Consider the following 57,671-nt stretch of genomic DNA (forward strand, 5'->3'; position numbering starts at 1 on the left):
CTCCCAAAGATTCGCTCGACTTGCATGTATTAGGCACGCCGCCAGCGTTCGTCCTGAGCCAGGATCAAACTCTCCAAGAAAGTTGATTAGCTCATTTGTTACGTTGGCTTAGCTTCATAAGAAGCTAATAATTTATTGTTTGTTGACGTTTTTGTTTGTTTAGTTTTCAAAGGACAATTTCTTGAATTTATTTCATCACCCGTAAGCGACTTAATAAATATACCATCGATATATTTTAAAGTCAACACGTTTTTTATTTTTTTACTATAATAATCTTAAAAACATCTTACTGACTTTTATTATCAAAAAAAATAGAAGAAGCATACGGATCTATGCTTCTTCTAAAAGTCATTATTCTTCGCCGTCTGGAGTGATAACTTCCTGATTTTCATCAAGAATGATTTCATCCGTACCGCCGTTTTCAATTCCTTGTCCTTCTGGAGCTTCTTCCTCTTCTTCTTTTTCAACCTTTGCGACGGTTGCCACAAATTCATTTTCACTTTCTTTCATACTAATAAGCTTGACACCTTGAGTGTTTCGGCCCATTTTGGAAATACCGGCTACATCAATACGAATAAGAACTCCGCCAGTAGTAATTAACATAAGATCTTCTTCACCTGTCACAGCTCTCATCGAGACGAGCTCCCCGTTTTTCTCGGTCACATGGCAGGTCTTTATTCCTTTTCCGCCACGCCCTTGGACACGGTATTCGGATGCAGGTGTACGTTTACCATAACCATTTTTCGTGACAATGAGAACGTCATTATCCTCTTCTAATACTTCCATTCCAACCACTTCATCACCAGGATCTAGGTTGATTCCTTTAACACCAGTTGCTGTTCGTCCCATTGACCGTACATCTGTCTCAGGGAAGTGAATTAACATACCATTTTTCGTACCAATGATCATATGCTTGTTGCCATCAGTAAGTCGAACGGAGATTAATTCATCACCCTCACGCAAACTTAAAGCGATTAAACCATTGTTCCGGATATTAGCGAACGATGTTAACGGTGAACGTTTAGAGACACCCTCTTTTGTTGTAAAGAATAAGGACCATTCATCAACGAATTCTTCAACAGGAATAATGGCGTTAACCCATTCTCCTTTTTCAATTCCAAGGAGATTAATAATCGGTATTCCTTTCGCTGTGCGGCTGAATTCCGGAATTTCATATCCTTTTGAACGGTAAACCTTACCTTTATTCGTAAAGAAGAGAATGGTATCATGCGTCGATGTCGTAATTAAATGCTCGACGAAGTCATCTTCATTTGTCCCCATGCCTTGGATACCGCGGCCTCCCCGTCTCTGCGCACGATATGTGGAAACAGGTAGACGCTTAACGTAACCATTATGTGTTAAGGAAATGACAATATTTTCACGAGGAATTAAGTCCTCATCTTCAATATTTTCAATCCCGCCAGCGACAATTTCCGTGCGTCGTTTATCATTGAAACGCTCTTTAATTTCCGTTAATTCTTCACGGATAATTTCAAGGATTTTTTCCTCATCAGCTAAAATTGCCTTTAATTCTGCAATAAGCTTCATAAGTGTTTGATATTCATCCTCAATTTTCTCCCGTTCCAAACCTGTTAAACGCTGCAAACGCATATCAAGAATCGCTTGAGCTTGTTTCTCGGATAGGTTAAATTGTGTCATTAAGCCTTCGCGGGCAATATCCGTTGTTTGTGAATTTCGAATAAGGGTAATAACTGCATCTAAATTGTCTAATGCAATTCTTAAACCTTCTAAGATATGGGCGCGTGCTTCGGCTTTGCGTAATTCAAATTCTGTTCTCCGACGGATTACTACTTGTTGATGATCTAAGTAATGAACCAAACACTGTTTAATATTCAATACCTTCGGATGCCCATTAACAAGGGCTAATGTATTGATTCCAAAGCTTGTTTGCAGCGCTGTTTGTTTATATAAATTATTTAAAAGAACATTGGCATTAGCATCTTTACGAACCTCAATTACAATCCGCATCCCTCTACGATCAGATTCATCTCTCAGGTCTGTAATGCCTTCAATTTTTTTATCCCGGGCTAATTCAGCAATCTTTTCAACCAATCTAGCTTTATTCACTTGATACGGCAATTCATTAACAATGATTACTTCTTTACCGTTTGATTTTTGTTCAATTTCCACTTTTGCACGAAGAGTAATCGATCCTCTTCCTGTTTCATATGCTTTGCGAATCCCACTTCGGCCAAGGATTAATCCACCGGTTGGAAAGTCTGGCCCAGGGATAATTTCCATCAATTCTGGAATTGAAATCTCAGGATCACGGGAAATAGCTAAAACTCCATCAATGATCTCTCCAAGCTGGTGTGGCGGGATATTTGTCGCCATTCCAACAGCAATTCCAGTTGTTCCATTGACTAGTAAATTGGGGAATCTCGCTGGCAGAACAACAGGTTCTCTTTCTTCACCATCATAGTTGTCTTGATAATCAATGGTATCTTTGTTTAAATCTCTTAATAATTCCATTGAGATTTTTGACATTCTTGATTCTGTGTACCGCATGGCTGCAGCAGAATCACCATCTACCGACCCAAAGTTTCCATGGCCATCTACTAGCATATAACGATAATTGAAATCCTGTGCCATACGAACCATTGTTTCATAAACAGCAGAATCACCATGCGGGTGATATTTACCAATTACATCCCCAACGATACGCGCAGATTTCTTATATGGTTTATCTGCATGAATACCAAGATCATGCATCGCATATAAAATACGGCGATGAACTGGTTTTAACCCATCACGGACATCTGGAAGGGCACGAGAAACAATAACACTCATCGCATAGTCAAGAAAGGATGATTTCATCTCCTGACTGATATTAATCTCTTTTATTTGATGATTGGGTGTTTCAGTCATATTAAATACCTCCCTCCGCCTTTTATATATCTAAATTCTTTACGTATTGTGCATTTGCTTCAATGAAATTACGACGTGGTTCTACTTTCTCACCCATTAACATATCAAAGGTTTCGTCTGCTTCAATCGCATCTTCTAGACTAACCTGAAGCATACTTCTACTAGCAGGATCCATTGTTGTTTCCCATAATTGTTCAGGATTCATCTCGCCTAAACCTTTATAGCGTTGAATATTAGGCTTTGGTGTAGCTGGAAGCTCTGCAAATACCCGTTCAAGTTCTTTTTCATTATAGGCGTACTCAATCCGTTTACCTTGTTGCACTTTATATAGCGGTGGCTGGGCAATATAAACATAACCAGCTTCTAAAATTTTTCTCATAAAACGGTAAAAAAACGTTAACAGGAGCGTCCGAATATGTGCACCATCAACATCAGCATCCGTCATAATGACAATTTTATGATAACGCGCCTTGGCAATATCGAAATCTTCCCCGATACCGGTTCCGATTGCTGTAATCATTGCCCTGACTTCATTGTTTGAAAGAATTCTATCTAAACGTGCCTTTTCCACATTAAGGATTTTCCCTCGAAGCGGTAAAATGGCCTGGAAATGTCGATCACGACCTTGCTTGGCCGAACCTCCCGCAGAATCACCCTCTACGATATACATTTCACTTTCTGCAGGGTCCTTTGACGAACAGTCAGCTAATTTTCCAGGTAAACTAGAAACCTCTAACGCACTTTTCCGGCGTGTCAATTCCCTAGCTTTCTTTGCAGCAAGTCTTGCACGAGCAGCCATTAAGCCTTTATCTACAATTTTCCTAGCAACCGTCGGATTTTCTAACAGGAACTTATCAAAGGTACCGGCAAAAATGGTATCTGTAATCGCTCTGACTTCAGAATTACCAAGTTTTGTCTTCGTCTGCCCCTCAAATTGTGGATCAGGGTGTTTGATTGAGACAATAGCTGTGATTCCTTCGCGAACATCTTCACCGGAAAGGTTGGTATCATTTTCCTTGATTATGTTATTTTTTCTAGCATAATCATTAATGACTCTTGTTAAAGCTGTTTTAAAGCCTGATTCATGTGTGCCGCCTTCATACGTATGGATATTATTTGCGAAAGAGTAAATGTTATCTGTATAGCCCTCGTTATATTGGAGTGCTACTTCAACACTAATACCGTCCTTTTCACCCTCCATGTAAATCGGCTCTTCATGAATCACTTCTTTCGTGCGGTTTAAATGCTCTACATACGATTTAATTCCGCCCTCATAGTGGTATTCATTTCTTTTATTTTCAACACGCTTATCTTCAATTGTGATTTTGAGTCCGCGGTTAAGGAACGCAAGCTCGCGAATACGTGTTGCAAGGATGTCATATTCATATTCCAGTGTTTCTGTGAAAATTTCCGCATCTGGTTTAAAATGGGTAATTGTACCTGTTTTGTCAGCGGTTCCAATTACTTCTAATTCCTTAGCAACCGCGCCTCGTTCAAATTTGATCAAGTGAATTTTTCCATCACGGTGGACATAAACTTCAAGCTCTGTGGAAAGGGCATTAACAACCGATGCACCAACCCCATGAAGTCCGCCGGAAACCTTATAGCCGCCGCCGCCAAATTTACCGCCGGCGTGTAGAACTGTCATAATGACTTCAACAGCTGGTCTTCCCATCTTTTCTTGAATATCAACGGGAATCCCGCGGCCATTATCCTTTACTGTGATACTGTTATCTTCCTCAATGATGACATTGATTTCGTCACAGTGGCCTGCGAGTGCCTCATCAATACTGTTATCAACTATCTCCCAAACAAGATGATGGAGCCCTTTTCCGCTTGTTGAACCAATATACATACCAGGTCGTTTCCGTACTGCTTCAAGTCCTTCAAGAACCTGAATTTGCTCGGCACCATATGATTCTTCCACTGCCTTTTGATCTATAGTCATACTTGTTCACCTGCACCTTCTGACAAAAATAGCTCGATATTTTCGTTAAAAAACTTTATATAAATTCCTGTATATTCATTTGGCTTGAACGTTTTTTTAATGTTCCAGAAGCAATAGGGGATAAGTATACTTTGTCATATGTGATTATGACTGATTTAAAGGGGTTTTTAGACAAGTTAATTAATCTTTCTTTATGGCGTTCTAAGAATTCTCCCACTATTTGAGATTGCTTGGCACTCTCTTTATCTAATATTGAAATAATATCTTTCGCCCTAATGTTAAGATCTTCCCCGATGTGAATATACATGGTTCACCTCAATTAACCTTCTTGATAAAACCGGATTCGACAATATAGGTGGATGCTTCCTTTAGTGTCTGATGATCAATTCCTTCCACACTTGTTGTAGTCACAAACGTTTGGACCTTTCCTTGTATGGTATTGAGTAAATGGGATTGCCGATAATCATCTAACTCTGATAAAACGTCATCAAGGAGTAGAATGGGATACTCGCCAATTTCATTATAGATTAATTCAATTTCAGCAAGCTTGACGGAAAGGGCAGTTGTACGCTGCTGCCCTTGGGACCCAAAGGTTTGAACATCCCTTCCATTGACAAAAAACAACAAATCATCTCGATGGGGGCCGAAAAGGGTTGTGCCGCGTTCTATTTCCCTTGTTCTGACCTTTGCAAATTTTTCCTCAAAGCTTTCTATCATCTTCGACAAATTCTGCTCTTCTAATACCTCTACCGATGGCTTATAGGTAATTTCGAGCGTTTCCAAGCCCCTTGAAATACCTTCATGAATCGGTTTCGCCCAATTTCCAAGCAGCCTCAAGAATTCAAACCGTTTTTTCACAATTTTAACGGCCACTTGAATAAACTGCTCTGTTAAAATTTCAAGCATTGTCTGATCCGATTGTTTTTTGATCTGCATCATCTTCAAATAATGATTACGCTGTTGTAGTATTTTGTGATATTGACTCATATCATGTAAATAAATGGGCGATACCTGCCCAATTTCCATATCAATAAACCGTCTTCGCACCTGTGGACTGCCTTTAACAATATTAAGGTCTTCCGGTGCAAACATAACCACGTTCATGTTCCCAACATATTGACTTAACTTCTGCTGTTCAATATGATTGCATTTTGCCTTCTTTCCCTTTTTGGAAATCACTAATTGCAAAGGCAAAGAGCTATGTTGCTTTTGAACCCTGCCTTCTATTTTAGCATACTCCTGGTCCCAGCGAATAAGTTCTTTATCACTTGAAGTCCGATGTGATTTTGCCATCGCTAAAACGTAAATGGACTCCATTACATTTGTTTTACCTTGGGCATTTTCACCTAAGATGACATTTACTTTATTTTCAAATTGGACGAATAACTCTTCGTAATTCCGATAATTTTTCAGTGCTAATTTTTCAATATACATAGCAACATATCCTTTAGCTAGTCGGTTATCACAAACTCCCCAAAGCCAACAATCCGGACTTTGTCACCGGCACGAAGTTTTCTCCCTCTTCTTTGGTCCTGTTCACCGTTAATAAAAATTTCATGTTCACTTAAAAACCATTTTGCCATTCCGCCGGTTTGAATCACATCGGCAAGCTTCAAAAATTGACCTAATGTAATAAACTCAGTCTCTAGCTTTACTTTTTCAGGCAAATCATCACCCTCATTTCTAAAAATGGTCCCAATACTTTATTTTACTAAAAAAGTCAGTAAGATACAAAGGAAACCATAAATAATCTTTTTTACCGTAAAGAAAGCCGCCAGTTAAATGGCGGCATATAGGAAAACTTTAATTTTAATACGTTCTAACAGGTAAAATAAGCTGCAAGATTGTTTCGTCATTTAGAGGACGGATTAAGAACGGACGCATCGCCCCGGTAAAGCTCACTTTAATATCGGTTCCTTCTAATGCCTTTAGGGCATCCATCATGTACTTCGCACTAAAGGATATCTTTAAATCTTCTCCATCGATTGAACTGCTTTGAATTTCTTCAACAACCTTTCCAACCTCTGGTGTATTCGATGATATTTCGATGATACCACCCTCAATGGTTGAAAACTTGACGACATTATTTCTTCCTTCACGTGCCAGCAAAGAAGCACGATCAATAGCTTGAAGAAATTCCTTCGTATTGACAGTTACGTCCGTTTTACTTTCATTTGGAATTAATCTTGACGTATCAGGATAGTTACCCTCTAACAATCTGGAGAAAAATAATAAGTGCTTCGCTTTAAACAAAATTTGATTTTCGGTAATCACAATATCAATTAATTCATGGGAGTCATCAATAATTTTGCTGAGCTCATTCAAGCTCTTGCCTGGGATGACAACATTGTAGTTTTCATGATTTTCCGTTTCAATTTTAGCTTTTCTTAGTGCAAGACGATGGCTATCTGTTGCAATACAGGTAAGTTCCTCATTTTCGATCTTCCAGTTTACACCTGTCAAGATGGGGCGTGTTTCTGAGGTGGACACTGCAAAATGAGTTTGTCTAATCATTGCCTTTAAAAGGTCTGTCGCAATATGAAACTTATTGTTTTCTTCGATTTGCGGCAGGTGAGGGTATTCCTCTGCATCAAGGCCATTTAGGTTGAACTCGGATTTCCCAGAGCGAATCACGGTTTGGAGTGATCCAAGAACTTCAATTTCAACTGAATCGGTAGGTAGCTTTTTGACAATTTCACTGAAAAATTTTGCCTGCAGCACGATTGCACCTGATTGTTTGATTTCAACAATTTCATCCCCAGCGTCCTCTTTTGGAATAAAGGATTCAATGGAAATATCGGAGTCACTTCCTGTTAATGTCACTCCTTCTGCTGTTGCAGCAATTTTAATCCCCGTTAAGATCGGTATTGTTGTTCTTGATGTGACAGCCTTCATAACATCTTGAACACTTTGAACAAGGCGGTCGCGTTGGATGATAAATTTCATCGCATTTTTCCTCCCGTATAGGCATATTTTTTTAGCAGTAACATATAATATTATTTTTTAAAAAAATAGTAGAAGTACTAGTAGGGCCTGTTAGTATGTGGATAACCTCGATTTTTCAATAGAAACACAGCCTATCCACATGTGGACAGACTGTGTACAAATAGTAAAAAGTTATGCACAAAAGGAACACTATATTTTTAACAGTTCATGGATTTCTTTCATCTGCCTTTGAAACTGCGCATCCGATTGAAGGAGCTTCGCGATTTTTTCATGGGCATGAATAACGGTTGTATGGTCACGTCCGCCAAACTCTTCTCCTATTTTTGGCAAAGAATAGTCGGTTAATTCACGCGATAAATACATCGCAATTTGTCTTGGAAAGGCAACAGATTTTGTCCGTTTTTTCGCCTTAAAATCTTCTAATTTAATACTAAAATGCTCGCCAACTACCTTTTGAATTTCAAGGATGGTGATCACCTTAGGCTTCGAACTAGGGATAATATCCCTTAATGCCTCTGCAGCAAGATCGGCATTAATATCTTTATTTATTAAAGAAGAGTATGCAACGACACGGATGAGCGCACCTTCGAGCTCACGAATGTTTGAATCAATTTGATTGGCAATGTATAACATGACTTCGTTTGGTATATCTAAACCTTCTGCCTTTGCCTTCTTGCGAAGGATCGCGATTCTTGTCTCCAAATCCGGCGGTGTAATATCTGTAATTAAGCCCCATTCAAAGCGGGATCGCAGTCGATCCTCTAATGTTGGAATTTCTCTTGGCGGCCGGTCACTGGAAATGATAATTTGTTTGCTTTCTTCATGAAGTGCATTAAATGTATGGAAAAATTCTTCTTGTGTTGATTCTTTTCCAGCTAGAAACTGAATATCATCAATAAGTAAGATATCGACATTTCGATATTTATTGCGGAAATTCTCCGCCTTATTGTCACGTATCGAGTTAATAAATTCATTTGTGAATTTTTCAGATGATAAATAAACTACTTTTGCAGCAGGGTTATGCTCTAACACATAGTGGCCGATCGCATGCATTAAGTGTGTTTTGCCTAATCCTACGCCCCCATAAATAAATAGAGGATTATATGCTTTTGCCGGTGCTTCTGCAACGGCAAGCGATGCAGCGTGGGCAAAACGGTTTCCGGAACCAATTACGAAGGTATCAAAAGTATGTTTTTTATTTAAGATACCTGAAGGAAAATCATTATGATCCTCTTCCTTCTTTCCCTTTTTTGGCGGTGCTTGGACATCATTTTCTATATCATTCTGATTTTGCGGAATAATAAATTTTACAGATAGCTCTTCCCCGGTAATTTCATAAAGGATCCCGGAGATTAACTGAGAATAACGCTCTTCCAGCCAATCACGCGCAAATTCATTTGGAGCTGTGATTACAAGCAGATCGCCTTGAAGGGAATGGGCCTTTGTGGACTTAAGCCATGTGTCAAAGCTAGGCTTGCTTATCTTTTTCTCAATATTAGCTAGCGCTGTATTCCAAAGATCCGCAATATTTTCCAATTAGTATCCCTCCTTATTTGTTTAAGTAAAAACAATTTATCTAAACTGGCACTCGAAATTATTTACTGTCTAACCCCAAAAAAATATTTTCTAAGGAGTATTGCTCTTAAGCAACCGGTTAACCTATTTGACTATAGTTCCGTGAAAAATAGGTCTTATACCAGGAGTACAACCTATTAATTTATAAATATACGAAACAGTGGTTGTGGAAAACATTATAATAAGGAAATAAAGTGGAGTTTCGACAATATCCACCACTTGTGGACAAGTTTTTACAGAATGCTAGAATAAACTATCCACATGTTATCCACAAATTGTGGATAACATATTCCGAAGGATGAAGTTATTCAGAGTGAAAACACAAATATAATATCAAATAATTGCCTGATGTGCAATGCCCTTTCTTAGTTTATCCACAACTGTAACAATATGTGCACGGAAATTGTCCACAAGCAGCAGATTTGTGTAAAACTTGTCAATATCTTGTGTGGATAACAAAAAAAGTGTCGAAAAATTATCCACAGGTCGAAATGCGCAGGCGCCTTGGTCAGCGGCGTATGGCCTGGAGCTGGACAATTTTCGAATTTAAAATATAGATCAGAGTCTTGTTTCATGTATTTAGAATTTCTGGAAATGCATTAAATCATGTTCGAAAAAAATTGGAAATGGGAACAATATGAGAAGAGTAGTTGACAATATCAGGGGGACATCTTTATAATAATTAAGACTGTCTGAATTAAATTTAAGCAGCTATTCCTCAGGGAGGTGTCATATAATGAAAAGAACGTACCAACCAAATAAACGTAAACACAGTAAAGTTCACGGTTTCCGCAGTCGTATGAGCTCAGCAAACGGACGTAAGGTTCTAGCTCGTCGTCGTCAAAAGGGAAGAAAAGTATTATCAGCATAGACCACTGAAGCGTCAGTGGTCTTTTTTTAAATTATAAGCGGAAGCGCTTTGATGCTTGATCGTGATCAAATTTCACAGCTTAAAGGAGTTTTTTTATGAAAAAAGAATTCCGGGTAAAAAAAAATAAAGACTTCACGGTGGCATTTCAGAAGGGGCATTCCTTCGCCAATCGGCAATTTGTTGTCTATTCATTGAAAAAAGAGGGGCAGGACTTTTTTCGTATTGGCCTGTCTGTAAGCAAGAAGATTGGAAATGCTGTTACCAGAAACAGAATTAAAAGGTACGTAAGACAATCCATTACTGAATTACATGATCAGGTATCCTCGGGAAATGATTATGTGATTATTGCCAGGAAGCCAACAGCGGAAATGGACTTTTTTGAAGTGAAAAAAAGTTTAACCCATGTCATGAAGGTTGGAAAAGTATTAAAGAGAAACTAATTTTACCGATTTAGTCAAAATTTAGTGATGGAATAAAGACAATTGAATTGTAAAAATGATAAAATAATTTTGAATAAAATAAACGGTTCACATACATAAAGGTTGAGCGCACACTTTTTATTCTATATTTGGCAAGGAGGAACAACTGGTTGAAAAAACGAATTTTACTTTCGTTCGGCATGCTTTCTGTATTCTTGTTTTTAACGGGATGCAGTGAAATTAAGAAGCCGATTACCTCAGAGAGTACAGGTTTTTGGAATGAATATATTGTCTATCCATTATCTTGGGTGATTAAAGAAGGAGCTCATTTGCTCGGAGGAAGCTATGGATTATCGCTTATTGTCGTGACGATTTTGATCCGTCTAGCTATGTTGCCGCTGATGATCAAGCAGACAAGAAGCTCAAAGGCGATGCAAGCTCTTCAGCCGGAAATGAAAGCACTTCGCGAAAAGTACAGTTCTAAAGATCAAAAGACACAGCAAAAGCTGCAGCAAGAAACAATGGCCTTGTTTTCAAAGCATGGGGTTAATCCAATGGCCGGCTGTTTCCCATTAATTGTTCAAATGCCGATTTTAATTGGTTTTTATCATGCTATCTCAAGAACAAGAGAAATTGCGTCTGATAGTTTCTTATGGTTTGACCTTGGTGAAAAAGATCCATATTACATTTTGCCTATCGTTGCCGGGATCACTACCTTTATTCAGCAAAAAATGATGATGGCAGGCCAAGAGCAAAATCCACAAATGGCGATGATGCTTTGGATGATGCCGATTATGATTGTCTTCTTTGCTTTCAGTTTCCCAGCAGCCCTTTCATTGTACTGGGTTGTCGGTAATATTTTTATGATCGTACAAACTTATTTTATTAAAGGACCGGATTTGAGGGCACAGGCCACCGGTAAAGCGGGTGAGAAAAAGTGAAACAGGTAACTGCTACAGGACAAACAGTCGAAGAAGCAGTAGAATCAGCTTTAGCTCAATTAAAGACAACCAAAGACCGCGCAGATGTAAACATCATTGATGAAGGAAAAAAGGGGATTTTTGGTATTTTCGGTTCACGTCCTGCTGTTGTAAAAGTAACAGTCATCATTGATCCGATTGAAGAGGCAAAGAAATTCCTGACACATGTAAGTGAACAAATGGGGGCTCCGGCGGAAATAGAAATTAAACGGGATGGCAAACAGGTTCACTTTGTGATGACGGGAGAAAAGATTGCGCTGTTAATTGGTAAACGAGGTCAAACGCTAAATTCCCTGCAATATTTGACCCAGCTGGTGATTAATCGCTTTGCAAATCAGTATTTGACCGTGATTTTGGACGCAGAAGATTACCGGAACAGAAGAAGTGAAACACTTATTCAATTAGCCCACCGGCTTGCCGGAAAGGCTGTCAAGTCTGGAAAAGATGTGACGTTAGAACCTATGCCTTCCTATGAGCGTAAAGTCATTCATACCGCTTTATCTGATAACAGGCGTGTTAAGACATTTTCTGATGGAACGGAACCACATCGGTTTATTGTGATTACACCAGTGAAAAAATAATCCTTTAATGACATCCTATCTTTTAGATGGGATGTATTTTTTTGCCCTTTTTTATCAAAAAAATGCGGACTGTTGATAACTTTTTTTTTGCGGGATTTCCAGCTTTATTGTTATTCACATGTGGATAAGTTAAAATAATAAATAGACATTTTGCACTTGTGGATAGGTTTGGATGCTTTTTCTAAAGAAATTCATGTGGTATTCTATTTTTTTGGAGAAAAAAATTTTTTTAAAATATAAATGAATATTTTTATGTGTGAGGTGAGGAAAATGGAATTTGATACAATTGCGGCGATCTCGACACCGATGGGAGAGGGAGCAATTGCGATTGTTCGTTTGAGTGGTGATGAGGCCATTCAAATAGCAGACAAGCTTTTTAAGGGGATCGGCGGTAAAAGACTTTCGCAAGTGGCCAGCCATACGATTCACTATGGGCATCTTCTTGACCCGAAAAGTGGTGAAGTGGTAGAGGAAGTAATGGTTTCGGTTATGAAGGGACCAAAGACATTTACAAAAGAGGATGTAGTTGAAATCAACTGCCACGGCGGGATTGTTTCGGTGAATCGCGTCTTGCAGCATGTGTTGAAATACGGGGCAAGATTGGCGGAACCGGGCGAATTTACGAAACGTGCCTTTTTAAATGGACGGATAGATTTATCGCAGGCAGAAGCGGTCATGGATCTAATCAGAGCGAAAACAGACCGGGCGATGAATGTGGCCCTTGGCCAAATGGAGGGCCGCTTATCAAAGTTGATTCGGAAACTGCGGCAGGAGATTTTAGAAGTTCTTGCCCATGTTGAAGTGAATATCGATTATCCGGAATATGATGATGTTGAAGAAATGACCCATAAGATGCTGTTAGAAAAGGCTCACTTTGTTCAGGAGGAAATAAAAAAACTGCTGCAAACATCAGAGCAGGGGAAAATCTTGCGAGAGGGACTTTCTACTGTGATTGTTGGACGGCCAAATGTAGGAAAGTCCTCATTATTAAATAGTCTTGTACATGAAAATAAAGCAATTGTGACAGACATCCCTGGAACTACTCGGGATGTCATTGAAGAGTATGTCAATGTCCGCGGTGTGCCGCTCAGATTACTAGATACAGCTGGGATCAGAGAAACAGAGGATATTGTAGAACGAATTGGCGTTGAGCGCTCCCGTCAAGTATTGAAAGAAGCGGATTTACTGCTGCTTGTGCTGAATTACTCAGATGAACTAACTATTGAAGATGAACATCTATTTGAGGCTGTTAAAGGGATGGATGTCATTGTCATTGTTAATAAAACAGACCTGCCGCAGCAAATTGATATGGAACGGGTTACTGAATTGGCTAAGGAACATAAACTTGTCACCACCTCATTGCTCGAGGATCTTGGTGTAGATGAGCTTGAGGAGGCCATTGCCTCATTATTCTTTGCCGGGTCAATTGATGCCGGAGATATGACATATGTTTCGAACAGCCGTCATATTGCCTTATTAAACATCAGTCTCCAAACGATTGAGGATGCAATTGAAGGGGTTGAAATGGGTACCCCGATTGATATTGTCCAAATTGATTTAACGAGAACATGGGAATTACTTGGGGAAATCATTGGTGACAGCGTAAATGAGAGCCTTATCGATCAGTTATTTTCACAATTTTGTTTAGGAAAATAGAAAAAATCTACTAAACCTGAAGAAGCAACGTTTCCGTGAATGTCACGGAAAAGGAGGAACAAACATGCAATACGAAGCAGGTAGTTATGACGTCATTGTCGTTGGGGCCGGGCATGCCGGCTGTGAAGCGGGACTTGCGGCAGCGAGACTTGGCGCAAAGACATTAATGATCACAATAAATTTAGATATGGTTGCCTTTATGCCCTGCAATCCATCGGTTGGCGGGCCGGCAAAGGGGATCGTTGTTCGTGAAATCGATGCCCTTGGCGGAGAAATGGCTAAAAATATTGATAAAACGTATATCCAAATGAGAATGCTGAATACCGGTAAAGGGCCGGCTGTTCGTGCCTTAAGAGCACAGGCCGATAAATTTGCGTATCAGCATGAAATGAAAAAGACATTAGAAGAAGAAAAGAATTTAACTTTAATTCAAGGCATGGTCGAGCAATTGATTGTCGAAGATGGTGTGGTTCAAGGGGCCATCACCAAAACAGGTGCTGTTTACCGATCGAAAACAGTTATTATCACGACAGGTACCTTCCTGCGCGGGGAAATTATCCTCGGCGAATTGAAATATTCCAGCGGTCCGAATAATCAGCAGCCATCGATTAAGCTGTCTGAGCATTTAGAAGAGCTTGGTTTTGAACTAGTGCGGTTCAAGACGGGAACGCCGCCAAGGGTGAACAGCAACACGATTGATTACAGCAAAACGGAAATTCAGCCTGGTGACGAAGCGCCTAGAGCATTTTCTTATGAAACAACAAAATATATTACCGATCAGCTGCCATGCTGGTTAACCTATACAAATGACAAAACCCATCAGTTAATTGATGCCAACCTGCATCGGTCGCCAATGTTCTCCGGGATGATTAAAGGAACAGGGCCGAGGTATTGCCCATCGATTGAGGATAAGGTTGTCCGCTTTAATGATAAGCCGCGCCATCAAATTTTCCTTGAACCGGAAGGCAGAAATACGAAGGAAGTCTACGTCCAAGGCTTGTCAACAAGTCTGCCGGAAGATGTACAGCAGCAAATTATCAAAACGGTTGCCGGGTTAGAAAATGCGCAAATGATGCGCGCCGGCTATGCGATTGAATATGACGCCATTGTGCCGACACAGCTATGGCCGACATTAGAAACAAAGGTTGTCAAAAACCTATATACTGCGGGTCAAATTAATGGTACATCCGGCTATGAAGAAGCTGCCGGTCAAGGGTTGATGGCAGGAATCAACGCGGGGTTAAATGCCTTAGACCGCGAACAATTAGTGTTAGGCCGCTCCGATGCCTATATCGGTGTGTTAATTGATGACTTAATTACAAAAGGGACAAATGAACCCTACCGACTGCTAACATCAAGAGCGGAATATCGTCTTCTATTGCGTCACGATAATGCGGATTTGCGGTTAACAGAGATGGGTCATGAAATTGGATTAATTCGTGATGACCGCTATCAAGCATTTTTAGCGAAAAAGGAAGCAATTGAAGCTGAAAGGGAAAGATTGCAGTCCATTATTCTAAAACCATCTGCCGAGGTCCAAGAATTGATTCGCAGTATTGGCGGCAGCGAATTGAAGGATGGAATCCGCGCATCTGATCTGCTAAAAAGGCCGGAAATGACCTATGCGCTGCTTGAAGGGCTGACCAGAAGTGAGTTTGCTTTGGACGATGACATTAAAGAACAAGTGGAAATCCAAATTAAATACGAGGGTTATATTGAAAAATCACTTCAGCAAGTAGAGCGATTAAAAAAGATGGAAGATAAGAAAATTCCTGAAAATATCGATTACGATGCCATTTCGGGATTAGCAACAGAAGCAAAACAAAAACTCAAAAAAATTAAGCCATTATCACTTGCGCAAGCATCGAGAATCTCAGGGGTTAATCCAGCTGATATTTCCATTCTGCTTGTGTACTTAGAACAAGGCAGGATAGCGAGAGTATCCAATGAATAAAATGATCATTGAACAATTTACGGAAAACCTTCATGAAAAGGGAATTACCCTTTCTGAAAAGCAGCTTGACCAGTTCGAAACCTATTTTACGACATTGGTTGAGTGGAACGAGAAAATGAATTTAACAGCCATCACTGAAAAAGCTGAGGTTTATTTAAAGCATTTTTACGACTCCATCACGGCATCTTTTTATTTTGATTTTTCCAAGCCATTTCATCTTTGTGATGTAGGAGCAGGTGCCGGATTTCCGAGTATCCCGTTAAAAATTGTTTACCCCCATATTGAAGTGACAATCGTTGATTCACTAAATAAACGGATCTCATTTTTAAATCATCTTGCCACTGTATTGCAGTTGGAAAATGTCCATTTTGTTCATGATCGTGCGGAAACGTTTGGTGTCAATCCTGCCTATAGGGAAAGTTTTGAGGTCGTAACCGCAAGAGCGGTGGCAAGAATGTCTGTTTTGAGTGAATTTTGTTTGCCGCTTGCGAAAGTCGGGGGGCATTTTATTGCCATGAAGGCATTGCATGCCAAGGATGAATTGGAAATGGGGCAGAAGGCGATCACCACACTTGGCGGCAAGGTGGAAAAGGTATTCACCTTTACATTGCCAAGGGAAGACAGTGAACGAAATATTTTAATTATAAAAAAAGAGAAACAAACACCAAAGAAATACCCTAGAAAGCCTGGTACACCAGGGAAGACGCCGATTGAGTAATGGCAATTCCTAATGCAGGTCCTATTTGCTTCGTTCACAAGTGATAAATCGAATAACAATTTTTTTGGAAAAATGGTATCCTAGGCAGGAAGAATTTATTAGCATAGAGAATAAATAATAGGGAGTTTCGTAAAGGTGGTGTTGGGGATGAAGAGTTCATTTACACGCTTTTTTGGCCTCGGCGATAAGGGAGAACAAGAGGTTGAGCTTGAGAAAGAGCTGGAGATCGAACGAAACGAAGAAATAAAAAAAATACCGATTAACCAAATTATTCCGAATCGCTTCCAGCCGCGGACGGTATTTGATGAAGAAAAGATTGAAGAATTATCACGAACGATTCATATACATGGTATCATCCAGCCGATTGTCGTCAGGGAGTTTGCTGTCGATAAATATGAAATTATTGCCGGGGAGCGGCGCTGGCGTGCGATGAAAAAACTGGGCTGGGCAGAAGCACCCGCTATTGTGAAGAATTTATCTGATACGGAAACGGCGTCGGTTGCTCTGATTGAAAATTTACAGCGCGAAAATTTATCTCCAATCGAAGAGGCTATTGCCTACGGGAAGCTGCTTGAGCTCCATAATTTAACACAAGAGGCATTAGCACAGCGCCTTGGTAAAGGGCAATCAACCGTTGCCAACAAGCTGCGCCTTCTTAAATTACCGCAGCCTGTTCAGGATGCCTTATTAAATAAAATTATTACAGAGCGCCATGCACGTGCATTGATTCCGTTAAAGGATCCGGAAAAACAAGTGGCCCTATTAGCTGAAGTGATTGAAAGAAATTTTAATGTGAAGCAAACGGAAGAACGAGTCGTCAAGCTGCTTGAACGAAAAAATGAAAAGCCAAAGCCGAAACGGAAGGCTTTTAGTAAAGATATGAGAATCGCGGTAAATACGATTCGTCAATCGTTATCAATGGTATCTGATAGCGGGATCAATCTGAACGCGGAAGAAGAAGAATTTGACGAATTTTATCAATTTACCATTCGAATTCCAAAGAAAAAATAACCAGACACTATTTGTGTTTGGTTATTTTTTTTTAAAAAGGAAATCCATAATTACATAAATTACCACCAAATTACCTTTTTAGCCATCATCTGGAAATAATAAGCTAAATGGCTTAATGGAATATTTTTAGAAAAAAAACAACAACAGTCTAAAATCATGCTAAAATAAAGGAATGGAATTTTACATTCCTTCCCTGATAGGGGATAATTAATCATATTATTTAAACATTTGATAGAATCGCAGATTGATATTTTTTAAGAAATATAGGGTAGGTGACAACGTGGGGAAAATCCTTTCAATCGCAAACCAAAAAGGTGGAGTCGGCAAAACGACAACCTCTGTCAACCTAGGCGCCTGCTTAGCATACATAGGAAAGCGGGTCTTATTAGTAGACATTGATCCGCAGGGGAATGCAACAAGCGGGATTGGAATTGAAAAGGCAGAAGTTGAGCAATGTATATATGATGTATTAGTAGACGATGTCGAAGCAAAGGATGTCATTAAGTCGACATCTGTTGAAAATTTGTACGCACTCCCGGCTACCATTCAGCTGGCAGGGGCAGAAATTGAATTAGTTCCTACTATTTCCAGAGAAGTCCGCTTAAAACGTGCGCTTGGAGAAGTCAAGGATCAGTTTGACTATATCATTATTGATTGTCCGCCATCGTTAGGACTATTAACACTAAATGCGTTAACAGCATCTGATGCGGTGTTAATCCCTGTCCAATGCGAATATTATGCGTTAGAGGGCTTAAGTCAATTATTAAATACTGTTAGGCTCGTGCAAAAGCATCTTAATCAGGATTTAAAAATTGAAGGCGTTTTATTAACGATGCTTGATGCGAGAACAAATCTAGGCATTCAAGTCATTGAAGAAGTTAAAAAATATTTTCAAGATAAAGTCTATAAAACCATTATTCCAAGAAATGTGCGTCTAAGTGAAGCGCCAAGCCATGGGGAACCAATCATTAACTATGATTCGAGATCCCGCGGTGCTGAGGTGTATTTAGATTTAGCAAAGGAAGTGGTCTCAAATGGCTAAAGGTTTAGGAAAAGGCTTGAATGCATTTTTTAGTGATGTCAGTAAAGAAGAGACAGTTCAAGAGATTAAGCTGAAAGAACTGCGCCCAAACCCTTATCAGCCACGAAAAACCTTCCAGCAAGAGGCAATCGATGAATTAAAGGCTTCAATCATAGAGCATGGAATCCTGCAGCCGATCGTTGTTCGTAAAAGTATTAAAGGCTATGAAATTGTTGTTGGCGAACGCCGCTTCCGCGCTGCTAAGGAAGCAAAGCTTGAAACTGTGCCGGCAGTTGTCCGCGAACTTTCTGAACAACAAATGATGGAATTGGCCGTGTTGGAAAATCTCCAAAGAGAAGACTTAAACCCGATTGAAGAGGGACTAGCCTATCAAACATTAATGGAAAAATTAAAGCTGACACAGGAAGAGGTTGCGAACCGTTTAGGCAAAAGCCGGCCGCATGTTGCAAACCACATCCGTCTGCTTTCCCTTCCCCCGCAAATTCATGAGCTTATTTCATCGGGGAAAATTTCGATGGGTCATGGACGTGCTTTATTAGGTCTTAGACAAAAGGCAAAGGTCCTTATTTTAGCAGAAAAAGTAATTCAAGAAGGGCTAAATGTCCGCCAGTTAGAAAAATTAATCCAACAATTAAATGAAAATGTTTCACGTGAAACAAAAAAGCCGGAAAAGAAAAAAGATGTGTTTTTACAGGAACGAGAGCACTCCCTTCGTGAGCGGTTTGGAACAAAGGTCCATATTAAACAAAACAAAAATAAAGGGAAAATTGAAATTGAATTTTTCTCGCAAGATGATTTGGAACGGATACTAGAAATGCTAGATCAAGAAGAATCACTTTAAGCCATCTCAATGATGGTTCTTTTTTTATAATTCATTCTTTTCAATAGATTGAAAACATGATAGTTTAATACTATTACTATTTCGAGAGGCGAAAAAAAGGTGAAATTACGATGTTTTTATTAGGGACACTTGTAAATGGATTGTTAATTATTATCGGCACACTGCTCGGGAAACTGCTAAACCGCATCCCTGAAGGAATGAAAGTAACGGTGATGTATGCGATTGGCTTATCTGTTATGGTGTTAGGACTTCAGATGGGCTTGAAGAGTGAAAATTTCCTGATTGTCATTATTAGCCTCGTTGTCGGTGCAGTAGCCGGCGAGCTGTTGAAATTAGAGGATAAATTAAATGACCTTGGAGGATGGCTGGAGCGTAAGGTTGGTTCTAGCGGTAAAGGAAGTATCTCGGAGGGCTTTGTGACGGCTACCTTGATCTTTGTAATTGGGGCAATGGCGATCATTGGTGCGCTTGACAGTGGCATTCGCGGTGATCATGATGTTTTATATATGAAATCATTGATTGACGGCTTTACTGCGTTAATATTAACCACCACTTTAGGTATCGGTGTTATCTTTTCTACTATCCCTGTTGTGCTCTATGAGGGGTTAATTGCCTTGTTTGCCACCCAGATTGACCGCTTTGTCCCACAGGCATTAATGGATCAGTTTATCGTTGAAATGACAGCAACCGGTGGAATTATGATTTTTGCCATTGGCTTGAATCTTACGGGGATGGTAAAAATCAAAGTAGCAAACCTGCTTCCTGCAATTGTCGTAACCGGGATTATTGTAACGATTCTGTATTTCTACCATTTAACTTTACAATAATTGGAAATTTAAAAAAGAGCAATTATTTTGCTCTTTTTTAGTTTGTCTTCTCTTCTTCGATCCAATTTAAGTCATTCCAGCTTTGCTTTTGGGAATGCAGGCTAGCCTGATAGATTCCATTTGCGATCGTTTTGGCCATTTTCATCACAAGGTTTAAGCGTGTGTTTTGTAACACGAAAAATTCCATAAAACCACTCACATTTACAATGCCGGTAATATGTATATCTCCTACTGCTGGCAGTTCTTTGTTTACTCCTGCTCCAGGTTTAACTGGGCCATTCGCCACCTGAATAACTCCGATATTTTTGATACGGCCCAAGCAGGCATCAATGCCGACAATATAAGGATTAACATGTTTTGTATTGATTTCCGCCAGTTTTTCTGCGAGATTGATGGCATGGATCGGTTCGTCTAATGTTCCATATACATAAAAGGACTGAATGCCTTTCTCCTCCAGCAGACTCCCGACTAGCGGCCCTAATGAATCCCCTGTGGAGCGGTCTGTCCCAATACAAATAAACACAATCGGGCGGCTTGTCACACTGGGAATATTCAGGAGTAACTCCTCAGCAAGGATATCAGCAGCGTGAAAATCATTATGATCGATTTGTACCTTGGCCCTCCTGTCAAAAAAGCCCGATTTGAGATTCATTAAGTCCACTCCCTAATGGTAAATAGTCTTATCAGTATACGGAAAATTCAGGAAATCTATACATGAAGTGAGTAGAAAAACTAAAAATCATAATGCTATTATCTGCATAGAAAAGTTGCTAAAATAGATACGGTATAAAGGTTTTAAGGAAGGTGTTAAAATGAATCTCACATCCAAAGGATTACAAGAAGAAGTGACGAAACTTCAAAACGAAGATACATGGCTGAACCTTGGCGAAGGCGTGCTGAAAATTATCGCCATTTTAGTTGTTGCCAATATTATTATCCGTATCGGCAAAGTGGCCATTCACAACATTTTCAAGATTAGAAATTTGTCACCGCTTAATACATCGGAACGCCGTGAAGATACGCTTGCTAGACTTCTCGATAGTGTTCTTACTTATGTGGTCTATTTTATCGCGATTATGATGGTTCTTTCGGTCTTAGGAATTGATGTAAAGGCACTTATTGCCGGCGCGGGAGTTGTTGGATTAGCAGTAGGTTTTGGAGCGCAAAGCTTAGTAAAAGACGTTATTTCTGGTTTCTTCATCATTTTTGAAGATCAATTTTCAGTAGGCGACCATGTTCGCATAGGATTATTTGAAGGAAACGTCGAAACAATAGGGTTAAGAACGACAAAACTCAAAAGCTGGACAGGCGAAGTTCATATTTTACCGAATGGCAGCATTACCCAGGTAACCAATTTTTCACTTAATAATAGTCTGGCCATTATCGATATTGCCATCTCCTATGGAGAAGATATTGAAAAGGCTGAAAAAGTGATTGCCGATGCCTTGGAAAAAATGCCAAACCACTATGAAGAGTTAACGAAGGCCCCTGAATTGTTAGGAATTCAAACAATGGGTCCTAATGAGATCGTTTTACGGGTAATCGCGGAAACATTACCTATGAAGCAGGCGGGAGTTACCCGGGGAATTCGTAAAGATATAAAACTTATTTTAGACGGAAATGGGATTAAAGCTCCTAATCTTAACTTTTTAATGTACCAAGACGGATCCGGTCAATCGAAATAGAAACGAGGGGATAAGTGATGGAAGAAAAGGAATTTGCTCTAAATGATATTGTTGAGATGAAGAAACAGCATCCATGCGGAACAAATCGCTGGATAATCATTCGTTTGGGGATGGATATTAGAATTAAATGCGAAGGCTGCGGACATAGCGTCCTCATTCCACGGAAAGAGTTCTCAAGGAAAATGAAGAAGATTTTAGTGAAGCATGAAGGATAATATTTCATGCTTCTTTTTTTATTAAGCTGTATTATTGTTATAAACAAAGAAATAGTGCATGTTGGGGGTGGAGATTTTGGCAGAAGTACGAAAGGCGGCTTGTCCGTTAAATTGCTGGGATAGCTGTGGTTTTAATGTAACAATTGAGCAAGACAGGGTTGTGAAAGTAGAGGGTGACCCGGAACATCCGATTACTCAGGGGAAAATTTGCGGACGCGGGCGGATGCTGGAAACAAGGACAAATTCCACACAGCGGTTATTGCATCCCTTAAAAAAGGTTAATGGTACATTTGAGCAAATCTCTTGGGAGCAGGCTCTCGATGAAATAGCCGATAAATTAAAGGGAATTAAGGAGCAATACGGGACAACCGCTATTCTCCACAGCCATGACTATGCGAATAACGGAATCTTAAAAAATATAGATCAACGCTTTTTCAATTGTTATGGCGGTGTAACAGAGCTTTACGGATCACTTTGCTGGGGCGCCGGAATTGAAGCGCAAAAATGGGATTTTGGGAATGCCTGGAGCCATGAACCAGATGATCTATACAACAGTAAAAACATCATTGTTTGGGGACGAAATGTCGCCCGGACAAACATGCATTTTTACGAAAAGCTGCTGGAAGTAAAGAAACAAGGTGCAAAGATATATGTAATTGATCCGCTTTTTAATGCGACGGCAAAAATAGCCGATGAACATATAACGATTAAACCGGGGATGGACGGATTGTTAGCCGCCGGAGTTATCAAAGAAATGCTCCGATTAGGTTTAGAGGATCGGGAATTTATTGAACAATCCACACACGGTTTTGCTAATTTAGTTCAGCTTCTTGATGGCATTTCCTTAGAAAAATTGAGTGAAATGACCGAAGTCCCCACTACGGTCATGAAAAAATTGGCACATGTATATGCTGATAAACCGACTGCAACCTATATGGGCTTAGGACTGCAGCGATATACGAACGGCGGAAATACGATTCGTCTGATTGATGCCCTTGCCGCCATCAGCGGGAATATCGGTATTGCCGGCGGCGGTGCCAATTACGCCAATCTCCAGGTTGGACAAAGCTTTGCATTTGACGAGTTAACACTTGCCCATCGCCGGAAAGATCACAGGCAATTTTCGATCATGAAGCAGGCGGAAGAAGTACTAATGGCAACGGATCCGGAAATTAAGATGATTGTTGTGACATGCGGCAACCCGCTGACACAGGTGCCTGACACCCATGTGGTTGAAAAGGCCTTCTCCACTGTTGAAACACTTGTGGTAATTGATCAATTTATGACCGATACGGCCATGCTTGCGGATTATGTTTTGCCGGCAGCAAATGCCTTTGAGGAAGAAGATCTTTATTACTCTTCGATGTATCATCATTATGTAAACTATGGACCGAAACTCGTCTCTTCCCCTGGGGAGGCACAGCCGGATTTATGGATTTGGACACAATTAGCCGGCAGGCTCGGCTTTGGTGAAGATTTTAATTTTTCAAGGGATGAGTGGCTTGAGATGACCCTTAAACCTTTGAAGGAGAAAGGGATGACCCTTGAAAAATTAAAGGCGCAGCATACATTGGAACTTCCAGTTGAAAAAATACCATGGCATGACCATAAATTCCAAACACCAACCGGGAAGTTTGAATTTACCGCGCGGCAAAAAGGTCACCTCGGCCACTTAACATTAGCGGTTCCGGATGAATCGAAATGGGAAAACCCTGAGCTTGCAGAAAAATATCCTTATCAGCTCTTAACCATTCACCCAATGCGCTCTAACCATTCGCAGAACTTTCACCTTTTGACTGCAAAGCCAAAAGTGAAAGTGGAGATTGCTCCGAATATTGCGGAAGGCCTGGGGCTAGAAAATGGTGATTGCGTCAGGGTATGGAATGACCGTGGTGAAGTAAAAGGGTTTATTTCCATATTAACGAAGGCACATCCGGACACGATTAATATTGATGAGGGTATTTGGAAAAGGTTTGGCGGGTCTGTGAATCAGCTGACATCAAGCAGAGAATCCGACAATGGCCTTGGAAGCACGCTATACGATTGTCGTGTTAATCTTGAAAAACTCAACTAACTGCCGCCTCAAGACTTCGAGAATTGTCCAGCTCCAGCACCCTAGCGGCTAGTGTCCTTCGCTCTCCGCCCTACGATAAGTCAACATCGGTTCACTCCGTTCACCGTGTTTCCTTTATCTCAGTTGGAGAGCTCCAGGCCATACGCCGCTGACCAGGGAGCTTCCGCTTTTCTTATGGCAGTTGTTTTTTTAATCATTGTTGCCTATAATTGTGGGAGGTTTATTAAGATTATTGAACTTATTTTATTAAAATAGATTTATTTTTATTGAGGAGTGAATGTGAATGGCTTTAACAGCTGGTATCGTAGGGTTACCGAACGTTGGTAAGTCTACTCTTTTTAATGCAATAACACAGGCAGGAGCGGAATCGGCGAATTACCCCTTCTGTACGATTGACCCGAATGTCGGAATTGTTGAGGTTCCCGACCACCGTTTACAAAAATTAACTGAATTAGTTCAGCCGAAGAAAACCGTTCCAACGGCCTTTGAATTCACCGACATTGCCGGGATTGTCAAAGGTGCGAGTAAAGGGGAAGGACTCGGAAACAAATTCCTCTCGCATATCCGCCAAGTGGATGCCATTTGCCAGGTAGTTCGCTGCTTTGCCGATGAAAACATCACCCATGTATCTGGGAAGGTAGATCCAATTGATGATATTGAAACCATTAATCTTGAATTGATTCTAGCTGATATGGAATCAGTAGAAAAAAGAATTAGCCGTGTTGAAAAATTGGCTAAGCAAAAGGATAAGGACGCTGCTGCAGAATTTGAAGTCCTAGCGATGCTGCGTGATGCCTTTGAAGCAGAAAAGCCTGCGCGTACGGTTGATTTTACTGAAGAGCAAATGAAATTGGTAAAAGGACTGCATCTTTTAACCATCAAGCCTGTCCTATATGTTGCCAACGTTAGTGAAGATGATGTTGCAGATCCTGCAGGAAATGAATACGTTCAAAAGGTTCGTGAATTTGCTCATACGGATAATGCAGAAGTGATTGTCATCTGTGCAAAAATTGAAGAGGAAATTGCTGAGCTTGAAGGTGAAGAAAAGCAGATGTTCCTTGAAGAGCTTGGCATTGAGGAATCCGGCCTTGATCAATTAATTCGTGCTGCCTATCACCTGCTTGGTTTAGCTACCTACTTTACAGCTGGTGTTCAGGAGGTTCGTGCCTGGACGTTCAGAAAAGGCATGAAGGCGCCTCAATGTGCCGGCGTCATCCACTCCGATTTCGAACGCGGCTTTATTCGCGCAGAAACGGTCTCCTATGACGATTTACTTGCTGCCGGCAGCCATAATGCCGCGAAAGAGGCTGGAAAGGTTCGTTTAGAAGGGAAAGAGTATGAAGTAAAAGACGGCGATGTCATCCATTTCCGGTTTAACGTATAATATTATTTGGAGTTGACTTTAGGGTCAGCTTCTTTTTCGTCAATAAAAACCACATTTCTGTGAACAACATTGCTTTTCTGTTAACTCTATGCTATAATTTCAACTTGTGAGTAATGAATAATTGCTCCTTGCCCGTTCGGGCCGTTTAGACCAAAAGGAGGTGACTGTGATGAATAAGTACGAAATCATGTACATCATCCGCCCAAATATTGAAGATGAAGCGAAGAAAGCTCTTGTTGAGCGTTTTAACACAATTCTTCTTGATAATGGTGCGGAGGCTGCTGAAACGAAGGATTGGGGTAAGCGCCGTCTAGCATACGAAATCAACGATTTCCGTGACGGATACTACCAAATCGCTAAAACTACATCTTCAGCTGCTGCAGTGCAAGAATTTTCTCGTCTTGCAAAGATCAGCGAAGATATCATTCGCCATATCGTAATTAAAGAAGAAGCATAATATTTATATAAATATTTTTGGTAAAACTGTTTCACGTGAAACGTTTACCAGAAGAAAAGGAGTTGATTCTGATGATGAATCGTGTCGTGCTTGTTGGCCGTTTAACAAAAGATCCTGATTTGCGTTATACACCAAATGGGGTTCCTGTTGCTACCTTTACTTTAGCAGTTAACCGACCATTTTCTAGTCAGTCAGGTGAGCGTGAAGCAGACTTTATTAACTGTGTTGTTTGGCGTAAACCAGCTGAAAATGTGGCTAACTTTTTGAAAAAGGGCAGTCTTGCAGGTGTCGATGGCCGTATTCAAACCCGCAACTATGAAGGACAAGATGGTAAACGTGTATACGTTACAGAGGTTCAAGCAGAAAGTGTTCAATTTCTAGAGCCTAAATCTTCTTCAGGCGGCGGTGGTGGAAGAGGCAACGATTATTATGGTGCTCCTCCTATGGAACCACAAGGTAATTCATATGGCAGCAGCAACCAGAATCAGCGTCAGAATCAAAACCAAAACCAAAATCAAAATCAAAACAAAGGTTTTACCCGCATGGATGAAGATCCATTCGCTGGAAATGGTCAAATTGACATCTCTGATGATGATCTGCCATTTTAAACAAAACCTTATAAACATAACATAATAAAGGAGGGAATTTTCATGGCAGGAGGACGTAAAGGCGGACGCGCAAAACGCCGTAAAGTGTGCTATTTCACAGCAAATGGTATCACTAAAATCGATTATAAAGATGTTGATTTACTTAAAAAGTTTATCTCTGAGCGTGGAAAAATTTTACCACGTCGTGTAACTGGTACAAGTGCTAAATATCAGCGTAAACTAACAGTTGCTATCAAACGTTCACGTCAAATGGCATTACTACCATTCGTGGCTGGTGAATAATAAGCATTAAGGCAGTAAGGGACGCCCTTGCTGCCTTTTTACTTTTTACATTGTTGTATCACATCTCCTATTTAGTCTAAAATAAGAGAATAGCTTGGAAATTACTAGAGGTGAAGTAGTGAAAAATGTACATAAACTAACAGAAGGTGCCATTCTTTTAGCTGCAGTAACTGTTCTTTTATTGATAACGATTTACGTACCGGTTATCGGTTCTTTTCTAAACGTAGTCCTGCCGGCACCATTTATCATTTTCGCAGCAAAAAACAACATCAAAAATATTTCTGCCTTCTTTTTAGCTGCAATCGTCATTTCCTTTATTGCAGGCTCGTTACCAGGTCTTGGCCTCATGCTTTTATACGGACCTGTAGGTGTGTTCATTGGTTACATGCTGCAAAAAAACAAAAGCCGGAATGCGATATTAATTTCCAGTTCACTGATCTTAATGGCGGGCATAGTCATTTATTATGTAGTGATTACGGCCTTTATAAAATTTGATATCATTCATGAGCTTCATACCGCATTAAATCAATCGTTGAAAGACAACCAAGAGCTACTGAAAGCCATGGGGAATGAAAAGAAAATAAAAGACCTGAAAGAGCAAAATGCCAACCTCATAAAAATGATTGAAATATATGCACCCAGCTATTTGATTTTGGGATCTGTCCTCATGTCGTTTGTTATTCAATGGGTATGTTTTCCAATTGTAAAACGATTTGGCATAAATGTGCAGCCGTGGGGCAAATTTCGCAATCTATCCTTGCCAAAGAGCCTGTTATGGTATTATTTAATTGCCTTAGGGGCGATGCTCGTGCTTCGGCCGCAGGAAGGGACTTATTTACTTTCTGTTTTACTCAACGCGCGTTACATATTGGAGTTTTTCCTTATTTTTCAGGGGCTTTCCTTTTTATTTTATTTTTTCCATCAAAGGTCAGTTGCTAAAGGGCTTGGTATATTTGTTGCAATTCTTTCCTTCACGATTCCCCTTGTCCATACTATAATAATGTTAGTAGGTATTACTGATTTAGGTTTTGATTTTAGAAAACAGTTTGCCAAAAAAGAGTAAGACTAGCGTCAAGGAGCTGAGAACTTTGCCTGCATTTTTAGAAAAGCGGTCCATTCGTTACCCTTTTTATGGGCTAATTGGCGTTACAGTGATCCTGCTCATTGTCCTGTTATTATATAATTGGATCTTAAGTGTGGCCGGGCTGCTATTAATGTTTTTCCCAATCTACTATATGTTTGTCATTGATCATCGTGAACGGACGGAAATGGAAGAATATATTTCCACGCTTTCTTACCGGGTGAAAAAGGTTGGCGAGGAAGCGCTGATGGAAATGCCGATTGGGATTATGCTCATCAATGAGGAATATTATATTGAGTGGACAAACCCGTTTCTGTCATCTTATTTTGATGAGGATACATTGGTAGGCAGATCACTTTATGATATCGCGGATACGCTGATTCCGTTGATTAAACAGGAGGTTGAGACGGAAGTTATTACCCTCCACGATCGAAAATTTCGTGTGATTCATAAACGTGAAGAACGGCTGCTGTACTTTTTCGATGTAACGGAACAAAAGGAAATTGAGAAAAGGTACCAGGATGATAGGACCGTCATTGCAACAATCTTTTTAGATAATTATGATGATCTAACCCAAGGGATGGATGATCAGATGCGCGGCAGTATCAATAATTTAGTCACTTCTATTTTGAATAAGTGGGCACATGATAATGGGATTTTCTTGAAAAGAGTTTCATCAGAACGCTTTATTGCCGTTTTTAGCGAAAGAATTCTTCATATTCTTGAAAAAGGGAAATTTACCATCCTTGATGAGATACGGGAATTGACATCGAAGCAGAATGTTTCGTTTACCTTGAGTATCGGTGTTGGCACCGGCGTGTCCTCCCTGCCGGAATTAGGAGTCTTAGCCCAATCAAGTCTGGATTTGGCCTTAGGCAGGGGCGGTGATCAAGTGGCCATTAAACTCCCGAATGGAAAAGTAAAGTTCTTTGGCGGAAAAACAAATCCAGTTGAAAAACGGACTCGGGTTCGGGCTCGCGTCATTTCACATGCTTTAAGGGATTTAATTATTGCCAGTGATAAAGTCATTATCATGGGACATAAAAACCCTGATATGGATTCGATTGGTTCAAGTATTGGCATTTATAAGGTCGCGCAAATGAACCAAAAGGAAGCCTATATTGTTGTGAATATGCAGGAATTGGACAATGGTGTAAAACGGCTGATGGACGAACTTCGCCAGCAGGAGCAGTTATTTTCCCGTTTAATTGGTCCCGAACAGGCTCTGGAAATGGCTACGGACAAAACCTTGCTTGTTGTTGTTGATACCCATAAACCTTCAATGGTCATGGAGGAACGTTTATTAAACAAAATTGACCATGTTGTCGTCATCGACCATCATCGCCGAGGCGAAGATTTTATTGCCAATCCATTGCTCGTATATATGGAGCCATATGCCTCTTCTACTGCGGAGCTTGTAACGGAATTTTTGGAATACCAGCCTAAACGCGGTAAAATAGAGATGATTGAAGCTACTGCTCTTTTAGCAGGCATCATTGTCGATACAAAAAGTTTTTCCTTAAGGACCGGCTCAAGGACATTTGATGCTGCCTCCTATCTTCGAGCTCACGGAGCTGATACGATTCTCGTTCAGAAGTTTTTAAAAGAAGATGTTGATACATATATAAAAAGATCGAAGTTAATTGAATCAGTTTCCTTCTACCGTGATGGGGTTGCAATTGCGAAAGGAATGGAACATGAGATCCATGATCAAGTGATTATTGCACAAGCTGCAGATACACTGTTAACGATGGATGGGGTGCTTGCCTCCTTTGTGATTGCAAAACGGGCTGAAGGTGTCATTGGGATCAGTGCAAGGTCACTTGGGAACGTCAATGTCCAGGTAATTATGGAAAGCCTTAAAGGCGGCGGTCATTTAACAAATGCAGCCACCCAGTTAACAGGCCTATCCATTGAAGAAACAGAGGCACAATTAAAGCTGGCAATTGATGAATATTTTGAAGGAGTGAAAAAGGAATGAAGGTCATTTTTTTAAAAGATGTTAAGGGTAAAGGAAAAAAAGGCGAAGTGAAAAATGTAGCAGACGGCTATGCACATAACTTTTTAATTAAGCAGGGTTTAGCGGTTGAAGCAAATAATGCCAGCATCAGTTCATTAGATGCGCAAAAGAAGAAGCAGGATAAAATGGCAGCTGAAGAGCTTGCTGAAGCGAAGAAGCTAAAGGAAACCTTGGATAAAATTACAGTTGAATTAACAGCCAAAGCCGGTGAAGGCGGACGCCTTTTTGGGTCGATTACAACGAAACAAGTTGCCGAAGAGCTGCAAAAAAAACATGGCATTAAAATCGATAAACGGAAAATGGAACTAACAGATGCCATTCGGACGCTTGGCCACACAAAGGTGCCGGTAAAGCTTCACCATGAAGTCACAGCGACGTTAACGGTTTCAGTAACAGAAGTAAAATAGGATAAAAATTTGCCAGTGCGAAAGTAAGAATAAACATGATAGAATATAACAAGTAAGCAATCGGATGGAATGTGATCGGTTTTGACTGGTCACTTTTTTCTTTATGACCTTTTTGATAAATCCTTCTAAGGTAGGGGGTTTTTAATAGATGAATGATGTATATGCGGATCGTATGCCGCCGCAAAATATTGAGGCAGAGCAGGCTGTATTAGGGGCAATCTTTCTAGAGCCTTCTGCGCTCACATTGGCTTCAGAAGTTTTAATTCCAGAGGACTTTTACCGTGCCTCCCACCAAAAGATCTTTCATGTGATGCTGCATTTAAATGATCAAGGTAAAGCCGTTGACTTGGTCACAGTAACGGAGGAACTTGCGGCAGCTAAACTAATAGAGGATATCGGCGGTGTCAGCTATTTAAGTGATCTAGCGGGCTCTGTTCCGACGGCTGCGAATATTGAGTATTATGCTAGAATCGTAGAAGAAAAGTCATTACTTAGAAGATTAATTCGTACAGCGACTGACATTGCCTCTGATGGCTATTCCCGTGAAGATGAGGTCGAGGCCCTTTTAAGTGAAGCAGAGAAAAATATTATGGCAGTCGCTCAGCGAAAGAATGCCGGAGCGTTCCATAATATCAAAGATGTCCTTGTCCGTACGTATGACAATATCGAGGAAATGCACAACCGCGTAGGGGATATTACTGGTATCTCAACTGGGTTTGCTGAGTTGGACAGAATGACGGCTGGATTCCAGCGTAATGATTTAATTATTGTTGGCGCACGTCCTTCCGTAGGTAAAACCGCCTTTGCCTTGAATATTGCTGCAAATGTGGCAACGAAAACAAGTGAAAATGTCGCTATTTTCAGCCTTGAAATGGGTGCCGAACAGCTTGTTATGCGTATGCTTTGTTCAGAGGGCAATATCGATGCGCAAAGGCTTCGTACCGGCTCCCTTACAGATGAAGACTGGGGCAAGCTGACAATGGCAATGGGCAGCCTTTCAAACTCAGGGATATTTATCGATGATACTCCTGGGGTTAGAATCAGTGAAATTCGTTCGAAATGCCGACGGCTTCAGCAAGAGCATGGTTTAGGGATGATTTTAATTGATTACTTGCAGCTGATCTTAGGAAGCGGCAGATCCGGTGAGAACCGGCAGCAGGAAGTTTCGGAAATTTCCCGTTCCCTTAAGCAATTAGCCCGCGAACTTAAAGTCCCGGTTATTGCCCTTTCACAGCTTTCCCGTGGTGTTGAGCAGCGCCAAGATAAACGGCCAATGATGTCTGATATTCGTGAATCCGGAAGTATTGAGCAGGATGCCGACATTGTAGCTTTCTTATATCGTGATGATTATTACGATAAAGAATCTGAGAATAAGAATATTATTGAGATTATCATTGCCAAGCAGCGGAATGGCCCAACAGGGACGGTTTCGTTGGCCTTTGTGAAGGAATATAATAAGTTCGTCAATTTAGAGACACGGTATGATCCACAAGGAGCGTAACGTAAAGATAGTGAAGTCAGCCGATCCTTTGGCTGGCTTTTTTTATATTTTGATAGATTGCTATATTTACGAACATATTTCATATTTTTATATTAAATGTTCGTGTTTGGTTTGATTTTTAGACGTAATATTGATAAACTATTGTGGTGATAAATTAATTATTAATGGAAGCAAAAATTTTGGAGGTGCCTTTCATGTCATCAGTAGTGGTTGTTGGTACGCAATGGGGAGACGAAGGAAAAGGGAAAATAACTGATTTCCTTTCAGAAAATGCTGAGGTCATCGCTCGTTATCAAGGTGGAAACAATGCAGGCCACACCATCAAATTTAACGGCGAAACCTACAAATTACATTTAATTCCTTCAGGGATTTTTAATAAAGAAAAAATTAGTGTCATCGGCAATGGAATGGTTGTCGATCCAAAGGCACTTGTAGCCGAGCTTGCTTATTTACATGAAAAAGGAATTACAACCGAAAATCTTCGGATTAGTAATCGTGCCCATGTGATCCTGCCATACCATTTAAAATTGGATGAAGTGGAAGAGACTCGTAAAGGCGCCAATAAAATTGGCACAACTAAAAAAGGGATCGGCCCTGCCTACATGGATAAGGCGGCACGTGTCGGCATCCGGATTGCTGATTTACTTGACCGTGAAATATTTGAAGAAAAATTAGAACAGAATCTTGAAGAAAAGAATCGTTTATTTGAACGTATTTACGAAACTGAAGGCTTTAAGAAGGAAGATATTCTTGATGAATATTATGAATACGGCCAACAAGTTAAAAAATACGTTTGTGATACTTCCGTTGTGTTAAACGATGCATTGGATGATGGCAAGCGCGTTTTATTTGAAGGTGCCCAGGGCGTTATGCTTGATATTGACCAAGGTACCTATCCATTTGTCACTTCATCAAACCCAGTGGCTGGAGGGGTAACAATTGGTTCCGGGGTTGGCCCTTCTAAAATTACCCATGTAGTCGGCGTTTGTAAAGCCTATACATCTCGAGTTGGCGATGGCCCATTTCCGACAGAATTAAATAATGAAATCGGAAATCGCATCCGTGAAGTCGGCCGTGAATATGGAACAACAACAGGGCGCCCTCGCCGGGTTGGCTGGTTTGATAGCGTCGTCGTGCGTCACGCCCGTCGTGTCAGTGGTTTAACAGATTTATCGCTTAACTCCATTGATGTGTTAACAGGAATTGAAACCTTAAAGATTTGTACAGCTTATCGTTATAATGACGAAGTGATTACTGAATACCCTGCAAACTTAAGGATATTATCGCAATGTGAACCTATTTATGAAGAGCTTCCCGGCTGGACAGAGGATATTACGGGGGTTAAATCATTAGATGAACTGCCAGTAAATGCCCGTCATTATGTTGAACGTGTAACCCAGCTGACAGGAGTACCATTAACCACCTTCTCTGTCGGCCCTGATCGGACACAAACAAATGTCGTTCGCAGCCCTTGGAGACAAATCTAAACTATTTATGCGAAGCCCGCATTTTGGCGGGCTTCAATCTTTTTAAAAAAAACTTTAAAAAAGTATTGCGTTCCTATTAGTAACCATGATAATATAAAAAGCGTCGTCACAATACGACAAATTACTACGAGCCATTAGCTCAAATAGAGAATCAAAATAGTACGAGCCATTAGCTCAGTTGGTAGAGCATCTGACTTTTAATCAGAGGGTCGAAGGTTCGAGTCCTTCATGGCTCACCATTAATTTTACAATGGCCCCTTGGTCAAGCGGTTAAGACACCGCCCTTTCACGGCGGTAACACGGGTTCGAATCCCGTAGGGGTCATTTGGTCTGGTAGTTCAGTTGGTTAGAATGCCTGCCTGTCACGCAGGAGGTCGCGGGTTCGAGTCCCGTCCAGACCGCCATCTATATGGCTCAGTAGCTCAGTCGGTAGAGCAAAGGACTGAAAATCCTTGTGTCGGCGGTTCGATTCCGTCCTGAGCCATAAAAAAGGAAGCTTGCATGTGCAAGCTTCTTTTTTTACTTTATTATTATTACTTTTGTAATACAGATGAAACAATTACGCCAGTTTTTTACAAAAAAGCCCCTTAGTTTGTCCTATTTTGCAAAAACAGAATCTACTACTCTCGAACTATATGAATCTTGATTTAATAGGGATTCTCCACTACTTTTTCAAATAAATCCAAAAGAAAAACATGACAAATAGACTAGCATATTTCAAAAGGATGTAGGAAAATGTCAGTAATTATACATTTTTGTTACATTATAAAGACTATTAATCTTTTTAAATAAAACTATGTTAGAGTAAAAGAGGTCTAAAATTCTGGAAAATTCTTTTCATGATTAAAATCAAGTTTATAAGGGTTTTACCGTGGTTTAGGAGGAAAAAATGTTATTCTCGAATAAAAAGTCAAAAAAGTTTTTATTATTAAAAACAACTGTAATCACCGCCATGGCTGCGTCTGTTATCGCCTTTAGCAATGGGCCGGTTGCTTTTGCCACATCATCAAAATTGACCACCATTTATCATGTATATCTTAATGGTACATATATAGGCAATGTTACTGACAAAGACGTAATTAATAAAATTATTGATGAAAAAGTCAACACAGCAAAGAGTTCCTTTAAGAATGCTGATTTAAAAATTGGATCGCAAGTTAAATACATACCTGAACAAGTCTTCCGCACTGCAGCAACTAATCAGGAAACAGTTCAAACCATCAAAGACACATTTCAGGTTCAAGCAGAAGCATCCGCAATCGTGATTGACGGGAAGCCTGTTGTTTACTTGGATAATGAAGATACAGCAAAAGAAGTAATGAAAAAGTTTAAGCTGCAATATGTGTCAGAGGAGCAATTAACAGAACTTGTGGCAAGAAAAGCCCAAGCAGATGCATCCTTACCGGCATTACAGGAAAATGAATCTCGTATAATAGACGTTCGGTTATCAAAGGAAGTTTCAATCGGAGCAGAAAATATTGCTCCGGAGAAAATTATGTCTGCTGATGACGCAGTTACATTTTTACAAAAAGGCACTTTAGAAGAAAAGAAGTATGCCATTCAAGATGGCGATGTGCTTGAAACCATTGCGCAGGATCACGGACTGAAGATGGTTGATATGTTGGCGTTAAATCCGGGTTTAACAGCGGATTCTCTTTTACAAATTGGCCAAGAAATTAATGTCACGGCGCTTCAACCGTTTTTGGAAGTGATTGTTGATAAAGAAGTAAATCAAAAGGAAGACATTCCTTTTACAAATGAAGTAGTCGAGGACTCATCGATGCCAAAGGGTGAGACAAAAGAAAAGCAACAAGGGCAAAACGGCTCTCGTTCGGTAACATATGCGATTACAGAGCAAAATGGTGTGATGGTTAAGAAGGAGCAGTCAAGCGAACAAATCCTTCAGCAGCCTGTTAATCATATTGTTGTAAAAGGAACTAAAGCAATTCCTTCCCGTGGCGAAGGCAGTTTTGCCTGGCCGACTGTCGGCGGCTATGTGTCCAGTCAAATGGGCTATCGTTGGGGCAAAATGCATAAAGGGATTGATATTGCCAGACCAAGTGACAGGACCATAAAAGCGGCCGATAACGGCGTGGTAGTTTCTGCCGGCTGGGATGGCGGTTACGGTAATAAAATTATCATTGACCATCAAAATGGTTACCGCACACTTTATGGCCATATGTCATCACTTAGTGTAACAGCTGGCCAAACAGTATCAAAGGGCACAGCGATCGGCGTAATGGGTGCAACCGGTGACGCAACAGGGATTCACCTCCATTTTGAAGTGTATAAAAATGGAAGCTTAGAAAACCCGCTTTCTTATCTAAAATAATGGTTCAAGAGTCTCTAGTTAAATACTAGAGGCTTTTGTTTTTTAACTTTGAGAAATGTCTAGCTACAGCGCCCTAGCGCTTTCTTATTGCCAATTACTGCTTATAGGTGAATTTAAGCAAATAAAATGGTAAAGTAAACTAGTATAGGTGTGACTTCCAGAAGCTATTAATTGTATAGATTGTAATTGAATGAAAAGGAGCAATGGTATGGAAAAGAAAATTCTTGTTGTTGATGATGAAAAACCAATTGCCGATATTTTGCAATTTAATTTAAAAAAAGAAGGTTATGTGGTCTACTGCGCTTATGATGGAAATGAAGCCATCCGCCTAGTAGAAGAAATCCAGCCAGACTTAATCCTTTTAGATATTATGCTTCCACAAAGAGATGGAATGGAAGTGTGCCGCGAAGTCCGTAAGAAATATGAAATGCCGATTATTATGCTGACAGCCAAGGACTCTGAAATTGATAAAGTGTTAGGGCTTGAACTTGGTGCGGATGATTATGTAACAAAGCCATTCAGTACAAGAGAATTAATTGCCCGTGTGAAGGCCAATTTACGCCGTCATCAACAAATCCTGGCCCAGCCGGATAGTGAAAATGAAACGAATGAAATTGAAATTGGCTCGCTTGTGATTCATCCAGATGCATATGTCGTTTCCAAACGAGGCGAAACCATTGAACTGACACATCGGGAGTTCGAATTACTCTATTATTTGGCGCAGCATATTGGCCAGGTTATGACACGAGAACATCTGCTGCAAACTGTATGGGGCTATGATTATTACGGAGATGTACGGACTGTCGATGTAACTGTTAGACGCCTGCGTGAAAAAATCGAGGACAGCCCCAGCCATCCAACATGGATCGTTACGCGTCGCGGGGTTGGATATTATTTGCGCAATCCTGAACAGGAGTAATTTACTTAATGAAAAAGGTTGGTTTCTTTCGCTCAATACACGTAAAATTCGTCATCATCTATGTCCTCCTTATATTAGTGGCAATGCAAATTATTGGGGTCTATTTTGTCAGGCAGCTTGAAGAAACGTTACGAACAAACTTCCAGTCATCGTTAAAAGAACGGGTAAATTTGCTAGCCTATAATATTGTTGAGGAAATGGAAAAGGAAAGAACACCTGAAGATCCAACGCTCGAGGAAGATATCAAGAAAATCCTCCGAGACTTTGATGCAGGTGATATCTCTGAAGTCCGGGTAATTGAAAACAGATCCTTAAAAATACTGGGCACCTCAGACCAAAATAATCAAGGAGTTGTCGGACAAAGGACAACAGAGCTTCGAATAAAACAATCGATGGTTTTAGAAGAGGATCAAAGTGCCATCAAGATCGATCCGCAAACAAGCCATCGGATATGGGTCCTCTCTACTCCGATTAAATCCGGTAAAAAAGTGATTGGTTCTATCGACCTTGTGGCTAAAATTGAAAATGTGTTTGAACAAATGAAAACCATTAATGGGATTTTTGCAACGGGAACGGGCATTGCTTTATCGATTACTGCCGTGCTAGGTATTTTGTTAGCTCAAACGATCACGAGGCCAATCGCGGATATGAAAAAGCAGGCATTAGCGATGGCAAAGGGGAATTTTTCGCGGAAGGTCAAAGTGTACGGTAATGATGAAGTGGGGACATTGGCCATGTCCTTTAATTACTTAACGAAAAAACTTCAGGAATCCCAAGCGATGACGGAAGGGGAACGAAGAAAGCTTTCATCGGTCTTGTCCTATATGACGGATGGAGTGATTGCCACTGACAGGAAGGGCCGGGTTATTTTAATCAACGAACCTGCTGCCGAAATGCTGAATGTTTCACGTGAAACAGTCCTTTCTCAGCCGATTGTCTCATTATTAAGCTTAGAAGATACCAATTCCTTTGAGGACTTGCAGGAGGAAAAGGATTCTTTAATATTGGACTATAGTACAAAAGCTGAGCACTATATTTTAAGAGCAAACTTCTCTATCATACAAAAAGAAACAGGCTTTGTTAATGGGTTAATTTGTGTTCTTCATGATATTACTGAGCAAGAAAAAGTGGATGCGGAAAGAAGAGAGTTTGTTGCTAATGTCTCACATGAACTAAGGACGCCATTAACAACGATGCGCAGTTATTTAGAAGCCCTTGCTGATGGGGCGTGGCAGGACGAGGAAATTGCGCCAAACTTTTTAGAGGTAACACGGACCGAAACAGAACGAATGATCCGCCTTGTCAATGACCTGCTGCAATTATCAAAAATGGATAGTACTGATTATAAGCTGACAATCGAATGGGTCAACTTTGTCGATTTCTACGACCGGATCATCGATCGGTTTGAGATGTCCAAGGAGCAAAACGTCACCTTTAAAAGAAAACTGCCTAAGCAAGCAATTTTTGTAGAAATCGATGAAGATAAAATGACGCAAGTATTATACAATATCATCTCCAATGCCTTGAAGTATTCCCCGGAAGGCGGTCAAGTCACTTTTTCGGTCAAAGAAAATAATGATCAAATCATCGTCAGCGTGTCCGACCAAGGTGTAGGGATTCCAAAAGAGAATATTGGCAAAATTTTTGACCGCTTTTATCGTGTTGATAAAGCAAGAGCTCGGAAACTAGGTGGTACGGGACTTGGTTTGGCGATTGCGAAGGAGATGGTCAATGCTCATGGCGGGGCCATTTGGGCAACGAGTGAGGAAGGAAAAGGAACGAAGATTTCCTTTTCACTGCCATACGAACGTTCTGAAGAGGATGAATGGTCATGAGATACGAAAATATTAAATCAGGCATTTTAACTGTATTAGTCTTGGTTAGTATTCTGTTAACATGGAATCTTTGGACATACCAGCCCAACTTCGACATGCTGGAGGTAAACAGCAATAATGTTGCTGAGGTCACGGTAAGTGAAAAACAAGAGGTTCAAAAAATTGTCAGACCGGATCAGGTATTGTTTCATATAAAGGGTCAGCATTATGGAACTACTAATACAGCTGAGCTCGAAAAGCTGGTCAAAGACATGAGCCGGTGGTCTATTTTTGATGTGAAAAATTATACTGACAAAGTGGATAATATTGATGAATTAATCCATGGAAGCGGCAATGCTGAGATTATTTTTCCAGGAGAGGTTCCAATAGAGTTATATCGAAGTGTCTTAAATATTGAAGGAAAAAGGGTACCTTCCTTCAATTTCAATCGGATTATAATTAATGTTGAGGGTTTGGATAAGGAAAATGGGATTGTTTATTTTGTTTCCTCTGAAAACCAGCAAGTCTATATCAGCCATATCTCATCAACCAATTTGACCGAATTTAATCGTGACTTTTATAAAAATGCAAACCGGTACCCGCAGTATTTTGCTTATAAGGTATCTGAAAGGCGTACGATCTTCCTGCCCGAAGGCGAAACACAAATGATGACATATAAATATTTGCCGGTTACCCTTAATTCGGATGAATTCAAGGCTGCACTCTTCAGCGACCCAAGTTTTGTTCAGAAAAGCTTTGTTGCCAGTGGAGAAGAGTACACGAACGACTCGAGTAAAATGAATATCAATTACAATACCAATATCCTGCGCTATGTAAACCCAACTGCAGAGGATAATTATCTGGACAGCTCCTTTGCTTTAGTCAAAAGAAGCATTGATTTTGTCAATGATCACGGCGGATGGACGGATTCATTTCGTTTTGTTTCGAAAAGTGAATATAAACGGTCTGTAACCTTCCGTTTATACAGCATGGATGGCTATCCTGTTTTTAACGACAGGGGGTTATCTGAAATTAATGAGGTTTGGGGCCGCGATGAAATTAATATGTATGTCCGGCCGAACATTGCTTTAGAGCTGCCGCTTACAACGGAGATGCAAAAGGTTACGCGTCCATCAGGACATATGGCCTTGGAATTTTTACAAAGTAAAAAGAACTTTAAGCCAGAGCTTCTTGATGAACTGATCTTGGGCTATCGAATGGAAAGGGATTCAGATGAGAATAAATTAATCCTTCTAGAACCTGCCTGGTTCTATCGTTATGATAAAACCTGGGGGCAAATTACGATGGAAGATCTAGGAGGATTGAAGCATGGATTGGAGTAAAATTAAAACCATCTTTATTATTACTTTCTTGATTCTTGATGTATATCTCTTATTTCAATTCATGAAAACCCGTGATGCCAATAAGTATGAAATAGCTACAGAGGCTTCGTTTGAAGAAAAACTGAAGGCAGATGAAATCACATATAAAGAGCTTCCAAAGGCACCGATAAAAGGCCAATATCTAAGTGCAACGCCGAAAACCTTCACGAAAGGCGATTTGGCAAAGCTGAAAGGTCAGGTGGCATCTATTAAGGACCCTGGTACCACGCTAACGGTAACACTTGATAAGCCGCTTCAAATAAGTACCAAATTTGAACCGGCTGAGCTTTCTACTTTTTTTAAAGATAATGTCCTATTTGGTGAGCACTATCAGTTTTGGGAGAAAAATGATAAAAAAAATACGATTACGTACTATCAGCAATATGACAATTTCCCCTTATATAAAAATATAAAGGGTATGATTACATTTACAATGAATGCCGATAATCAAATTATTTCTTATCAACAAACCTATTTAGATGATATTAACATACTGACGGCAAAGGAAGAAATTCTCTCTCCATTAAAGGCGATTGAAACCTTGCATCAAAAGGGTGTATTAAAGCCAAAAAGTAAGATTACCAAGATTGAGCTTGGTTATTCGACGCTCGTTGGATTAGCCGCATCCCAAGTGTTAGCACCAACCTGGCGCTTTGTCGTTGATGATAAGGAAAGTCTGTTTGTAAATGCCTTTGAAGGGCAGATTATTCAGTTTAATAGCGATGAAAAAAGTAAAGTGGAGTGAGGAATATGTCGTTGCGTTATAGCATCCTAGCAAGCGGGAGCACGGGAAACGCCCTGTATGTAGAGTCTGATGACCATTCCTTCCTAGTGGATGCCGGGTTTAGCGGGAAGCAGATGGAGTCGCTTTTCGGACAAATTGACCGTGATATCAGCAAGCTTTCCGGTATCTTTGTCACTCATGAGCATAGCGATCATATTAAAGGGATAGGTGTTCTCGCCAGGAAATATCATTTGCCTGTTTTTGCAAATGAAAAAACATGGCGTGCCATGGAAAGCTCGGTTGGTGTGATTCCAACAGAGCAAAAGTTTATGTTTAATATGGAAACCGTGAAGAGTTTTGGTTCGGTTGATATTGAATCGTTCGGTGTCTCGCATGATGCCGCAGAACCGATGTTTTACGTCTTCCATCATTCCGGAAAAAAGCTAGTTCTCATAACGGATACAGGCTATGTTAGTGACCGGATGAAAGGAACTATCTCCAATGCCGATGTGTATATCTTTGAATCAAATCATGATGTGCAAATGCTGCGCATGGGCAGATACCCTTGGAATATTAAGCGGAGAATACTAAGCGATGTCGGCCATGTTTCCAATGAGGACGCGGCACTTGCAATGAGTGATGTAGTTGGGGACAGAACGAAGCGGGTCTATCTCGCCCATTTAAGCCTTGATAATAACATGAAGGACTTAGCAAAAATGGCGGTTGCGCAAACGCTCGAGAGCCGTGGTCTTGTGGTTGGCGAACAATTCGGGCTATATGATACAGATCCGAAAATACCAACTATTTTAACAGCAGTATAGGAGTTTTTTGAATGAAGTTGTCTTTTTTATAGGCACTTCATTTTTTTTATAAAAATTGAAATAAACTAATAATCTGTGAACAAAGTGGTAAGTTTTTCGTAACAAATTGCAATTTTTTAGTAATTTACGGATGAACGAGTATAATTGTTATTATAAGCCAAAATAGTAGATAGCAACCTTTTCGAATGAGAGGAATGGTGTTAATGGGTTATTATGACGAGCATCAACAGGGGCGATATCGGGAGCAAAGAGGAAAAAGAGGCGGGTATTTTCTTACCAGTTTAGTCGGGGCGATTATTGGTGCACTTTTAGTTGTCTTTTCCATTCCAACCTTGTCAAAGCAAGGCGTCCTGCCCTATACTATTAATCCAAATCAAAATACGGCGACAGAAACAAACAAGACGAATCAACAGAATGTCATTCAACAGCAGGTTTCCTATGATGTGAATACGAATATTACCAAAGCAGTTGAAAAAACCGGTGATGCGGTTGTCGGGATCAACAACATTCAGTCGTCAAGCTTTTGGTCAGATAATGCTGATGCAGAAGAGCCTACAGGGACAGGTTCAGGTGTTATTTATAAAAGGGCTGACAACAAGGCCTTTGTTGTAACGAATCATCACGTTGTCGAGGGTGCAACTAAACTGGAAGTCACAATGGCGGATGGAACGAAGATACCGGCCAAGCTCTTAGGAAGCGATATTTGGACGGATTTAGCCGTGCTTGAAATCGATGCCGACAAAGTAAAGAAGGTAGCAGAATTCGGCAATTCCGACAGTTTAAAAATGGGTGAACCGGTCATTGCCATCGGGAACCCACTTGGCGCTACTTTTTCAGGCTCTGTCACACAAGGGATTATTTCGGGGTTAAAACGAACGATTCCTACTGACATCAATCAAGACGGTATTGTCGACTGGCAATCAGAAGTGCTGCAAACGGATGCCGCTATTAACCCCGGCAACAGCGGCGGGGCGTTAATCAATATGGCCGGCCAGGTGATTGGGATTAACTCGATGAAAATTGCCCAGAATGCGGTTGAAGGAATTGGTCTATCGATTCCCATCAATTCTGCCAAGTCGATTATTGATGACCTTGAAAAATTCGGCTCTGTGAAACGCCCGTATATGGGTGTGGATTTAAAATCAGTTGCGGAAATCCCTGCTTACTACCAAGAGGAGGCATTGAAACTACCTCGTGATGTCACTTATGGTGTGGCACTGCGTCAAGTCGTGCCAAATTCACCAGCATCACAAGCGGGATTACAAGAGCTTGATGTCATTGTCGAAATGGACGGTCAGAAAATAAATGACGTCATCGACCTCCGGAAGCATTTGTATCAGAAAAAGAAGATTGGTGAGAAAATGACGATTAAATTTTACCGTGAAGGAAAGCAAAAGGAAACAACCTTAACATTATCGGCGGAAAAATTACAGTAATAATGGTGCATGTAAAACGGGAGAGTGATTAATTCACTTTCCCTTTTCTTATGGTATTATGAATGAGGTCGTAAGTATGATTGTAATTAGAAAAGCTCAAAATAAAAGGAACAATGAAGTTCGGGAAGGTGAAAAGTTTGATTTATAGTTGTGAGGAACATATTGAAATTGCATTAGATGATATTGTGGATCAATATCAAACATATCCGGTGTTATCAAAGATTTCTGTGGATAAGTCATCAACAGGCTGTGAATATTGCGAAAAACAGGCTGTATATATGGTGGCGAACAAGTGATTCCATACAAGATGTGGATAAAAATTGTGAATATGTGGACAACTTTTGTGGATAACTTGTTTGTAAGCTGTTTGTAATTTAATAAAAAGGGTTGTGGATTGTGAATATCTCGATCATTACGGTTGGAAAGTTAAAAGAGAAATATTTAAAGCAGGGCATTGAAGAGTATTTAAAGAGATTAACCGCCTATGCAAAGGTTGATGTCATCGAGGTAGCGGATGAAAAGGCACCGGAAGAATTAAGCGAGCTGGAAATGGTGCAGGTGAAGCAAAAAGAAGGCGAACGAATTCTTGCAAAGATTGGCCAGGATACATATGTGATTGCCTTGGCAATCCAAGGTAAGCTGGGATCATCAGAAGAACTGGCTGATTCGTTAGATAAACTCGCTACATATGGAAAAAGCAAAATTGCCTTTGTGATCGGCGGTTCATTGGGATTGAGTGAGGATGTTTTGAAGCGCTCAAACGAGCAGCTGTCATTTTCACGGATGACCTTCCCCCACCAGCTAATGAGGCTGATCCTAGTGGAACAAATTTATCGGGCGTTTCGGATAAATCGGGGAGAACCGTATCATAAGTAAATGAGGTTTTTTAACTTTATTAATCAATTAATTATATATGAGTGAATACAATTGACAGAATTTTCTTGGTTAAGTAAAATAGAACATAGGTTCCTTATATTTATAGAAATGGGGTTTTCTAATGTTCTATATCCAAGATGGCCGGTTCAGTTACTCTTTAACCACTCATGAAGCAATATTAACAGCGGCAACTAGCACCCATAATAATGTTGATTATGGTGCTGGGGTGTTTGCCTTTGCAACATCTGGAGGGGCTTCATTAGTATTTGAAGACCCAATTCTTAGCAACTTCTTATCGAATAATCCTTTTACATTAATTGTTGGTATTGATGATATCACTAATACTAATACACTAGGTAAACTAAGGGAATTAAGTGACTTATATCCGAATTTGGAGGTAAAAGTTTTCTGTCATAGTGATTCAGGTTCATTATTTCATCCAAAATTCATTTGGTTTAAAGTTGATGGAGAAATTAGGCTTATAACGGGTTCCGGTAATTTAACTGAAAAGGGTTTAAGACGTAACAGGGAAGCTTTTACAATAAATTATCTTACACATAATGGGTTAAGAGCTTTTGAAGATTATTGGAATGTCTGGATTAGTGAAAATAATGATAATCTACGTGACCTAGATGACGAAGAAGTAGTAAGAAAAGCTGCTAGGAATGCTACAAGATTTATTAGAACTCGTAGAATAGAAACGGAATTAGATGCAGATGAAGATGAAAATACCTTCACTGAAACAGAGAATCAATCACAAAATACAGAACAAATCCCCTCTGAAATCTTAGAGACAGAGGATTATGAAGCTTGGACAATAGAAGATAATCCTGAAGTTCTTGTAGCTGAAATCCCTAACAGTGGTGACCGATGGAAGCAAGCTAATTTCAATCGTTCTGTATTTGAAAGTTTCTTTGGAGGGATAGCAGGATTAAATGTGGAAAGACGAATATTACTAAGACATGTAGGCACAACAGGAAATCTAGAAGAATTAGAAGTTAGACCAACAGTGTCTGTAAGGAGCCAAAACTATCGAGTTGAATTAAATGCAGCAGGTGGCTTAGATTATCCTGAGGGAGATAATAGACCTATTGGAATTTTCATAAAAGTAGCTACCCGTTCCTTTATTTACTCTCTTGTGATGCCGGAAGATGTAATTTATAATGAAGTTCTAAGCTACTTAAATAACTATCAACCAAGAGTGGGAAATAGAATGAGACGGTATTTGACAGATGTTGATGAACTCAGAGAAAACTGTCCAAGCTTAAACTTTTGGTAATTTGATAAATTGAGGAATGATAGAAAATGGTTGTAAATTCGAATAAGCAGATTACTCTTTTTGAAGAGGAAAAAGGTGCTTTTAGACCAATTCACTATTTAGGTAGTAAATTGAGAATTCTTGAAACCATTTCAAATATCATTGATGAAATAGACCCTACTTTTGGTAGGGTCTATGATGTTTTTTCAGGCTCGGGTACAGTTTCTTCCTTTTTAGGGGGAAAAAGGGCGGTTACTTCAGTTGATATTCAGGAATATTCAAGGATATTAACAAGCGCTGTTTTACAGCCTTTTTATGAGAAAGACCTATTAGAAATTAAAAATAGACTAACTGGATATAAGGTAACTGATTTGCAGGAATGTTTCAAACCGTTAATTAACTATGAAGAATGGGCTCTTGCAAAAGCATCTGGAAATGAAATTTTTGATATTTGTGAGTTGGTAGAAAATGGTTCAATCTTACCTTTTTTAAATTATGAAAGAGAAAATATAACGGATGGATTAAAAAATGCATTAAGTGCCACTGTTTACAATCTTCAGGATAAAAATTTGATTGACTCCGAAAATTCAATAACAAGCCGCTACTTCGGTGGAACGTATTTTTCTTTTAAGCAAGCGAGTGAGTTAGATAATTTATTAAATATGGCTAACTCGTTTGACAGCAGAGTTAAAGATATTGTAATTGCAGCTACTTTAAGTACCGCCAGTGAAGTTGTTAATACTGTAGGTAAACAATTTGCTCAACCGTTAAAGGCTTTCGATGGGAAGGGGAGTCCTAAAAAATCAATTGTTTCAAAAATTATTAAGGATAGAAGCCTTGATGTATATCAGATTTTTGAAGAGCAAATTAACAAGTATTTTTCTTTGGAAAAGGGAATATTTAACCATATATCTCTCTGTAGCAACTACTATGATGCGTTGAATAATTTAAGTAGTGATACAAAGGTAGTTTATGCGGACCCTCCATACACTCGTTATCACTATAGTAGGTACTATCATGTGTTGGAGACCATGAGTCTAAGGGATAATCCTGAAATTACTATGGTAAAAACAAATGGAAAAATGAAAATGAGTCGAGGTTTATACAGAACTGAGCGACATCAGTCTCCTTTTTCAATCAAAACACTCGCAAAGGAAGCTTTTAATAATTTATTTTCTAAGGTAAGCGAAAAAAACGTCAGTTTAATACTTTCGTATTCACCTTACAATGCTGAAAAAGAAAGTACTCCTAGAGTCCAAACAGTTAGCGAACTATGTGATATAGCTAATAAATATTTTAATAAAGTGGAATTGCTTTCTATTGAGGGATTTGTTCATTCTAAATTAAACGCAGTTAATAAAAATTTCGAAGTACCTACTGATGCAGAGATACTGATAATTTGTACAGAAGCAAATGGAGGTGGAAAGAAATAGAAAATGAAATATCAAAAAAAAGCTTATTATGGAATGGAAGATACAAATAACAAAATCTTCAAGGGTGATAACATAGAAGTTCTAACTCAAATTAGAGATATCTATCGTGGCAGGGTTGATTGTATATACATTGACCCTCCCTATAATAATGATGAAGAATATATACACTATAATGATTCGGATGGTTTTGATATATGGTTAGAAAAACTATGTAATATTCTTCCGTTACTTTTTGAGTTGTTAAGTGATAAGGGGAGCTTATGGATATCCATTGACGATGGAGAATTACACTATCTGAAAGTTGCTGCAGACAAGATTTTTGGTAGAAAAAACTTTGTTCATACAATTGTATGGGAGCATAGAACAACACGAGAGAACCGTATGGCATTTTCAAATAATCATGAATACATTTTAGTATATGCAAAAAAACCGGACGAGTTTAAGAAAAGAAGAAATTTATTGGATGTAGACGAAGAATTCCTAAAGAGGTACAAAAATCCAGATAATGACCCTAGAGGACCTTGGCAATCAATATCCGTTTCTGTTCAAGCTGGTCATGCCGTATCATCACAGTTTTATACAATTGTTGCTCCAAACGGGAATTTGCATAAACCACCAGCAGGAAGATGTTGGGCTTATAATGAACAACGAATGTTAGAAGAAATTAAGAATAACAATATTTGGTTTGGAAAAGAAGGTAATGGTGTTCCACGAAGGAAAAAGTTCCTTAGTGAAAGTAAAATAGGACTAACACCAGAAACTATTTGGTTTGCTGAAGATGTAGGAACTACAGACCAAGCAAAAAAACATTTAAAATCACTTTTTAAAAACCAAGATGTATTTGATACACCTAAACCAGAATCACTTTTAAAAAGGATTATTGAAATTAGCACCAATGAAGGTGAGTTAGTTTTAGATGCTTATTTAGGCTCAGGAACTACAGCTGCTGTCGCACAAAAGTTGAATAGAAGTTATATAGGAATTGAACAAGGAGAGCATGTTTCTGATATTATAATTCCTAGGCTTAATAAAACTATTGACGATTTACTATCTGAAGATGGGGTAAGAGATAATTTGGGTTATGAACTGTGGTTAGAAGAAAGTAACGATATAGATTGATAAATGTATATTATTAACATGAACCGATATTTAAGTCTTAGTGTCAATAACACACTAAGGCTTTTATTTTTTAGGAGGAAAATTATGCAACCATCAAAACGAATTAATATTGTTAGTCTAAAATTGGTAAGGGAATCGAGTCTACTGTACAAAGAAAGGTTTGTAAGGTCACCCGAAGATGGTTACCAATTAATGAAGTTGTTCCTTGCGGACAAAGACCGAGAGCATTTCATTGTTGCCTCGCTTGATACAAAGAACCAACCATTATCAATTAATGTATGTCACATTGGCAGCTTAAACGTTAGCATAGTACATCCTAGGGAGGTGATGAAGTCAGCAATTTTAAGCAATGCCGCTTCAATAATTGTCGGACATAATCATCCATCAGGGAAGCCTGAACCAAGCAAAGAAGATATAGAGGTGACTAAAAGGTTAGTAGAAGCAGGGAAAATTATTGGCGTAGATGTAATTGACCATATAATCGTTGGCGATGAATCCTACACTTCATTAAAAGAAAAAGGCTATATCTGAAAGGGAGAAAAACAATGAGAACTACAAAAAGCACCATAAAAACAGAAGTCACTTATGATGACGAAATGAAGAACAAGTATCTTATTAGAAAAGAGTGGGATAAGAACAAGAAAAAGGCACTTATCATTATGAAAAACGCAGGTCAGGCAGATGAAATTGTACAAGACCAAACAACCATGTACGTCATTAATAACCTTTCTAAATTGGAATACGGTGTTGTGGATATTGTGAATTTATTTCCATCTATTAAAGGAGATGAAACGAAAGAGTCTGTCATTGGAAATTTGAAATGTATTCAAGAAGCTATCACAAGAGTAGATGATGTTATTATTGCTGTTGGAAAAGGAGTAGAGACAAACAAGAATGCAGTTGAACGATTAAACATGATTTTAGCCATATTGCTGGACAAGAGAGCAAATATTCTTCAAATAGAAGCGAATTTTGGTCGGAAAGGTTTCCATCCTCTCTATCCTGCTCTGAAACATCAGTGGAAATTAGTACCGTATGACACAGCCATAATTTAAATCAATAATATTGAATTTGAAAGGAGTTACGCCATGTTCGGTATAGAGCAATTGAAAGATTTTATGGAAGAGGAATTCGGTGTAGCGGTTAAAACAAATGCGGTAGGAGAGGAAACGGTACTTCTTTATCATGAGGAACTAGACGAGCAACTCATTTTAGAGGATGTGTTGCAAATATTACCGAATCCAGTTTTATTTCAAACCTATATTTACAATGATGAGTCAGAGTGGATTATTGGAATTGCTTTAGAAGCAGAAACCAATAATCCACTCTTTTTAGTTTGTCTAAAAGATGAGGTTAAGGTGTATGAGAAATTATTAAATAAAGGAGAAAAAAGTATGAATGAACAGCGTAAACCACGTTATATGACTAGGGCTATTAGTGAGAAAATAAGTATAGAAATGCAAACTCTTCTGTGGGAGCTCTTGGACTCAATTGCAGTTCAAAGAAAAGATAAAATGGATTATTTGCAGGTTTTTGAATTTGTTAATATCAACAAAAAAATAAAAATTATTAATAGTCAGGAACAACCACCTATAAAAGAAGAAATAATAATAGAACAAGGTATAATGAACCTAAAGGATACTACTATTTGGATAATTGATGAACCTGATAAGCAAACAATGCTTTTCCCGAGTGATTATTAATTAATAATTTATGAATAAAAAATGAAGATATACCCTTCTAAGGAGCTGAAAAGATGGTTGAAAGCATTACTATGTATCAAATAACCAAAGAGTTACTGGCACTAGAAGGTGAGGATATAGATACAATTCCTGCTGACGTAGTAAAAGATGCCAACCCTAATAATTGTAAATATTTTAAAAAGGTACTAAATTTAGTAGCTATAGATGAAGAAGTATTTAAAAATAAAAATGGATTTTCTTTTAGCATAGATTCTAAAGAAGCCATTAAATCAATAATTAAGGACCATGTTACTTATACTAAATTAATGCAACAGCATCCGCAGGGAAGAGATTTAAAACTTTTAAACGAGCTAACAGCTAATATTAAAACGATTTTAATAAATGAGATTGAAAACCAATTTTCTTTACAATCAATGTTAGCAAAACTAGAGCTGGTAACATTCAATGAAAGGCAACAACTGAATAAGTATTTGCAAAGTTTGAGTATACCAAATTTTAAAGAGACATTAAGCCCCACAGACGAAGAAATATTACATATGTATTATATTGAAGAAATGATTTTATTAAAAAAGAAGTTTAAAGGTATCCGTGAAATTTTCTCTGAAATTAGAGCAGAAGAGGTTGTTAATAAGTCGATTGAAGAAATTGTAAATTTAAATTCTGATGAATTATTAGGAGAAATAAGTCCATCCACGGATAAAATTATGTTGGAACGTTTAGTTATAAAAGATTTATTAGATACTAAAAAGCGGAAAGATACCAGGGTACAGAGAACCATTGAAGAATTGGCTAATCAAGCTGGACTAAAAGAAAAAGAGTTTATCAACGAGTTAAAAGTTTTTAGAAAGAAAGGGTATAAGGAACATAGTTTGTTCGAATTAAGTAATGAAAGAAACTATGTAAACACTGAAGAATATGCTTCACCTTACGAAGTTTTAGAGCAGGCAAAAAAAGAATATAAAGAATTCAAAGGCACAAAGCCTATAAAATTACCTTCTTCTGAAGAGATAAAGGCTTTGAAAGAAATACTAAAAGCAAATGGATTCTTAAAGGGACAATAGTGTGAGGAGCACTATTGTTTTTTTTTTGGAGAAGGGGTGTCTCAAATTTCTATTTATGAGATACCCATTGGCTATAAAAACGTATGGCATTATATGACTTGTAGAAAGCAATTAGGTCTACAAAAACTATCAAATCAAAATGAAATCTTGAAAACTAACTATACTTTAGGAGGAAAAAATTATGCTATTGAAAGAACAAACTCAAAAATACTATAAAGGCAACTTAACTTTTTTCGACGATGCTCAAAAACAAGTTGAAGAGTTAGAAAATATCTATAAAAAAGAAAAACGATTAATGGAGTTAAATCCATTTGGTGACGAAATTGCCGATTCAGATGGTAAGAATGATTTTGCTGTACTTGATAATGTAAATACGTTAAAAAATTTGATGGCTTTTGCAGAGATTACTCGTTACAGAGAAGACCTTCTAGCCGAGATGCCAGAGGATGGAAAAAGAAAAGTAATACAACTTATTATCGATAACTTAAAGATGTTTCACGTGAAACCTGTTGCTTATGAAATTAAAAAAGATTCAATTATAGTTGCGTGGTATTTAAATTCAGTTATCAATACCTTTACATTTTCAGACCAAGTTGAAGCACTAGCTGAATAATTAAAACCAGGAGGGAAATTCATGTTAAAAAAAGTGAAACGTCCTACATTATATGGACCAGATAATAATAAAGACCAAAGTGAAGAGAGGGATAATAACATGATGAATTTAGCAAATTTCGATGAGAAAGAAACTGATGAAAAAACAGAACGGAATTTTGCTTTTAATCTAAGGCGGAAAATATCAAATATCTTCCCAGTGGAGGCTTTGAATCTTTATAACTTATTACCACCTAGCGTTGATACTCCTTCAATATCGGAGGGAGTAGTAGACCTAACAATAAGCGACTGTACACTTAACGTTGAAACATATGGAAAATATCAGGGCTTAAAAAAAGCCATAATCAAATTTTTTGATGAAGAGGGACAAGTATTAACCCAAACTTTTTACCTGGGACAGACTAATACAAACTTTGTAAAGTTCATTAATGGTGTACTTGGGGAAATTCCAGAAGGTGAATTTAGTTTAAACACTCTCAAAGGGAGAAAGATAAGAGCTTTCCTCTATCATAACTATACAAATGAAGGCAAATGTTACGTGAATATCGCTACTTGTGAGCCTGTTGAGTAAAGATAATAAATTAGGAGTGATAAGGAATGCCTTTAAAAAAAGTGAAACGTCCTATTCTAGTGGGGAATTTAAATGGTCAGAATATCAAAATCACACAATTGGTAGGGTTAAAGGGAAGTTGAAAAATTAGCCATTATGAGACACCTTCAGGTGATGTTTTTAAAGATTGCTAGTCAGACGGTAAAATCACCAAATCAATAGGAATTTTAAGAGAAGGAACAGAGAAATTTATTTCTCGTCTTTCTCTAAATAAGGAGAAGAGTATACTAATGAAACTAGTTGAAAATAAAGAGAACGATTATATTTCATCTTATCCCATTAAAAAGGTAAGGTTGTTAGAATCGACTGAAACAACAAACTCAAAAATACTTTCCATTGATATTAAAGAGAATCTTTCACTAATCGTTACAGCAATTAAAATTGTAGCGATTGAAGAAGGGGCAGCCTTTTTCTCTGCTTTGATGAGTCATGTATATGAGACCTCGAAACAGGCTGCTATTGATAAGTACAATAACGCCGACGAAGTACCTGAGTCCCTTGTTCCAGTTGACTTACTTGAAGAATTGGCACTTATCTTAACAGTGGGTAAAGCCGAAGAAAGAGGCTTTTTCTATGACGAAAAGAAAAATAGCTACTTGTTCAATGCTAATGCATTTGCAAAGCATTTTATTAAAAGATGCCATGTTCGCTCAACAAAGGATGGTCGCTTGTTCCTTTACAACAGAAAAGGTGTGTATGAAGAACTATCTGAGGTTAATCTTGGAAAGGTCATACGAAAGATTATGCACGAAGGTAGATGGAACAGCTGGAAAAGTTCCTCCGAAGCGGAAGTCGTCAAAGCACTTCAACGTGAATCGATTACCGTTGAAGAAATGAATACAAATCGCAATTACATTAATGTGAAGAATGGGATGCTCAGTCTGTCAACCTTTACACTTCATCCTCACTCACCTGAATTTTTATCAACCGTACAAATTCCGATTGAGTATGACCCTAATGCCACTGCACCTCATTTCATGACTTTTATGAAAGATATTACGATTGATGATAGTCAGCTAATTAGTGTTCATCAAGAGCTAGTGGGGTATTGGCTGACAGTTGAAACGAAAGCTGAAAAGGCAGTTTATTATTATGGTAGTGGAGCAAATGGTAAAAGTGTCATGGCTTCCATAGTTACTGCTCTTGTAGGCGAAGAAAATGTTAGTAGCGTCCCTCTCTCGGAGTTCAGCCAAACATTCGGCATGGAAAGCCTAATTGGGAAGTCTCTCAACATTGCTGCCGAGAACGAAATGGGTGGGAAATCACTCCGAACAGAAAATTTCAAAGCAATTGTAAGTGGTGACAATATTACCGTTAACATAAAGTATCGTCCATCTATTAGCTACACCCCATTTTGCAGACTACTATTCTTAGTAAATAGCTTGCCTGATTCAATGGATGTGACTAACGGTTATTTCCGAAAGTTAATGATTATTCCTTTTAAAAGGACTTTCGGTAAAGGAGAACGTAATGTCAATTTAAAACAATTATTACTGAAGGAATTACCCGGTATTCTAAATTGGGCAATTGAAGGTTTGAAACAATTAAGGGCAAGTAACTTTCAATTTAGTCATTGTGATGCCATTGAAGAATGCCATCGTGCGTACTATGCTGAACAAAATCCAGTAAAGGAATTCTATCATGAACATATCATCCTAGAGGATGGGGTGCGTACAAAGCAGTCAAACTTTCATCATAAATATATGCACTGGCTGAATATGCAAGGCATTGACGATAAAGGAACGAAATCCAAGCAAGTATTCTGGAGAAATTTTAAGGTTGTTCTTGAAAATGAAAATACACCAATCGTAAAGAAAAAAGTTCAAGGGACGTTTTATTTTGAAGGGATTAAGATTGAAGGCTTGGAAAATGCAAGTCACCCTATATTAAACGGTGAAGTAATTCACTTTTAGGGGGACTAGGGGGCATATGAAAAATAAAAGTGGGCGGTATCGTAAAGTAAAAACTAGTAAAATGGAAAGTTTTAATTTTACATGCCACCTACACCCCCACAATGGAATTTATCCAGAAATCAAATATATATTATTTTAATAGTTGTTTAGGGGGAACCAACATGGAACAGAAATCAGCAGAATACCAATACAGCATATTACTAGATATCCTAGCGGAAATGGTGACCGACTATTTAACGAAAAATGAAATTGGAGCTTTAGAAAGTGAAAAGAAATGGAGTGAGAATCATGCAGTCTAATACGTTAGAATTATCCTCATTTTCAGGGCTCGATATTGGAAGTCATGAGAAGAAAAGGGTGGCTATTTACGCTCGTGTATCTACTACTGAACAGGCAGAAGAAGGATACAGTATTGACGAGCAAACAAGGTTGTTACGTCAATACTGTGAGCGTGAAGGGTATGAAGTATATAAGGAATATGTTGACCGAGGGATTAGTGGCAAATCCATTAAAGGACGAGCCTCCCTCCAGCAATTAATAGATGACGCTGGTCAAAAGTTATTTGACATTGTCCTTGTATGGAAGTCCAATCGTCTTGCAAGAAACATCCTAGACATGTTAAAAATAGTTGATTTTCTAAAACGTCAAAACATCGCTTTTAGGTCATACTCTGAAAAATATGAAACAGAATCACCAACAGGAAAACTTCAATTCAATATGATGGCAGTCATTGCAGAGTTTGAACGTGATAACATTGCCGAAAACGTCAAAATGGGTATGATTGCAAGGGCTAAAGACGGCTCATGGAACGGCGGTCAAGTCTTAGGCTATGATTCTGAAAGAACTCAAAATGATAATAGAAAAAGAAATACGACAAGACTGGTTGTGAATGAAAAAGAAGCGGCTACAGTTCGTAGAATTTTCCAGCTATATAATGAGGGTCATGGTTATAAATCAATTGCAAATGCTCTCAATCAAGAGGGGCATCGGACAAAGAAAGGTAATTTCTTTTCAATTAATGGTATTAAGACAATCCTTATGAATCCAGTATATGTAGGACTTATCCGTTACAATGTTCGCAGGGATTGGAGTGAAAAAAGGCGAAATAATATTAACCCTAACCCGATAATCGAAAAAGGTCAGCATACTCCTATTATCACTGAAGAAACATGGCAGAAAGCACAATCAATTATGAAGAATAGAACCCAAAAGCCTAATCGTATTCATAGCGGTGAGTTCCCCCTTACTGGCATTATGAAGTGCCCTATTTGTGGGTCGGGAATGGTACTCGGAAGAACAACGAATCGAAGAAAAGATGGAACGAAACGTGTATTAGAGTATTACGTTTGTGGAGCTTGGAAGAACAAAGGAACGGCAGCTTGTCATTCTAATGGAGTTCGGACAGAATATGCGGAAGATTATGTGTTAAATAAAATTGCGCATTTTGCTGATAAAGATGTTCTCATTAAAGATGTGGTTGGTAAAATTAATGAAAGCAATCATACGATTTTAGAACCGCTCCAAAGGGAATATCGAGTCTTGAAAAGCTCTTTGGAAGCTATTCAATCTAAGAAGGACAAAGCATTAGGTCTGTACGAAGATGGTATTTTAAGCAAGAATGATTTAAAGGATAGGTTGGAAAAGTTAGATGAAGAAAAAAGGCTATTGGATGACAGAATTGTACCGATTGAGCAAAAATTGGGGCAAGGTAGCAAGCAAGAAATATCTTTTAAAATGGTCAAACAAGTAATGAATCATTTTGTCGATTGTTATAAGAACTCCATAACAGCCGAACAGAGAAAGCAACTTCTACATCTGTTAATCAATAAAATTACGATTGCTGATGACCGTAAAATTGAATCTATACAAATTCAAATGAATAATGAAGTGGTTAGACACTTTACAAAACAAGGAGAAGATGAATCATCCAGTGCCGATGATTTATCTTCTCCTTTTTCTATTTTTATCAAATTATAAAGGGAGCGAGCAAAATTATGAGCGTCATTAAAGTATTTAGGAACTACATGGTGGAACAGCATCCGCATCTGGCATGGAAAGACTGGAAGGTAGATGTTAGAGCTATATCAGCGGAGGACATAAGGAACGAGGAGCTTAAGGCAAGTATTCCAGCTGAATTTAAGGAGGAACTAACGTGTTGGGTATTCTTCTATGATGGCGGTGCATCGAATGTTGTTTACTTATTACAGGATAAACAGGGTCTACAGGATTTAGGAATTGGTCTATTGAAAGATGGTGAACTTATTAAGCCTATAAGCTTCATGTGAAGCCACTGGCGAGTGAATATACAGGAAAACTTAATATGATAAAAGGTCAGAGAGGTTTGCTCTTAAATAGTTATCGTCTCTTTTTTCGTGTGTGATTTTACAGTAAAGGGGGTGAGCGCATGTCACCAATTAATTTATTTAAGGCAGGAGTTATGTTTGGATTAACTATTTATGCACTAGCTAAAAAGGGGTTTACTGACGGAAAAATGCAAGCTTAAAAGATTTCAAGAATAAGGGATTAAAAGAATGAAAGAAGGTGATTATATTGCCATATTTCTTATTAGGAACTGTGGTTGGAATTGTAGTCTGTATGGTAACAGAACATACAAAAAAATAATTGGAGGCTAATATTATATGAAAAAAATTCGATGTTTATCAGAGTTATTAGAGCTGAAACAAAAGATACAAAAGGATTTTGGGGAGTATTTGGAAGAAGAATTTTACGGTCTTTATGAATATCTAAGCAATGGTGAAAAAGTGGATGAATTTGTACTCGCACCTTATCAGGCTATGATATTATTGGAAGGAAAGGAAGAATTAAATAAACTTCTAAGCAATCCTTTAGAGTTGGAATTTCGGGAAGAAGTTAACCTGAAAGATTCTATGGTTTTAAGAATCGGTATACTTAGTGCTGAAGATGTACAACTTTGCTACAAGATAAAATAATAGATTTAAATATTGGATAATTCAATCAATATACTGGTAATAGAATCCATTTATGATATAATAATAGTGCCTCGTAAAACAGTTGCGAGGGAGACTGGTGAAAGGTTGTCAAGCTTTATCCAAACGACATTTCTTGCTGCTATCACGAACCAGCAGGCAATAACAAAGGATAACGTAAGGCAACTGCACTGCATATCGGAATTAACACCTCCATTTGTAGTAAACCATTCCACCGTATACTTAATAGTATATAGGATTAGTAATATCATCTAGCCTTGTTGTCTGTGCGAAATCACATACAATGTAAACGGTCCTTTTGAAGTCTATTTATAGGATTTAATTGAGACCACGGTAAGCTGAAAGGGTGACTGACTATGAATCAGAGTAATAGGCTAAAATTACATGCCCTTTCCAGCTCTGCTAATATTAATTTTGATAAATACAGCACTAAGAAATATAAGCATTTTGATAATAAAGTTTCTATTAAAAATGCTGTTGATAGAATTACAAATCCATGCTGGGTACAAGAGCATGGATTTTACCCGTTTATTCATTTCAGTATAAAGATACATAAATATAATAATGAGATAAAAGGGAAAGAAAAACCAGAACCGAAAGAAAGAAAAATCTTTTATGCATCTCATATTGATAGCTTTATTTATAAATATTACGGTGACTTGCTAAATGATATGTACAATAAAGTAGCTGTTAAACGTGGGATAGATTCTGTTGCAACTGCCTATAGAAAAAAGAATGATGGAAAATGCAATATCCATTTTGCAAAAGAAGTAATAGATTACATTAAAAGAAGTAATCAGGCTTTCATATACGTAGCGGATTTCAAATCCTTTTTTGATGAACTTGACCACAAGTATCTTAAAAACCAGTTACAAACGGTTTTAGAAAAGGAAACTTTGCCGGAAGATTATTATGCTGTTTTTAAGAATATTACTAAATATAGTTGGGTTGATAAGGAAAAAATCGATGAATTATTAAAGAGGAAATACAAAAATAGGGATAAGAGAAAAAAGCTGTCCAGGCTTTTAGATGAGAAGGATTTCAGAAGGTTTAGAAAGGCAAATAATCAAAACGTGGAGTACAATAGAAATGATTATGGAATACCTCAAGGAGCGGGATTGAGTTCAGTTTGCTCCAATATTTACCTTTTAGACTTTGATGAGGAAATAAATAATTATGTAGAATCCTGTGGGGGGCTTTACAGAAGATATTGCGATGATTTAATCATTG

General features: G+C 38.8%; 55 protein-coding genes, 4 tRNA genes and 1 rRNA gene (1 of these 60 running past the window's edge). 51 read left to right on the forward strand and 9 right to left on the reverse strand.

What is annotated here, in order from left to right:
• The 8 genes from ACIQXV_RS06645 to dnaA form a co-directional block, all read right to left on the reverse strand.
• A 16S ribosomal RNA gene (locus tag ACIQXV_RS06645) occupies nt 1-80 on the reverse strand; the annotation flags it as partial.
• A gap of 271 nt (nt 81-351) precedes the next feature.
• Nucleotides 352-2,889, reverse strand: coding sequence for a DNA gyrase subunit A (gene gyrA, locus ACIQXV_RS06650; RefSeq protein ID WP_402957159.1), 2,538 nt, complete (start codon nt 2,887-2,889; stop codon nt 352-354).
• A gap of 22 nt (nt 2,890-2,911) precedes the next feature.
• Nucleotides 2,912-4,837, reverse strand: coding sequence for a DNA topoisomerase (ATP-hydrolyzing) subunit B (gyrB, locus tag ACIQXV_RS06655; protein ID WP_402957160.1), 1,926 nt, complete (start codon nt 4,835-4,837; stop codon nt 2,912-2,914).
• Nucleotides 4,838-4,892: 55 nt separating this feature from the next.
• Nucleotides 4,893-5,144 carry an extracellular matrix regulator RemB gene (gene remB / locus ACIQXV_RS06660; protein WP_402957161.1) on the reverse strand — a complete coding sequence of 84 codons (252 nt, stop codon included), beginning with the start codon at nt 5,142-5,144 and terminating at the stop codon, nt 4,893-4,895.
• An 8-nt stretch (nt 5,145-5,152) separates the two neighbouring features.
• Nucleotides 5,153-6,271, reverse strand: a complete 1,119-nt coding sequence (gene recF / locus ACIQXV_RS06665; protein ID WP_402957162.1) for a DNA replication/repair protein RecF — start codon at nt 6,269-6,271, stop codon at nt 5,153-5,155.
• Between the two features lie 17 nt (nt 6,272-6,288).
• Nucleotides 6,289-6,504, reverse strand: coding sequence for a S4 domain-containing protein YaaA (gene yaaA / locus ACIQXV_RS06670; protein ID WP_402957163.1), 216 nt, complete (start codon nt 6,502-6,504; stop codon nt 6,289-6,291).
• Nucleotides 6,505-6,646: 142 nt separating this feature from the next.
• Nucleotides 6,647-7,783 carry a DNA polymerase III subunit beta gene (gene dnaN / locus ACIQXV_RS06675; RefSeq protein ID WP_402957164.1) on the reverse strand — a complete coding sequence of 379 codons (1,137 nt, stop codon included), beginning with the start codon at nt 7,781-7,783 and terminating at the stop codon, nt 6,647-6,649.
• A 189-nt stretch (nt 7,784-7,972) separates the two neighbouring features.
• Complete coding sequence (gene dnaA, locus ACIQXV_RS06680; protein ID WP_402957165.1) at nt 7,973-9,319, reverse strand: chromosomal replication initiator protein DnaA; 1,347 nt, start codon at nt 9,317-9,319, stop codon at nt 7,973-7,975.
• Between the two features lie 775 nt (nt 9,320-10,094).
• Here dnaA and rpmH point away from each other — a divergent pair.
• The 11 genes from rpmH to ACIQXV_RS06735 all read left to right on the forward strand — a co-directional run bounded on the left by rpmH (nt 10,095) and on the right by ACIQXV_RS06735 (nt 20,258).
• On the forward strand, nt 10,095-10,229 hold the full coding sequence (rpmH, locus tag ACIQXV_RS06685; RefSeq protein ID WP_063255153.1) for a 50S ribosomal protein L34: 135 nt from the start codon (nt 10,095-10,097) through the stop codon (nt 10,227-10,229).
• A 95-nt stretch (nt 10,230-10,324) separates the two neighbouring features.
• Nucleotides 10,325-10,669, forward strand: a complete 345-nt coding sequence (gene rnpA, locus ACIQXV_RS06690; RefSeq protein ID WP_402957166.1) for a ribonuclease P protein component — start codon at nt 10,325-10,327, stop codon at nt 10,667-10,669.
• 149 nt (nt 10,670-10,818) lie between these two features.
• Complete coding sequence (gene spoIIIJ / locus ACIQXV_RS06695) at nt 10,819-11,589, forward strand: YidC family membrane integrase SpoIIIJ (RefSeq protein ID WP_402957167.1); 771 nt, start codon at nt 10,819-10,821, stop codon at nt 11,587-11,589.
• Nucleotides 11,586-12,209 carry an RNA-binding cell elongation regulator Jag/EloR gene (gene jag / locus ACIQXV_RS06700; RefSeq protein ID WP_402957168.1) on the forward strand — a complete coding sequence of 208 codons (624 nt, stop codon included), beginning with the start codon at nt 11,586-11,588 and terminating at the stop codon, nt 12,207-12,209. The genes spoIIIJ and jag overlap by 4 nt, the downstream gene beginning before the upstream one ends.
• Before the next feature lie 270 nt (nt 12,210-12,479).
• The gene (gene mnmE, locus ACIQXV_RS06705) at nt 12,480-13,865 is read left to right on the forward strand and encodes a tRNA uridine-5-carboxymethylaminomethyl(34) synthesis GTPase MnmE (RefSeq protein WP_402957170.1); all 1,386 of its coding nucleotides are present in this window, start codon (nt 12,480-12,482) and stop codon (nt 13,863-13,865) included.
• Nucleotides 13,866-13,929: 64 nt separating this feature from the next.
• Nucleotides 13,930-15,819: a tRNA uridine-5-carboxymethylaminomethyl(34) synthesis enzyme MnmG gene (gene mnmG, locus ACIQXV_RS06710; RefSeq protein ID WP_402957171.1), complete on the forward strand. Its 1,890-nt coding sequence runs from the start codon at nt 13,930-13,932 to the stop codon at nt 15,817-15,819.
• Between the two features lies 1 nt (nt 15,820).
• The gene (gene rsmG / locus ACIQXV_RS06715) at nt 15,821-16,537 is read left to right on the forward strand and encodes a 16S rRNA (guanine(527)-N(7))-methyltransferase RsmG (protein WP_402957710.1); all 717 of its coding nucleotides are present in this window, start codon (nt 15,821-15,823) and stop codon (nt 16,535-16,537) included.
• Between the two features lie 147 nt (nt 16,538-16,684).
• The gene (gene noc / locus ACIQXV_RS06720; RefSeq protein ID WP_402957172.1) at nt 16,685-17,548 is read left to right on the forward strand and encodes a nucleoid occlusion protein; all 864 of its coding nucleotides are present in this window, start codon (nt 16,685-16,687) and stop codon (nt 17,546-17,548) included.
• Nucleotides 17,549-17,828: 280 nt separating this feature from the next.
• On the forward strand, nt 17,829-18,590 hold the full coding sequence (locus ACIQXV_RS06725; RefSeq protein ID WP_402957174.1) for a ParA family protein: 762 nt from the start codon (nt 17,829-17,831) through the stop codon (nt 18,588-18,590).
• Complete coding sequence (locus tag ACIQXV_RS06730; RefSeq protein WP_402957175.1) at nt 18,583-19,431, forward strand: ParB/RepB/Spo0J family partition protein; 849 nt, start codon at nt 18,583-18,585, stop codon at nt 19,429-19,431. The genes ACIQXV_RS06725 and ACIQXV_RS06730 overlap by 8 nt, the downstream gene beginning before the upstream one ends.
• A gap of 110 nt (nt 19,432-19,541) precedes the next feature.
• On the forward strand, nt 19,542-20,258 hold the full coding sequence (locus tag ACIQXV_RS06735) for a DUF554 domain-containing protein (protein ID WP_402957177.1): 717 nt from the start codon (nt 19,542-19,544) through the stop codon (nt 20,256-20,258).
• Nucleotides 20,259-20,295: 37 nt separating this feature from the next.
• Here the strand turns inward: ACIQXV_RS06735 and yyaC are convergent, their stop codons facing one another.
• Nucleotides 20,296-20,910, reverse strand: a complete 615-nt coding sequence (yyaC, locus tag ACIQXV_RS06740) for a spore protease YyaC (protein WP_402957179.1) — start codon at nt 20,908-20,910, stop codon at nt 20,296-20,298.
• 160 nt (nt 20,911-21,070) lie between these two features.
• Here yyaC and ACIQXV_RS06745 point away from each other — a divergent pair, with 160 nt between their 5' ends.
• The 40 genes from ACIQXV_RS06745 to drt2 all read left to right on the forward strand — a co-directional run.
• The gene (locus ACIQXV_RS06745) at nt 21,071-21,943 is read left to right on the forward strand and encodes a mechanosensitive ion channel family protein (RefSeq protein ID WP_402957181.1); all 873 of its coding nucleotides are present in this window, start codon (nt 21,071-21,073) and stop codon (nt 21,941-21,943) included.
• 17 nt (nt 21,944-21,960) lie between these two features.
• Nucleotides 21,961-22,158 (forward strand): DUF951 domain-containing protein, encoded by a 198-nt coding sequence (locus tag ACIQXV_RS06750; RefSeq protein WP_402957183.1) that lies wholly within the window; start codon nt 21,961-21,963, stop codon nt 22,156-22,158.
• Between the two features lie 76 nt (nt 22,159-22,234).
• Entirely contained in the window at nt 22,235-24,232 is a 1,998-nt protein-coding gene (locus ACIQXV_RS06755; RefSeq protein WP_402957185.1) for a molybdopterin-dependent oxidoreductase, read from the forward strand.
• Between the two features lie 283 nt (nt 24,233-24,515).
• Nucleotides 24,516-25,616 (forward strand): redox-regulated ATPase YchF, encoded by a 1,101-nt coding sequence (gene ychF, locus ACIQXV_RS06760; RefSeq protein ID WP_402957187.1) that lies wholly within the window; start codon nt 24,516-24,518, stop codon nt 25,614-25,616.
• A gap of 169 nt (nt 25,617-25,785) precedes the next feature.
• The gene (rpsF, locus tag ACIQXV_RS06765) at nt 25,786-26,073 is read left to right on the forward strand and encodes a 30S ribosomal protein S6 (RefSeq protein WP_402957189.1); all 288 of its coding nucleotides are present in this window, start codon (nt 25,786-25,788) and stop codon (nt 26,071-26,073) included.
• A 71-nt stretch (nt 26,074-26,144) separates the two neighbouring features.
• Nucleotides 26,145-26,681, forward strand: a complete 537-nt coding sequence (gene ssb / locus ACIQXV_RS06770) for a single-stranded DNA-binding protein (RefSeq protein ID WP_402957191.1) — start codon at nt 26,145-26,147, stop codon at nt 26,679-26,681.
• 42 nt (nt 26,682-26,723) lie between these two features.
• Nucleotides 26,724-26,963: a 30S ribosomal protein S18 gene (gene rpsR, locus ACIQXV_RS06775; RefSeq protein WP_066389897.1), complete on the forward strand. Its 240-nt coding sequence runs from the start codon at nt 26,724-26,726 to the stop codon at nt 26,961-26,963.
• A gap of 118 nt (nt 26,964-27,081) precedes the next feature.
• Complete coding sequence (locus tag ACIQXV_RS06780; RefSeq protein ID WP_402957194.1) at nt 27,082-28,026, forward strand: YybS family protein; 945 nt, start codon at nt 27,082-27,084, stop codon at nt 28,024-28,026.
• A gap of 25 nt (nt 28,027-28,051) precedes the next feature.
• A complete protein-coding gene (locus ACIQXV_RS06785) occupies nt 28,052-30,025 on the forward strand; it encodes a DHH family phosphoesterase (protein ID WP_402957195.1) in 1,974 nt (657 codons plus the stop codon).
• The gene (rplI, locus tag ACIQXV_RS06790; RefSeq protein ID WP_402957197.1) at nt 30,022-30,471 is read left to right on the forward strand and encodes a 50S ribosomal protein L9; all 450 of its coding nucleotides are present in this window, start codon (nt 30,022-30,024) and stop codon (nt 30,469-30,471) included. Before ACIQXV_RS06785 ends, rplI begins: the two co-directional genes overlap by 4 nt.
• A 148-nt stretch (nt 30,472-30,619) precedes the next feature.
• Nucleotides 30,620-31,972, forward strand: a complete 1,353-nt coding sequence (dnaB, locus tag ACIQXV_RS06795; protein ID WP_402957199.1) for a replicative DNA helicase — start codon at nt 30,620-30,622, stop codon at nt 31,970-31,972.
• A gap of 194 nt (nt 31,973-32,166) precedes the next feature.
• Nucleotides 32,167-33,459 carry an adenylosuccinate synthase gene (locus ACIQXV_RS06800; RefSeq protein WP_402957201.1) on the forward strand — a complete coding sequence of 431 codons (1,293 nt, stop codon included), beginning with the start codon at nt 32,167-32,169 and terminating at the stop codon, nt 33,457-33,459.
• 163 nt (nt 33,460-33,622) lie between these two features.
• Nucleotides 33,623-33,698: transfer RNA gene (locus ACIQXV_RS06805), tRNA-Lys, on the forward strand.
• A 13-nt stretch (nt 33,699-33,711) separates the two neighbouring features.
• A tRNA-Glu gene (locus tag ACIQXV_RS06810) sits at nt 33,712-33,783 on the forward strand.
• A gap of 3 nt (nt 33,784-33,786) precedes the next feature.
• Nucleotides 33,787-33,863 (forward strand) — tRNA-Asp (locus ACIQXV_RS06815).
• 7 nt (nt 33,864-33,870) lie between these two features.
• Nucleotides 33,871-33,943: transfer RNA gene (locus ACIQXV_RS06820), tRNA-Phe, on the forward strand.
• 405 nt (nt 33,944-34,348) lie between these two features.
• A complete protein-coding gene (locus ACIQXV_RS06825) occupies nt 34,349-35,791 on the forward strand; it encodes a peptidoglycan DD-metalloendopeptidase family protein (protein WP_402957203.1) in 1,443 nt (480 codons plus the stop codon).
• A 208-nt stretch (nt 35,792-35,999) separates the two neighbouring features.
• Complete coding sequence (gene yycF, locus ACIQXV_RS06830) at nt 36,000-36,710, forward strand: response regulator YycF (protein ID WP_402957205.1); 711 nt, start codon at nt 36,000-36,002, stop codon at nt 36,708-36,710.
• 8 nt (nt 36,711-36,718) lie between these two features.
• Nucleotides 36,719-38,545: a cell wall metabolism sensor histidine kinase WalK gene (gene walK, locus ACIQXV_RS06835; RefSeq protein ID WP_402957206.1), complete on the forward strand. Its 1,827-nt coding sequence runs from the start codon at nt 36,719-36,721 to the stop codon at nt 38,543-38,545.
• Nucleotides 38,542-39,867, forward strand: coding sequence for a YycH family regulatory protein (locus ACIQXV_RS06840; RefSeq protein WP_402957208.1), 1,326 nt, complete (start codon nt 38,542-38,544; stop codon nt 39,865-39,867). The genes walK and ACIQXV_RS06840 overlap by 4 nt, the downstream gene beginning before the upstream one ends.
• Entirely contained in the window at nt 39,854-40,651 is a 798-nt protein-coding gene (locus ACIQXV_RS06845) for a two-component system regulatory protein YycI (protein WP_402957209.1), read from the forward strand. Before ACIQXV_RS06840 ends, ACIQXV_RS06845 begins: the two co-directional genes overlap by 14 nt.
• A gap of 5 nt (nt 40,652-40,656) precedes the next feature.
• Nucleotides 40,657-41,451 (forward strand): MBL fold metallo-hydrolase, encoded by a 795-nt coding sequence (locus tag ACIQXV_RS06850; protein ID WP_402957211.1) that lies wholly within the window; start codon nt 40,657-40,659, stop codon nt 41,449-41,451.
• Nucleotides 41,452-41,654: 203 nt separating this feature from the next.
• Nucleotides 41,655-42,887, forward strand: a complete 1,233-nt coding sequence (locus ACIQXV_RS06855) for a S1C family serine protease (RefSeq protein ID WP_402957213.1) — start codon at nt 41,655-41,657, stop codon at nt 42,885-42,887.
• 128 nt (nt 42,888-43,015) lie between these two features.
• Entirely contained in the window at nt 43,016-43,183 is a 168-nt protein-coding gene (locus tag ACIQXV_RS06860) for a CxxH/CxxC protein (protein ID WP_402957712.1), read from the forward strand.
• 100 nt (nt 43,184-43,283) lie between these two features.
• Nucleotides 43,284-43,763, forward strand: a complete 480-nt coding sequence (rlmH, locus tag ACIQXV_RS06865; RefSeq protein WP_402957215.1) for a 23S rRNA (pseudouridine(1915)-N(3))-methyltransferase RlmH — start codon at nt 43,284-43,286, stop codon at nt 43,761-43,763.
• A gap of 121 nt (nt 43,764-43,884) precedes the next feature.
• Nucleotides 43,885-45,042, forward strand: a complete 1,158-nt coding sequence (locus ACIQXV_RS06870; RefSeq protein ID WP_402957216.1) for a phospholipase D family protein — start codon at nt 43,885-43,887, stop codon at nt 45,040-45,042.
• Between the two features lie 26 nt (nt 45,043-45,068).
• Nucleotides 45,069-46,454: a DNA adenine methylase gene (locus ACIQXV_RS06875; protein ID WP_402957218.1), complete on the forward strand. Its 1,386-nt coding sequence runs from the start codon at nt 45,069-45,071 to the stop codon at nt 46,452-46,454.
• Between the two features lie 3 nt (nt 46,455-46,457).
• Nucleotides 46,458-47,573 carry a site-specific DNA-methyltransferase gene (locus ACIQXV_RS06880; protein ID WP_402957219.1) on the forward strand — a complete coding sequence of 372 codons (1,116 nt, stop codon included), beginning with the start codon at nt 46,458-46,460 and terminating at the stop codon, nt 47,571-47,573.
• An 84-nt stretch (nt 47,574-47,657) separates the two neighbouring features.
• On the forward strand, nt 47,658-48,104 hold the full coding sequence (radC, locus tag ACIQXV_RS06885; protein WP_402957221.1) for a RadC family protein: 447 nt from the start codon (nt 47,658-47,660) through the stop codon (nt 48,102-48,104).
• A gap of 14 nt (nt 48,105-48,118) precedes the next feature.
• Nucleotides 48,119-48,628 carry a DUF1643 domain-containing protein gene (locus ACIQXV_RS06890; protein WP_402957223.1) on the forward strand — a complete coding sequence of 170 codons (510 nt, stop codon included), beginning with the start codon at nt 48,119-48,121 and terminating at the stop codon, nt 48,626-48,628.
• 33 nt (nt 48,629-48,661) lie between these two features.
• A complete protein-coding gene (locus tag ACIQXV_RS06895; protein WP_402957225.1) occupies nt 48,662-49,276 on the forward strand; it encodes a DUF960 family protein in 615 nt (204 codons plus the stop codon).
• A 53-nt stretch (nt 49,277-49,329) separates the two neighbouring features.
• Entirely contained in the window at nt 49,330-50,337 is a 1,008-nt protein-coding gene (locus ACIQXV_RS06900; RefSeq protein WP_402957227.1) for a hypothetical protein, read from the forward strand.
• Between the two features lie 181 nt (nt 50,338-50,518).
• The gene (locus ACIQXV_RS06905) at nt 50,519-50,950 is read left to right on the forward strand and encodes a hypothetical protein (protein ID WP_402957229.1); all 432 of its coding nucleotides are present in this window, start codon (nt 50,519-50,521) and stop codon (nt 50,948-50,950) included.
• Nucleotides 50,951-50,971: 21 nt separating this feature from the next.
• Nucleotides 50,972-51,520, forward strand: a complete 549-nt coding sequence (locus tag ACIQXV_RS06910) for a hypothetical protein (RefSeq protein ID WP_402957231.1) — start codon at nt 50,972-50,974, stop codon at nt 51,518-51,520.
• 269 nt (nt 51,521-51,789) lie between these two features.
• Nucleotides 51,790-53,472, forward strand: a complete 1,683-nt coding sequence (locus ACIQXV_RS06915; RefSeq protein WP_402957232.1) for a DNA primase family protein — start codon at nt 51,790-51,792, stop codon at nt 53,470-53,472.
• A 161-nt stretch (nt 53,473-53,633) separates the two neighbouring features.
• Entirely contained in the window at nt 53,634-53,771 is a 138-nt protein-coding gene (locus ACIQXV_RS06920) for a hypothetical protein (RefSeq protein ID WP_402957234.1), read from the forward strand.
• Nucleotides 53,761-55,449: a recombinase family protein gene (locus tag ACIQXV_RS06925; protein ID WP_402957236.1), complete on the forward strand. Its 1,689-nt coding sequence runs from the start codon at nt 53,761-53,763 to the stop codon at nt 55,447-55,449. The genes ACIQXV_RS06920 and ACIQXV_RS06925 overlap by 11 nt, the downstream gene beginning before the upstream one ends.
• Nucleotides 55,450-55,466: 17 nt before the next feature.
• Nucleotides 55,467-55,757 carry a hypothetical protein gene (locus ACIQXV_RS06930; protein WP_402957238.1) on the forward strand — a complete coding sequence of 97 codons (291 nt, stop codon included), beginning with the start codon at nt 55,467-55,469 and terminating at the stop codon, nt 55,755-55,757.
• 354 nt (nt 55,758-56,111) lie between these two features.
• Nucleotides 56,112-56,423, forward strand: a complete 312-nt coding sequence (locus tag ACIQXV_RS06935) for a hypothetical protein (RefSeq protein ID WP_402957240.1) — start codon at nt 56,112-56,114, stop codon at nt 56,421-56,423.
• Between the two features lie 374 nt (nt 56,424-56,797).
• On the forward strand, nt 56,798-57,671 hold the 5' portion of the coding sequence (gene drt2, locus ACIQXV_RS06940; protein ID WP_402957242.1) for an antiviral reverse transcriptase Drt2. The gene runs 509 nt beyond the window's last position; the window shows 874 of its 1,383 coding nt (coding positions 1-874); its start codon is at nt 56,798-56,800; the stop codon falls past the right edge of the window.

The organism is Neobacillus sp. NPDC097160 (assembly GCF_044762155.1).
Classification (GTDB): Bacteria; Bacillota; Bacilli; order Bacillales; family Cytobacillaceae; genus Neobacillus.

What these genes read in the sequence shown, in the direction of transcription:
- yycF (WP_402957205.1), top strand. Translation starts at nt 36,000, where the DNA reads ATGGAAAAGAAAATTCTTGTTGTTGATGATGAAAAACCAATTGCCGAT.
- ACIQXV_RS06730 (WP_402957175.1), top strand. Translation starts at nt 18,583, where the DNA reads ATGGCTAAAGGTTTAGGAAAAGGCTTGAATGCATTTTTTAGTGATGTC.
- gyrB (WP_402957160.1), bottom strand. Translation starts at nt 4,837, where the DNA reads ATGACTATAGATCAAAAGGCAGTGGAAGAATCATATGGTGCCGAGCAA.
- ACIQXV_RS06935 (WP_402957240.1), top strand. Translation starts at nt 56,112, where the DNA reads ATGAAAAAAATTCGATGTTTATCAGAGTTATTAGAGCTGAAACAAAAG.
- ACIQXV_RS06850 (WP_402957211.1), top strand. Translation starts at nt 40,657, where the DNA reads ATGTCGTTGCGTTATAGCATCCTAGCAAGCGGGAGCACGGGAAACGCC.
- dnaN (WP_402957164.1), bottom strand. Translation starts at nt 7,783, where the DNA reads ATGAAATTTATCATCCAACGCGACCGCCTTGTTCAAAGTGTTCAAGAT.
- radC (WP_402957221.1), top strand. Translation starts at nt 47,658, where the DNA reads ATGCAACCATCAAAACGAATTAATATTGTTAGTCTAAAATTGGTAAGG.
- ACIQXV_RS06745 (WP_402957181.1), top strand. Translation starts at nt 21,071, where the DNA reads ATGAATCTCACATCCAAAGGATTACAAGAAGAAGTGACGAAACTTCAA.
- mnmG (WP_402957171.1), top strand. Translation starts at nt 13,930, where the DNA reads ATGCAATACGAAGCAGGTAGTTATGACGTCATTGTCGTTGGGGCCGGG.
- ACIQXV_RS06750 (WP_402957183.1), top strand. Translation starts at nt 21,961, where the DNA reads ATGGAAGAAAAGGAATTTGCTCTAAATGATATTGTTGAGATGAAGAAA.
- rnpA (WP_402957166.1), top strand. Translation starts at nt 10,325, where the DNA reads ATGAAAAAAGAATTCCGGGTAAAAAAAAATAAAGACTTCACGGTGGCA.
- ACIQXV_RS06930 (WP_402957238.1), top strand. Translation starts at nt 55,467, where the DNA reads ATGAGCGTCATTAAAGTATTTAGGAACTACATGGTGGAACAGCATCCG.
- ACIQXV_RS06875 (WP_402957218.1), top strand. Translation starts at nt 45,069, where the DNA reads ATGGTTGTAAATTCGAATAAGCAGATTACTCTTTTTGAAGAGGAAAAA.
- ACIQXV_RS06915 (WP_402957232.1), top strand. Translation starts at nt 51,790, where the DNA reads ATGAAACTAGTTGAAAATAAAGAGAACGATTATATTTCATCTTATCCC.
- ACIQXV_RS06840 (WP_402957208.1), top strand. Translation starts at nt 38,542, where the DNA reads ATGAGATACGAAAATATTAAATCAGGCATTTTAACTGTATTAGTCTTG.
- ACIQXV_RS06880 (WP_402957219.1), top strand. Translation starts at nt 46,458, where the DNA reads ATGAAATATCAAAAAAAAGCTTATTATGGAATGGAAGATACAAATAAC.
- yyaC (WP_402957179.1), bottom strand. Translation starts at nt 20,910, where the DNA reads ATGAATCTCAAATCGGGCTTTTTTGACAGGAGGGCCAAGGTACAAATC.
- ACIQXV_RS06845 (WP_402957209.1), top strand. Translation starts at nt 39,854, where the DNA reads ATGGATTGGAGTAAAATTAAAACCATCTTTATTATTACTTTCTTGATT.
- remB (WP_402957161.1), bottom strand. Translation starts at nt 5,144, where the DNA reads ATGTATATTCACATCGGGGAAGATCTTAACATTAGGGCGAAAGATATT.
- noc (WP_402957172.1), top strand. Translation starts at nt 16,685, where the DNA reads ATGAAGAGTTCATTTACACGCTTTTTTGGCCTCGGCGATAAGGGAGAA.
- rplI (WP_402957197.1), top strand. Translation starts at nt 30,022, where the DNA reads ATGAAGGTCATTTTTTTAAAAGATGTTAAGGGTAAAGGAAAAAAAGGC.
- ACIQXV_RS06925 (WP_402957236.1), top strand. Translation starts at nt 53,761, where the DNA reads ATGCAGTCTAATACGTTAGAATTATCCTCATTTTCAGGGCTCGATATT.
- mnmE (WP_402957170.1), top strand. Translation starts at nt 12,480, where the DNA reads ATGGAATTTGATACAATTGCGGCGATCTCGACACCGATGGGAGAGGGA.
- rpsR (WP_066389897.1), top strand. Translation starts at nt 26,724, where the DNA reads ATGGCAGGAGGACGTAAAGGCGGACGCGCAAAACGCCGTAAAGTGTGC.
- ACIQXV_RS06800 (WP_402957201.1), top strand. Translation starts at nt 32,167, where the DNA reads ATGTCATCAGTAGTGGTTGTTGGTACGCAATGGGGAGACGAAGGAAAA.
- ACIQXV_RS06920 (WP_402957234.1), top strand. Translation starts at nt 53,634, where the DNA reads ATGGAACAGAAATCAGCAGAATACCAATACAGCATATTACTAGATATC.
- recF (WP_402957162.1), bottom strand. Translation starts at nt 6,271, where the DNA reads ATGTATATTGAAAAATTAGCACTGAAAAATTATCGGAATTACGAAGAG.
- gyrA (WP_402957159.1), bottom strand. Translation starts at nt 2,889, where the DNA reads ATGACTGAAACACCCAATCATCAAATAAAAGAGATTAATATCAGTCAG.
- ACIQXV_RS06890 (WP_402957223.1), top strand. Translation starts at nt 48,119, where the DNA reads ATGAGAACTACAAAAAGCACCATAAAAACAGAAGTCACTTATGATGAC.
- ACIQXV_RS06905 (WP_402957229.1), top strand. Translation starts at nt 50,519, where the DNA reads ATGCTATTGAAAGAACAAACTCAAAAATACTATAAAGGCAACTTAACT.
- ACIQXV_RS06870 (WP_402957216.1), top strand. Translation starts at nt 43,885, where the DNA reads ATGTTCTATATCCAAGATGGCCGGTTCAGTTACTCTTTAACCACTCAT.
- ACIQXV_RS06910 (WP_402957231.1), top strand. Translation starts at nt 50,972, where the DNA reads ATGTTAAAAAAAGTGAAACGTCCTACATTATATGGACCAGATAATAAT.
- ACIQXV_RS06900 (WP_402957227.1), top strand. Translation starts at nt 49,330, where the DNA reads ATGGTTGAAAGCATTACTATGTATCAAATAACCAAAGAGTTACTGGCA.
- ACIQXV_RS06895 (WP_402957225.1), top strand. Translation starts at nt 48,662, where the DNA reads ATGTTCGGTATAGAGCAATTGAAAGATTTTATGGAAGAGGAATTCGGT.
- ACIQXV_RS06825 (WP_402957203.1), top strand. Translation starts at nt 34,349, where the DNA reads ATGTTATTCTCGAATAAAAAGTCAAAAAAGTTTTTATTATTAAAAACA.
- rpmH (WP_063255153.1), top strand. Translation starts at nt 10,095, where the DNA reads ATGAAAAGAACGTACCAACCAAATAAACGTAAACACAGTAAAGTTCAC.
- walK (WP_402957206.1), top strand. Translation starts at nt 36,719, where the DNA reads ATGAAAAAGGTTGGTTTCTTTCGCTCAATACACGTAAAATTCGTCATC.
- rsmG (WP_402957710.1), top strand. Translation starts at nt 15,821, where the DNA reads ATGATCATTGAACAATTTACGGAAAACCTTCATGAAAAGGGAATTACC.
- ACIQXV_RS06855 (WP_402957213.1), top strand. Translation starts at nt 41,655, where the DNA reads ATGGGTTATTATGACGAGCATCAACAGGGGCGATATCGGGAGCAAAGA.
- ACIQXV_RS06735 (WP_402957177.1), top strand. Translation starts at nt 19,542, where the DNA reads ATGTTTTTATTAGGGACACTTGTAAATGGATTGTTAATTATTATCGGC.
- rpsF (WP_402957189.1), top strand. Translation starts at nt 25,786, where the DNA reads ATGAATAAGTACGAAATCATGTACATCATCCGCCCAAATATTGAAGAT.
- dnaB (WP_402957199.1), top strand. Translation starts at nt 30,620, where the DNA reads ATGAATGATGTATATGCGGATCGTATGCCGCCGCAAAATATTGAGGCA.
- ychF (WP_402957187.1), top strand. Translation starts at nt 24,516, where the DNA reads ATGGCTTTAACAGCTGGTATCGTAGGGTTACCGAACGTTGGTAAGTCT.
- ssb (WP_402957191.1), top strand. Translation starts at nt 26,145, where the DNA reads ATGATGAATCGTGTCGTGCTTGTTGGCCGTTTAACAAAAGATCCTGAT.